This window comes from Pedobacter frigidisoli (genome assembly GCF_032678525.1).
Taxonomy (GTDB): Bacteria; Bacteroidota; Bacteroidia; order Sphingobacteriales; family Sphingobacteriaceae; genus Pedobacter; species Pedobacter frigidisoli_A.
The window spans coordinates 461,372-519,042 of sequence record NZ_JAVTSE010000001.1 but is presented as its reverse complement, the minus strand read 5'-3'; the positions used below and the strand labels follow the sequence as shown (position 1 = coordinate 519,042).

Here is a 57,671-nt window from a genome sequence, read left to right as displayed (position 1 = left end):
ATGATGATGGAGTTGCTTTCAACCTTATATTGCCTTACCTTTTCAATAACTTTTGCATAGGAAACTCCTTTTTTTAAGTCTATAGTTAATAGAACCTTGCCTTTGCTCCAACTCAAAACACTATCTAACGTAGGAATTTTGAAGCTGGTCTCTTTCCCTTCATTATCTTTTAAATTAAATGCTTTCAATTCTTCATAAGTATAACTACCAATATTCCCCTTTCCTGTTGATGTCCTTTCCAATTGATCATCATGCATAATTACCATTACCGAATCTTTACTGTAGGCAATATCAAACTCTATAATTACAGGGTTATAAGTCGTTGCGTTTTCAAAAGTTTCAATGCAGTTTTCAGGAAATCCAGGCATCGGCCCACCCCGGTGAGCACTGATTAATGGAAAACGGTTTTCCGGTGTCCATTTCAAAAACTGATATAATTCACTTGTATTATTAAAATGAATGTAATGATGAACTTTTTCCTCTTGCTTACACGAGGCAAACACAACAACAAAGGCAAGAAAAAGCAACTGACGAAATTTCATGGTTCAAAAATAGAAAAAAATGAATGATGTAAGAGGGCCTTTTACCGCTTACCTTTAAACCCTCCGCCTTTTTATTATCTTTGCTTCCATTATGGCTCAAAAGAATAACGACGAACAATTTAAAAATGTAATCTCACACGCTAAAGAATATGGTTTTGTATTCCAGAGCAGTGAAATATATGATGGCTTAAGTGCTGTTTACGATTATGGCCAGCTGGGTGCCGAATTAAAAAACAATATCAAATCATACTGGTGGAAAGCCATGGTTCAAATGCATGAGAATATTGTCGGTATCGACTCTGCAATTTTCATGCATCCGAAGGTATGGAAAGCAAGTGGTCACGTAGATGGATTTAACGACCCGATGATTGATAACAAAGACTCTAAAAAACGTTATCGGGCCGATCAGCTTTTAGAAAATAAAATTGACGAATTATACTCAGAGCTGGCTAATTTCAGCGCTGAAAACAAAGCAAAGTTCGAAGAATTTCAGCAGGAAATACTAGGATTGAGCGACGAAGGACAGGCAAGCTGGATTCCCGGATTTAAAGAAGAAAATTCAATTTTAGATGCCACACAATACCCGTTCATTGAGGAGGCAAGGTGGAGGTTTGTGAAAAAAGGCCTTGCTCTGGAAGTTGAAATGAATCTGGCGCTGAAAGCTGAGAATCTTGCACAACTAAAAGATTTAATTGTTGATTATAAAGTAATCTGTCCCATTTCTAAAACATCAAACTGGACCGATGTTCGCCAGTTCAACCTGATGTTTAGCACACAGTTTGGTGCGATGGCAGAAGGAAGTGACGAAGTTTACCTCCGTCCGGAAACGGCACAGGGTATTTTCGTAAACTTTCTAAATGTTCAAAAATCTGGAAGGATGAAAATTCCCTTTGGTATTGCACAGATCGGTAAAGCATTCAGAAATGAAGTAATTGCACGCCAGTTCATTATGCGTATGCGCGAATTCGAACAAATGGAAATGCAGTTTTTTGTACGCCCGGGCGAAGACAAAAAATGGTTCGAATATTGGAAAGAAGCACGTTTGAAATGGCATAAAGCGCTGGGAACTAATCCAGATAAATACCGTTACCATGATCACGTAAAATTAGCTCATTACGCAAATGCAGCAACAGATATAGAATTTGAATTTCCATTCGGCTTTAAGGAAGTTGAAGGTATCCACAGCCGTACCGATTTCGATTTAACCCAGCATCAGGAGTTTTCTGGAAAGAAAATGCAGTATTTTGATAACGACTTAAATGAGGAAGGAAAACCTTACGGTAACTACGTCCCTTATGTAATCGAAACATCAATTGGCCTGGATCGTATGTTCCTGTTAACCATGATCAACGCATTCGAAGAGCAGGACTTAAGCACGGATGAAAAGCAAGACAGCCGTACACTATTACGCTTACACCCGGCTTTGGCACCTTACAAAGTGGCGGTTTTCCCACTAACCAAAAAAGATGGTTTACCAGAAAAAGCCAGGGAGATTATGGATGCATTGAAATTCGATTTCAATTGTATTTACGAAGAAAAAGATGCTATAGGTAAACGCTACCGCCGTCAGGATGCCATTGGCACACCTTTCTGCTTAACAGTAGATCACCAGAGCTTGGAAGATAATACGGTTACCATCCGTCACCGTGACAGTATGGAACAGGAACGTGTTGCCATCGCAGATTTGGCCGGTATTATCGGCAACGCGGTAAGCTGGAAAACACTTTTGGCCTGACCAGAAACACATTTCTCGACACATTAATTTAGATATGAAGTCGCAAGCAAAAGCTTGCGACTTTTTTTGGAACTGTTAATCACCTTAAACACATTTGAACTAAATCCCTAAAAAACTTATATTAGCACCCAATTAACCAAACAAATAACTATCACAATTTTACGCTCGTGAAAACAAACAAACTCTTTATTGTTCTGGCCTGCCTGTGCCTCATCATCATTTCTGCATGCAAAAAAGAAATCGACTGGAGTTCTGAGCAGGGAAAATCCACAATGAGTGGAAAAGTTGACGGTATTTTACTCGAATGCACCACCTCTGCCGCCGCATTTTATCCACTCGGCAGCAAAACAACAGTACAAATTATTGGTTCAAAAGAACTAAGCGGCTTCAGCTTAACCATCGACGATTTTAAAGGCGTGGGGACTTACAATGTTTCTGGTACGAATATGGCCATTTATCTGAAAGGAGTTAACGGCCTGCAGGATGCTTATCTGGGTATAACTAACGGTACCATTAAAATTATAAGCTACACAGAAAACAAAATCCTAACTGGCACATTCGAATTTAAAGGAGAAAATTCAAACACATCTCTCCAAAAAACAATCACTGAAGGTAAGTTCTCGATTAATCTGGTACCGGTTAAATTACCTGAAACAAATAGCACCACTAATAATCTGTCAGCAAAAGTTGATGGCATAGCTACTGGTTTTACCGGCGAAGCCACATCAGTTAACTCTCCGTTAGGCCAGTTACTTTCGATCGTGACAATTAATGGCGATAAAAGAATGGTTTTTGGAATTCTTGGATACAAAGGGGTTGGAAACTATACAGTACCGGGTGATGCCGAAGCTGTTTATATGAAAGACCAGTCTGCTACGGGCTCATTTTCCGGCAAAAGCGGCACATTAAAAATCACAAGCGAAGCAAATAATAAATTAAAGGGTACCTTCTCTTTCATTGCGCCAAACGAAAACAGCACGATCAGTACATCCGTAACGGTTACTGAAGGCTCATTTGAATTACCCCTAAGCAAAAAATAACTGGCTCCACTTTAATAGGTAAGATGTATGAAAATTCCACAAAAATTCTTTGCCCGACAACATGAAATTGCTGCAGATTATTTACGGGAATTAGATAAGCACCTCGACGATATCGTTTCTGGTAGGGCTACAGAAATGTTTGAGATACGTGATTTTGCCGAACTGATCCATGTTCACCCAACCCACTTAAGTAATACCATCAAGTCTGCAACCGGACACTCGCCCTGCTACTTTTTCGAAGAACGGTTGATGGAAATTTCTAAATCCATGCTGCAAAATGTAAGTGTGCCGATTTCTGAAATTGCAAGGATTTTAACATACGACCCCTCAAACTTCACCAAATTCTTTAAGCATTTTGCCAAACAAACACCTAAACAATATCGCGAAGAATACTTTAAATCCCTGGCAAATAAGGAAAAAGTCACCATATAAAACTTAAGTACTGACCATTTTTACTTAACGTATCACCATTTTTACTGGTAGTTTCTCTCCAACTTTGTTCTATTAAATAAAAACGAAAATGGAAAGACAAAATAAAATAGCATTAGTAACTGGTGGAAGTCGTGGATTAGGCAAAAATGCCGCTATACACCTGGCCAAGAAAGGGCTGGATGTAATCATCACCTATCAGTCGAAAAGAGACGATGCCGAAGAAACGGTAGAAGAATTAAAAAAAGCTGGCGTAAATGCTGCAGCACTTCAGCTGAATGTCGCTAACATCAAAACATTTGAAAACTTTTTTAATGAAGTAAAAGCAGTGTTGCAATCCGTGTTTAACGCAGACAAATTCGATTACTTAGTAAACAACGCCGGTATTGGAATTCACGTTCCTTTTGCCGAAACTACTGAAGAACAATTCGATACATTGGTAAACATACAATTTAAAGGCGTATTCTTTCTCACTCAGAAAGCACTGGGCTTGCTTAATGATGGAGGAGGAATTGTAAATGTATCAACTGGTTTAGTACGTTTTGCTTTGCCAGGCTATGCCGCCTATGCATCCATGAAAGGTGCTATGGAAACCCTGACCAAATATCAGGCAAAGGAACTGGGATCAAGAGGCATTAATGTTAATATTGTTGCACCTGGCGCTATCGAAACTGACTTTGGTGGCGGAGTAGTACGCGATAATGAACAAATGAATAAGGGCATTGCATCACAAACAGCATTAGGCAGGGTAGGATTGCCTGATGATATCGGACCTGTTGTCGCATTCCTATGTACAGAAGAAGCAAAATGGATCAATGCACAAAGGATCGAAGCTTCCGGAGGTATGTTCTTATAAACCGAAAAACCCAATCAATATTGCCTGATTCATCAGAGTCAGGCAATATCACATCCATGCTCTTCCACATACGGTAAGCCGACAAAATAAACCCCATAAAATCACGTTATGCTTGCAAAGCAAAAATGTGATCAACAAACTCTTACCCCTTTTCCTTCTAATTTTAACGAGTGGAACTGTAAAAGCCCAAAGGTGGACCGACGCTGAATTTCGAAGAGCCAATACCGCAGCAACGGCTAGCTACCTTACCAATGAAGAAAAGAATATAATCCTGTATCTCAACCTCATTCGGATTGATGGTGAGAAATTTTATTATACTTTTCTGGAAGATTACTTTAACACCTACAACGCAAATGTTAAGCAATACCGCAATTACAATGAACTGCGCCTTACCCGCAACAACCCCTATTACACGTCATTGCTCAAACACTTAAAGGGCATAAAAAACCTTCCGGTATTCTACCCGGATGAAAAACTAACGACATTGAGCCGAAGCCATGCACAGGATCTAAACCGCAACAATTTAGATACCCATGAAAGCAGTAACGGTGATAAATTCTCTAAAAGACTATCCAGATACTTTCCCAACAAAGCCATGAGCGAAAATATAGATTTTGGATATTCAAATAGCCTGGATATCGTTTGTCACCTCCTTTTGGATTGTGGCGTACCATCCCTGGGCCACCGCTTCAATATGCTCGACCAGAAATACAAGTTAAATACCGTTGGCATCAGCATTCAGCCACACCCCTCTTACACCTGGTGCGCAGTAATGGACTTTGTAGCATTACCTGCTTATACCGCTGGTAAGCCATAGTATATCATAATATCAAAATAATTTTCTGAAGGTTTTTAGTAAAAAAACTACCTTTGCCCAAACACCACAAACAATTCATGCGCAAAGCTATTTTAGCATTCATCGATTTTTTCTATCCCCCTTTCAGAAGATTTGTATCCCTGCATAACTTCAGATACCTTGCAACTGGTGGAAGTACTTTCGTTTTAGGCCTTGTAATGTTTTGGGTGGCTTACAATTATATGTTCCTCACTGAAGAGGTTAAAGTATTGTTCTTCACCCTAAAGCGCAATACAGTCTCCCTCGCTGTTGAATTTGTTGTCGTGATTCCTTATAGCTTCATCCTCAACAAATACCTTATCTTCACCCACAGTGAGGTTAAATCCCGCACACAGTTATTTCGTTTCATCAACCTGCAGTTTATAAACATGTTATTAAACTATGTTTTACTGAAGTTTTTTGTCGAAATCCTGGGTATTTATCCCACTGTTTCAAGATTGGTTGTCCAGGTTGGAATCGCTCTGTTTAGTTATCTGTATCAGCACTACTTCACCTTTAGTGTTAAAAAGATCGGCAGCAATAAAGACAAAAAGAACTAGTTCCACCAAGATAAATTAAGCATTCCTTTCATTCCGTGTAAAGCTGCACACAAAATGGATATGCACAAAATCAGCGCTTAAATAAACGCCATACTTCTTGCTTAGCTAATAACAACAAGCTAACTTAGTGCTCAACCAACTTATTCACCATAATACAAATGAGCCATTTTAACGACTTTAGTAATCCACAGGTTGCGAAATTGCCCAATCACTTAAAGCAGTTTATCGTTAACCAGAACTATGAAAAGTACACCCCCATAGATCAGGCAGTCTGGCGATACGTGATGCGTCAGAATTATAGTTATCTAAAAAATGTTGCTTACTACCCCTACATCAAAGGCCTGCAAAGAGCTGGTTTGAGCATCGAGCACATCCCCGACCTGCAAACCATGAACGATAACCTTGGTAAAATTGGATGGGGAGCAGTCACCGTGGATGGATTTATTCCCCCTGCGGCATTTATGGAATATCAGGCTTACAGGGTTCTGGTTATTGCAGCCGATATCCGGCAGATCAATCATATCGAATATACACCTGCCCCAGACATTATACATGAAAGCGCAGGGCATGCACCCATAATAGCCGATGCTGATTACAACAACTACCTGAGCTATTTCGGATCTATAGGTGCAAAAGCCATGTTTTCTGCCAAAGATTTCGAACTCTACGAAGCAATTAGAAAACTTTCTATTCTAAAGGAAGCAAGCAATGCCGATGAAATGGAAATCGCTAAAGCCGAAAAAAATCTGCGCTACATCAGTGAAAACATGGGAGAACCATCTGAAATGGCACTACTCGGGCGTCTCCACTGGTGGACAGTCGAATATGGATTGATTGGTACACTCGAAGAACCCAAAATTTACGGTGCTGGCTTACTCTCATCAATCGGCGAAAGTGCCTCCTGTATGCAAAATGACGTCGAAAAATTATGGTATAGTATTGATGCGATAAACCATCAGTACGACATCACAAAACCACAACCACAGCTTTTCGTTACACCAACCTTCCAGAATCTGATTGATGTACTCGAACAATTTGCCGATACCATGGCTTTTCGCCGCGGCGGATCAGAAAGTGTATTGAAAGCCATCGCATGCAAAAACGTTGCAACAGCCGTTTATTCATCTGGATTGCAGGTTTCTGGCGTATTCACCGATATGGGCATCAATACCACTGATGAGCTAACCTTCATTAAAACAAATGGCCCCTCTGCATTGGCATTCGAAAATAATCAGTTGAATAACCATGGGAAAAATTACCATTCAGATGGGTTTTCATCTCCGGTTGGTCGGCTTAAAGATGCAGTTAAATCACTTGAGGATTATACTGACCCCGAAATCGCGGCATTGGTAACAGGCGACAAAACTAACCTCACCTTCCAAAGCGGAATTCATGTTCAGGGTAAAATTACAAACCTGCTAAGAAAAAATGGAAAGCTGCTCTTGATCACATTCGAAGATTGTACAGTTACCGAAAGCAACAATAACATCCTGTTCCGACCCGAATGGGGAACCTATGATATGGCCGTAGGAAGTAAAATCATATCTGTATTTAATGGAGCCGCCGATAAAGATGCTTACGAGGAGATAAGCCCTGTTAGCACTGAAAAAACGCATCAGCTACAGTATGATGAAAAGACAAAAAATTTGCATAATCTATACAAACGTGTTCGGGAGATCAGGGAAAATAATGAATCGCTTGATGAATTAAACGATATTTTCGATAAACTGAAAAAACAACACCGGCACGACTGGCTTTGTACCCTCGAGATTTTAGAACTGATTGATCAAAAACCCCGGTACGCCAGGCTCGAAAAGGAACTAATGGTCTATCTCGAAATAAAAGCGGCCAGAGAAGCTGATCACCATAAATTAATTTTAGATGGATTACACGTAATCAAACACCCGGTATCACAGTTGCTATCGAATTAAATACAGGGTTGTGAAATAACTTCAATAACATTCAGAAAAGGTTTGATAACTTTGTGCCAGGTTGCTGCTTTAACTGGCAACATGGCAAAAAAAACAGAGATGAACATTATAATTACAGGAGCAAGCAGTGGAATTGGTTTCGAAGCTGCACTAGAATTTAGCTTACAGAAACAAAATAAAATTGTCGCCATAGCACGTACTGCCGACAAATTACGTAAGCTTTTGGAAATTGCACGCAGCATTAACCCTGAATGCACATTGCTTCCTGTAGAATTCGATATAGTGAATGATGACTATGCAGCATTACTCCCATTCCTCAAAGAGCGCTTAGGCAAAATTGATATCCTGATCAATAACGCAGGAAGCTTAATCAACAAGCCATTCCTGGAAACAACAGAAGCCGATTTAGAAGAAATGCTGCAAAGTAACGTTATCGCTCACTTCAGGATGATCCGGAATACCCTACCTTTAATGCAAAGTGGTAGTCACATTGTCAACATTGGAAGCATGGGTGGCTTTCAGGGAAGTGTGAAATTCCCCGGCTTATCGGCATATTCCGCCAGCAAAGCCGCCCTGCATACCTTAACAGAATGCCTGGCGTTTGAACTCTCAGAAAAAGGTATAAAAGTAAATTGCCTGGCCTTGGGATCAGCTCAAACCGAGATGCTGGAAGCCGCTTTTCCCGGATACCAAAGCCCGGTTATGGCATTCGAGATGGGTAAATACATCGCCGATTTCGCAAAAACCGGACACAAATTCTTCAATGGAAAAATTATACCCGTTGCAGTAACTACACCTTAATCCTTACTCATTTTCAACATTTTAATTCACTCTGGATATTTTTTATATCTTTGAAATTAACATATGAAGAAAATAATAATCCCGATTTTGTTTTTCATTTTGTCTGCCACGGCAGGAAAAACCCAAACAATCATCCCTTCTCAATATCAGGAGCTGATAAAGAGCTTAATCTCAAACCTTCCGAAAGAACCCAGGGAATTGGTCAAAGAGAATGAAACCAGCTCCGAATCTTTGATTGATTTTGCAAAAAGTATGCTGGGGATCAGGTATCGCTATGCCACCAGCAATCCAAAATTAGGATTCGATTGTTCCGGGTTTGTGAGCTATGTATTTAGTAATTTCGGATTCAAAGTGCCGCGATCATCAAGAGAATTTAGCTATACAGGTAAAGAAACTACACTCGAAGATGCAAAAGTCGGAGATGTACTCATATTTACAGGAAGCAACTCGAGAGTAAGAAGAATCGGACATGTCGGAATCGTTTATTCCATAGATTCTGATGGCATAAAATTCATTCACGCCTCTTCAGGAAAAGCTCACAGTGTAACCATCACACCACTAAACGGACATTATAAATCCCGATTTATGAAAATTGTAAGTATACTTTAATAATAGCCCGGCTAAAAATTTAAAGTAAAACTATCCTTAAAGCAATGTCTACATTTCCCGTTTGAAGAAAGCTTTTTGCAAGCTCATGTAATTCTCTTTCCCGATTGGTAGGGTCACCAATCGTAGCATCCATAATTTCCTTAACTTCTGGGGTCAACATAACAAGGTCAACTTCATCCTCACTCGGAAGCTGCTCCACATTTCCAAGCATCCCTAAATCATTTCCCGTTAATACTTTCGATAATCTCACCGCTTTAGGCAACTGGTCAACGCCTATCCCCAACCGCGCAAGTGGTTTAGCAACTTTAAATAAATTTTCAGCCTTAACTCTGCAATACCAGTCCCCACCCAAACGAGCCACCAGATCTATTTTCTGCTGATCAATTTTCCCATCATGATCCAGAATTGATTCTTTAATATGAATCAGCTTTACTTCTGCTAAAACTAAATTTCCGGCACCGTGCACATCGCCAAGAGAAATAACATCATTAACGACGCACTCAAGCTGAACAGGTGCCTCGGCAACCCGTGGTGGACCAACCATATCCGACTTTAACATCGTAAAACCAGCTTTTTCAAATTCATTTACACCCCTACCATATTCGGTACTGGCCAAACTCATCTGCTGAACCATATCATAATTCACGATATTGATCACACATTCCCTTACCTGAAGCACATTTTCAAGCGTATGTTTAGTCGTATTGTCACGTACACGCCTCGAAGGCGAAAACACACAAATGGGTGGTTTCGTACTAAACATATTAAAAAAACTGAAGGGACTTAAATTCACATTGCCCGCCTCATCTATTGTAGAAGCAAAACAAATTGGCCGGGGCGCAATGGCATATTGCAGATAATGCTGCAATTCAACAGCCGATAAGTCTTCAGTATTTAGTGTTAACATCTGGCAGCCTCTTATTTTTTCAGGCCGAGAATCGAAAAATCACTAGCAGCACGCGTAATGGTATTCGTCAGGGCACCTAAACCTGTAATCTCCATTTCCACAACATCTCCAGCCTGCAACCATTGTACCTGATAATCTGGATCATTTAATAATCCCGTTCCGTTAAGTTCTAAAAAACAACCGGTACCTACAGTTCCTGAACCAATTACATCACCAGGTAATATATCTACCCCATATGCACAGCGCTCAATAATTTCGGCAAATGTCCAGTCCATATCTGCCGCATTGCCCCTCGATACCTCTATACCGTTAACCCGGCAGGTCATTTTCAAATGGTAAGCATTTCCGGTATGTCCTTCTTTACACGGAACCTTATATGGCTCAAGCTCATCCGGAGTAACTAACCAGGGCCCTATTGTAGTAGCAAAATCTTTCCCCTTCGCAGGGCCAAGGTTTAAAAGCATTTCTTCCATCTGCAATGTTCTTGCACTCATGTCATTCATCACCATATATCCGGCAATATATTCATCCGCCTCACTTGCCCTGATATTTCTACCTTTCTTGCCGATCACAACAGCCAGTTCCAATTCGAAATCGAGCTTATCGAAATGATCTGGCATACACTCAATTTCTCCGGTACCCTGAATAGAGTTATGATTGGTAAAATAAAATATAGGATATTCATCAAACTGGGAGATCATTTCAACATTCCGGTTTCTACGCGCAGCAGCAACATGTTGCCGGAAAGCATAGCCATCCCTGCAACTCGCTGGATGAGGAACAGGAGCCAGAAGCTCATAAAAAATTTCTTCCTTGGCTTCAATTAAACCACTCTTAATCTCTCCATCTACCTTCTTAGCCCTTTCCATCAATACCTCTCCACCATCCAGAAATGCGCTCATGCTATCAGGAAGCAACTTGTCACAGCTATTTAGATTGTAAATATGACCGTTTATAAAAACGCCGAGGTGTGCGCTATCTTCAGTTTTATAAGATACTAGTTTCATATAATTTGGTTAGAATACTTTTCAAAGCTAAATAAATTTGGCAACAAGAATAAACCACATTATTATTTTAACACCGTGAACTGTTTCAAATTGTCTTTAATCATCGGAAAATCTTTTGCCTCTAGTGCCTTGTATTTTTTCTTAGTGGAAATCGCGTTTCCAAGAAATGTTCCGGCTGCAATACCGGCAGGTACGCCCGCAACAATAAGTACCAGAGATTCAGCAATCTTATCACTCTTTGCTGCAAAAACAAAGAAAGCAACGCCGCCTGCGATGGCCAATGGCGCAACAAAACCCTTACGCTGGATATGAAGCGCGACAATACTGTCAGCACTTAATTTAAGCGTATCCTTCCGATTTCTGATCAGGGTCAAACCATCATCAGAAGCAGCATAAAAGTCCCCTCTTGTCATTTTCCCTCCACGGTCTTCCACCTTAATTCTATAGTGGGCCCGCTGCTGTGAATAACCCGCATAACCGATAGTTACACAAAAAATAACTGTTAAAATAAATCTCATCTTGGGAACGATTGTAATTAGTTAAAGGTAAATTAAAATTTCAATTTTCAAATAATATACTTACCTTGTATCAATAAGAACATGATCTTAAAAGCATTACATATTACCTTAGTTAATGATGCAATTGCTGCTCGTCGCTATAAAATGCTATCTAAACTGATCATGGCTCAATATTCTCTTTAATATCCTCACTGTTTTCTATTAATCGAAAACGCATTTGCGCTCCGATTGTTCATCCATTAAGATTTTTTTTCTAACCATAATTTCTTTGTTATGCCTGTTTATCACAAATTAGGGCAAATACCCCCTAAACGCCATACGGTTTTCCGCAAACCCGACGGCAATCTCTACGCCGAAGAGCTCGTGTCTACTGAAGGCTTTTCCAGCTTATACTCCTTGGTTTACCATTCCTACCCCCCAACAATTGTAAAGCATTTAGGCGAACCCTACAATGTTGAACCAAATGTTGCACGGGAAAAGCATTTAAAACACACAAGTCTCATTGGCTTTAAAATTAAACCGGAAGATGATTATCTGAAGAGTCGGAAACCAATACTCGTAAACAGTGATTTACACATTGTACTGGCGGCCCCCAGAAAGTCAATGACGGACTACTTTTACAAAAACAGTCAGGCAGATGAACTGATTTTTATTCACGAAGGCTCCGGAAAACTCAAAACAGGATTTGGTGAAATTTGCTTTGCATATGGCGATTACCTCATCATTCCAAGAGGAACAATTTACCAGATGGAATTTAACGACGAAAATAATCGCCTATTCATTATCGAAAGTTTCAGCCCCTTAAGGCCACCTAAACGTTACCTCAACCAGTATGGACAGCTGATGGAACATTCACCATACTGTGAGCGGGATTTGAGGCTTCCACAAAATCTGCAAACGCATGATGAGCATGGAGATTTCAAAATACTGATCAAAAAACAAGGCCTAATTTACCCTTATACCTATGGAACACATCCATTTGACTATATCGGATGGGATGGCTACCACTATCCCTATGCTTTTTCAATTCACGATTTCGAACCGATTACCGGGCGCTTACATCAGCCGCCACCAGTACACCAGACTTTCGAAGGCCATAACTTTGTGGTCTGTTCTTTTGTCCCCAGGAAATATGATTATCATCCCGATTCCATTCCCGCTCCATACAACCATAGTAATGTAGATAGCGATGAAGTATTGTATTATGTAGATGGGGATTTCATGAGCAGAAAGAGTGTAGTAAAAGGACAAATAACACTTCACCCCGGTGGTATCCCACATGGACCTCATCCCGGAACAGTCGAAAAATCCATAGGAAAAGAAAGAACAGATGAACTTGCGGTAATGATCGATCCCTTTAAGCCTTTAATGCTAACACAGGATGCGCTCGATATCGAAGATGAAAATTACTATCAGAGCTGGAAACAGGAGTAAACCACTGAATCCAAATACATATTAGATACATAACCAATCACAAAATAACAAACGATGGAAACATTAACATTTGCAGAAAAGATAGCAAAAGCACAGGATTTCCTGCCTATTAATGGTACAGACTATATCGAATTTTATGTCGGCAATGCCAAACAGGCTGCTCATTACTATAAAACAGCATTTGGATTCCAAAGCCTGGCTTATGCTGGGCCCGAAACGGGCGTTAGAGATCGCGCCTCCTACGTTTTGCAGCAGGGTAAAATCCGAATTATTCTCACAACAGCGTTAAAATCTGATCACCCCATTGCCGAACACGTCAAAAATCATGGTGATGGTGTAAAAGTGCTGGCACTATGGGTCGATGATGCTTATAGCGCATTTGAAGAAACAACAAAAAGAGGTGCAAAACCTTACCTGGAACCGAAAACAATTAACGATGAAAAGGGAGAAGTCAGAATGAGTGGTATTTATACCTACGGGGAAACAGTTCATATGTTTATCGAGCGGAAAAATTACAATGGCATTTTCATGCCTGGCTACAGGGAATGGATAAGTGATTACAATCCTTCAGATGCAGGCTTGCTTTACATCGACCACTGCGTAGGCAATGTAGGTTGGAACCGCATGAACGAAGCCGTAAAATGGTATGAGGAGGTAATGGGTTTTGTAAATATCCTCTCTTTTGATGATAAACAAATTAATACGGAATACTCCGCGCTAATGAGTAAAGTAATGAGCAATGGAAACGGCTATTCAAAATTTCCGATCAACGAACCCGCCGAAGGTAAAAAGAAATCACAAATCGAAGAATATCTCGAATACTATGAAGGAGAAGGTGTCCAGCACATCGCAGTGGCAACAAAAGATATTGTCAAAACAGTAAAAGAATTAAAATCCCGCGGCGTCGAATTTCTCAGTGCACCCCCTGAAGCTTACTACGATATGATGCCGCAGCGAGTGGGCAAAATTGATGAAGAAATCGCACTGTTAGAAAGTTTAGGGATTTTGGTCGATTGTGACGAAGAAGGCTATCTGCTCCAGATTTTCACTAAACCGGTAGAAGATCGGCCGACTTTATTTTTCGAAATTATTCAGAGAAAAGGAGCACAAAGTTTTGGAGCCGGTAACTTTAAAGCCCTGTTTGAATCCCTGGAAAGGGAACAGGAGTTACGGGGAAATTTGTAACCATTAGATTCGTCATTCCCGTCAATCGGGAATGACGAATAAATACGCTGCCTTACAACACTTCCCCCAGATGCTTGTAATTCGATTTAATAGTGTCAAAAACCTCACTCATTTTCCCGCCAAGCATGAGTTTAGTCATTGATTCAGTCATTCCCTTAATCTGTTTCCATTCTATCTTCGGAGGCATAGCCAATGCGTTTGGATTGGTCATAATATTCAAAAGCACAGGACCGTCTTCAATCAAAGCATGCGCAATAGCAGTTTCAACATCCTCTGGCTTCGAAACGGTTATACCCTTAAAACCCATCGCTTGCGCAACGAGTGCAAAATCAGGATTGATCATGTCCGTTTCATTATCAGGCAGCCCGTCCACCTCCATTTCTAACTTAACCATCCCTAAAGCCCTGTTATTAAAAACAATAAGCTTAACGGGTAAGTTGTATTGCTTTATAGTGGCAATGTCCCCCAGAAGCATCGATAAACCTCCATCACCACACAACGCGATAACCTGCCTTTCAGGATGAGCTAAAGCCGCACCGATAGCCATTGGCATTGCATTCGCCATTGATCCATGATTGAACGATCCGAGCATCTTACGCTTTCCGGTACCATCGATAAACCTCGCGCCCCAGACACAGCACATACCAGTATCTACAGTAAAAATGGCATCGGTTGAGGCAAGACGGTTAAGCGTATCGGCAACAAATTCAGGCTGAATCTTATTTTCTTCCCCTTGATCTTTAATATAAACCTGTTGATTTTCTTTTACCTTACCATAAAATTCCAATTGAGATTTCAAAAAGGAGTCATCTGCCTTCTCCTCCAAAAGAGGTAGTAAAGCAGCAAGGGAATCTGCAATATTTCCACACAATCCCATAGTTAATTTTGCCCTTCTGCCTAAACGCTCAGGCCGTTCATCAATTTGTATAATCTTGTTTTTTACAGGCATGAAATTTACGTAAGGGAAGTCCGTACCTAAAAGTAACACAACATCTGCCTCATGCATGGCATGATAACCCGAAGGCTGCCCCAACAACCCGGTCATCCCAACTTCGTAAGGGTTATTTGGCTGAATACTCATTTTCCCCCTGAAAGAGAATGAAACAGGAGCCTTTAGTCTCGAGGCAAGTGCAACAACTTCATCATGGGCCTCGGCCGCGCCAATGCCACAATAAAGCGTAATTTTCTTTTCGGAATTTAACAACAAGGCCAGTTCGCCCAATTCTTGCTCAGAAGGACGAATAACGGGCTTATTACTGAAAAACTGCATAGAGGTAACACTTTCCACAGCATCCATTTGAGAAACGTCGCCTGGTAATCCAAAAACGGCCACACCTTTTTGATGTATGGCATGCTGTAAAGCAGTTTGAAGCATTCTTGGTGCCTGTTCGGGCGTAGTGGCTACCTGATTGTAAAAACTGCAATCATCAAAAAGTTTAATGGTATTGGTTTCCTGAAAAAAATCCATTCCAAATTCACCGGTTGGTATAGTGGAGGCAATTGCAATCACCGGCACGTGTGAGCGATGGGCGTCATATAAGCCATTAATCAGGTGTACATGCCCAGGACCACAACTACCAGCACAACAAGCAATGCCGTCTAGTTCCGCCTCCGCCGCGGCGGCAAACGCACCCGCCTCTTCATTACGAACGTGGATCCACCTGATCTTTCCGTTTTTCCTAACCGCTTCGTTGAAATAGTTCAGACTATCTCCCGTAACGGCATAAATTCTTTTTACACCAGCTTCAACCAGCATATCTACCAGTTGCTCTGCTACATTTTTACTCATGGCTAATCTTTTAAAATCCATAATCACGATGATCATGAATATTTATTAAATAAAAAAAGAAAAATATTGTTTTGAAGTTTCAGGCTTATAAAGCCAATCTGACTTGAAAAAGACTTTAAGGATTGATTCGTTAATGCAGAATTTAATTTCTTCACATAAACTTCATAATTGAACCGCACCTTTGAAATAACAAAACACCAGAAGCGATTTCCGTTTTGTTAAATTCTAAAAACTCATAATTAGTTTTTTAGTTTTCCGGTTACCCTTATCTGATACCTCATGTATTGAAAAATACATGAGGTTTTTTATTTCAAAATATTTTTACACCCGATAATGAATGAAACTACTCCGTACTTTCTTTGAGCATCTGATACAGATCTGTTGCTCCGCCATCAAACTTTTTGCCATTAACGTAAAAAGAAGGAGTGCCATTTACACCACTCCTAACGCCGCTCTCAAAATCAGATTCAACTTTTTCTTTAACAACTTCTGATGATAAATCTGCAGCAAACTGTTCCAGGTCCAAACCCAAGGTCTCCGCAATTTCATTAAAAAGTCCTTCATCCAACCGGTACTGATTTTCATAAATGGCGTCATGCATCTCCCAGAACTTATGCTGCAAGGCTGCAGCTTCAGCAGCTAATGCCGCAGGATAAGCAAATTCATGAGCCTCCTGCAGTGGAAAGTTCCGGAATACTAATTTGACCTGGTCGCCAAAGGTCTCTTCAATCTCCTTTATAATCGGATAAGCATTTCCGCAGTGAGGACACTCATAATCACCAAATTCTACGATGGTAATAGAAGCACTGTCTCCGCCTTGCATATGATCGTTTGTGCTAACTTCTGGTTTTAATGTGCTCATAATCTTATCGTTTTTCAATTTCCTCTAATGCATCTAAAATTCCATCAGCACCCGGATTGACAGCAGTTGGCGATAAATAACTCCAGGCTATCTTCCCTTCTTTATCTATGACAAATAATGCTCTTTTACTTTCACCCACTTCATCATCATACACACCATACGCTTTTGATACAGCGCCCTTCGGCTCAAAATCAGCTAATAGAGGAAAATGGAGTTTGCGGTCATTTGAAAATGCCATGTGGCACCAGCCACTATCCACAGAAATCCCGAAAATCTGTGCGTCATGTTTCGTGAAAAATTTCAGCATTTCATTGTAAAGTGCCATTTGATCACTACAAACAGGACTCCAGTCTGCAGGATAAAAAGCCAGAATAACATTTTTTCCACGAAAATCTTTAAGCTCTATTTTCTGATCGGGGGTAGCATTCAATTCAAAATCTGGCGCTACAGTACCTTTTTCTAACATATATCCGAGGTTTAAATTCAAATCATTTATTTAACATTTAACAGCTCAAAATGCCAGTTGTTTGTCAGTCTAGCCTAACTTTTGCCTCTTGATTAAATAAGCCTGTAAAATGGGGTAAAACCCTTCATTGATATCCGCATCAATCAGGTCGATCTTATATTGAGCGCACTTCAGAGATATCTGTTGCCGGTATTGAGAAATCGCTACAGAATAACTATCCTTCACCTGGTTAGTATGTACTTTGATGGCTTCTCCGGTTTCCATATCTACAAACTGGTAAGGACGGTTTTCATAATCAAAGTCAACCTCTTTTGATTTATCTGTAACATTAAAAACCACTACTTCATGTTTGTTGAATTTCAAATGCTGCAACGCATCGAAAAATTCATCCGTGTTTTCCTGGCTGATACCAGTATTAAAAAGATCGCTGAAAATAATAACGAGCGAACGCTTGTGAATTAATTCAGAAACCTGATGCAAGGCCTCGCTCAAATTAGTTTTCGCATGCACCTTAGGCTTCTGCAACAATTCTTCCAGTTGTGTAAATAAATATTTCTGATGAATGGTAGTAGATTTTGCCGGAGAGCTGAGCAGAATTTCATCAGTGAATAAGCTCAATCCGAAGGCATCCCGCTGTCTTTTGAGTAGATACATTAATGATGCAGCCGCCTGGATAGAAAAAGTCAGCTTGTTGTTTCGAGGTTCTGGAAAATACATTGACGATGAAACATCAATAACAAATTGAGCACGAAGATTCGTTTCTTCTTCAAAACGCTTACTATACAGTTTATCGGTTTTTGCAAAAAGCTTCCAGTCTATACCTTTAACATTGTCGCCATTATTATATTGCCGGTGCTCAGCAAATTCCACAGAGAAACCATGAAAAGGACTTTTATGCAAGCCCGTAATAAAACCCTCAACCACTTGCTGAGCCAAAATTTCCAGATTCCCAAAACTGGTTTCATTATCGTAACTAACAGACTGCATATTGTAAAGCTAAAAAAAAGCCGGTACAAACCGGCCTTTTTTAGCTTGAATATTTATTCGCAGACGCGAAATTTCACATTATTCTTATGCACTGATAAGAGGCAGTTTAAGTGAATAGCTTCCCCACTTAGATGAACCCTTTTTTCCGGGAGCACGGTGATATCGCGCACCAATGATCCCCGCAGGATGAAAGGCTTTGCTATTGAAAATTGTTGAACCAGACAAGTTATTTTCCACAAACAAAACTGATGCACTGATAATGGCCAGACAACCTGCCGGAAAGTCAAATTCAAAATTTTCTCCAGGAGGCCCATCAACATGACGGATTAAATCACGGAATGGCAACTCAATGAAAGAATGTGTGCCCTTTTCCAGATTAAAGTAATCCACCCTGATATTCACCTGACCACGGGAAAAACCCAATGGATAACGAATATCCTTTGATAAATATTGTGGAACTTGAATACTGAATTTTCCATCCCCCCAACTGATTTCAGGATACTTCAATAGACTGTTATCAAGTAAACTACCTGAATTGAAGTTAAACCCCGCTAAACGATCAAAGCTTTGATTGTTAAAGAGAAAAGTGCCATCCGCCTGCCGGTGCTGATACAAAATAGTTGATATCTGACTGTTCATCCGGTTAGCCATTTTTAAATCGTACCACCTCCGGTGAATAGGGGTTAGCGCGGTTCTGACTATTCGTGCAAAAGGACTGATATACTTCCCGAATATCGCCGCCGCTCGTTTAGTAGCTGCTGTTTGTTTAACCTCTTCTGGCTTTGACCTTACTACTGTAATGTCGCCAACTTGCGAAAACACCATACCGGCTAATGAGCCCTTGATGTTCTTTCCATAAAAAATTGCCATAATATTCCTTTTAAATTAGTTCTTTTTAAAAGGATGTGAGCCACAATAGAGGGGATTGATTCAAACTTAAGTAATCTTAAAAGGCATGGTTATCCATCCCTTAGTTATTCTTCACTTAAGCCCTGCTTACCATAAAGTTAATATAAACATTCATTAAAACCAAACTCTTTCCGCAGTTTATGCGATTTCTGCGGACTTACTGCGGTCGAACCCCGTTCGTGCACTCCATGCGAAATACATAATATATAAAAAAATCCCAAATTCACAAGTGAATTTGGGATTAAGTTTGTAGGTCAGTTTGTCCCTACTTCTTCGAAATCTTAAACAGTTTTCCATTATCAGTAACAGAAAACAAGGATCCGTCTTTCTCAACCATATCACGGAATCGCTCCCCTTTTCCTTCAAGCAAACGCTCTTCACCTACAATCTTATTGTCTTTAATTACCAAGCGGATAATATGTGATCCACCTAACCCTCCAACAAAAAGATTTCCTTTCCATTCCGGTATAGCACTGCTATTGTAAAAGGCAATGCAGCCCGGCGAAATACTCGGATTCCAGTAATAAACAGGCTGCTCCATTCCCTCTTTCTGTTGAATACCATCCCCTACCTTATTACCACTATATTCCGTTCCATAAGTTAGAATTGGCCATCCATAATTCTTGCCAGGCTTAATGATATTTACCTCATCGCCACCTTTCGGACCAAATTCTGCCTCCCATAAATCACCTGTCTGCGGATTGATGGCCAAGCCATCCGGGTTACGAAGCCCCAGGGCATAGATCTCAGGCCGCGCATCCGCTTTACCTGCAAATGGTCCGCCCGCAACAGCCTTTCCATCGGTCGTTAAATGCAGAATTTTACCTAAGGAAGAATTTAAATATTGAGCCTGTATTCTGATGTCACCACCCGAACGCTCTCCCGTACTCACAAACATATTACCGTTTTTATCGAACACAATACGCGATCCATACTGTAGTTTCCCTCCGTAGGCGGGGCTGGCACGGTAAATGATGGTTTGGCTTTCTATCGCCGTTTCACTTTCCGCCAGTTTTCCCTTTGCAATAGCCAGTAAAACACCTTTGGTTTGAGGCTCAGAATAAGCCCAGTAAATCATTCTGTTCTTCGCAAAATCGGGATCCAGCGTTACATCCAGCAATCCACCCTGACCTGAATCATCTACCTTAGGCAAGCCATTGATAACCTTACTCGATTTTCCATCAGCAGTCAGGATAACCATATTGCCGCCTTTTTGAGTGATTAAGAATCCACCTGAAGGAAGCACTGAAATAGCCCAGGGCCGGTCAAGTTTTTCATTAAGTATACTTACAGATAATGGCGTAGTAGTTTTTACACCAGAGATACGTGTTTGGCCATCAAACGCAGGTTTATAATCTGCAGATGGCGGATTAGTTTCCACAGGATTTTGAGCCAAAACACATGCAATATTTGCACAGTTTAAAGCAATACCCGTAAATACTAAACCTAATGTTTTGTTAGTGAATAGGTTCATAGACATGATTAGATTTTAATTAAAGGAACAAAAATATTTCTACAATAAAAAACCCGGATTCATTAAAGGAACCCGGGTTTTAAATATGTTACAGGACTTAAGTAATTGCATTGATAATCAGCGCCGGAAATCAAAATCCGCACCTAAAAATCTTAATACTTAATTTCCCTTATCTATGCAATTTGTTTGTTTAGTTTCTCAGCCAATACTGATTTTGGAACTGCACCAACTTGTTTATCAACAACCTGACCGTCTTTGAAATACAATAGAGCCGGGATGTTACGAATACCAAACTGCATAGAAATTTGTGGGTTATTATCCACGTTTACTTTTCCTACTACTGCTTTTCCATCGTATTCCTTAGCGATTTCTTCAACAACCGGACCTACCATGCGACATGGGCCACACCATTCTGCCCAAAAATCTACTAATACGGGTTTATCTGACTTTAATACAAGCTCCTCGAAGTTTGCATCTGTGATTTCTAATGCCATAACTATTTTTTTTTATGTTCAAATATATGTATTCAATTGTAATGCCAGTAACTGTATAATGTCAATTTGACATTACTTTGAGGTAGAGGGTACCGATGTTAAAAATGAGAGATTCTTGAATGCCTGACCCTTCTGCCATTTAACCTTCAACCTTCTGCCTTAGTTAAGCTTGTAGTTAACAACATTCAACCCCACCAATTGTTCCAAGAACTTATTATTTGGATTGATCTTTAGGTTCTTCGAAGGCAAATCCAGCATAATCTGCTTTTCACTATCGAAAACAGCAAAGTTAAGTTGGCAGTTTTGCTGCTCAGAGTTTGCCTTATTGTCTGCTAAAATCGCTTCAATCTCACGCATGAGTTCTTCGTTTACACGCTCTATCGGAACTTGTATGGTTAGGCTTTTTGCTAGTTTATCTCTCAGTTCCGACATTAAATTAATGGCTGTAATTTTAAACTCCCAGTCGCCGGCTTTCCCAAAACGTTCCCCTACCCTACCTCTGATCTGGAGAAAATACCCCTCCGTCAAAAACGATTTAAACTTTAAAAAATCTTCCCCAAACAACGCCATCTCACAAGCGTCATCATAATCCTCAAAAACAAAGGTTCCGAAAGGCTTTCCGGTCTTGGTAATTCTCTGAGATGCTGATACTACTAACCCCCCAACACATAACTCACGATTCTTAAGTTTATCAAACTCGGCTAAAACCTCTTCATTCGAATCACCCATCCTAACTTTATTGATGATGCTGAGTTGCTTAACACTATTGGTGCAAAAGCGATCTAATTCAAGCTTATAGTTGTCCAGAGGGTGCCCGGAAAGAAAAATCCCGATCGCATCCTTTTCATATTTCAATCGGTCCATTAACGCCCATTCTGGCGAAACAGGTAAACTGGGCTCTAAAATCAGGTCTGCTTTTGAGCCCCCGAAAAGAGAACCTTGCGAGGTACTTTCATTATTCTGAAAATCATTGGCAAACTTGATGATTTTCTCTATCCCATTCATTTTATCATTGGGGCCGATATAAAAATACTGTGCCCTGTGGCCACCGAAGGCATCAAATGCACCACTATATACAAAACTTTCGTATGCTTTTTTGTTAACAATACGAGTATTCGAACGCTTCGCAAAATCATACACTGAAGCATAAGCCCCATTTTCCAGTCGCTCCTCAATAATGCTTTCCACTGCCTTTTCTCCAACACCTTTTACTGCCGACATTCCAAACCGGATCTCCCCTTTTTGATTTACCGAGAACTTAAGGTCTGACTCGTTAACATCAGGTCCAAGTACCGTAACACTCATCTGACGGCATTCCTCCATAAAGAACGCTACCTGCTTAATGTCACTCATGTTATTTGAAAGTACCGCAGCCATATATTCTGCCGGATAGTGAGCCTTTAAATAGGCAGTTTGATAGGCAATCCAGGCATAACAGGTAGAGTGCGACTTATTAAATGCATAAGAGGCAAATGCTTCCCAGTCTTTCCAGATTTTTTCAAGGGTTGTAGCATCGTGACCTTTTTCCGCAGCCTGCTTTACAAACTTAGGCTTCATTTTGTCAAGAACGTCTTTTTGCTTCTTACCCATGGCCTTACGCAAAACGTCGGCCTCACCTTTGGTAAACCCTGCCAGCTTCTGCGACAAAAGCATCACCTGCTCCTGGTACACGGTGATACCGTAAGTTTCTTTCAGATATTCCTCACAGGCATCCAAATCATACTGAATTTCTTCCTCACCATTTTTACGCCTAACGAAACTCGGAATGTATTCCATCGGACCAGGCCGGTATAACGCATTCATCGCAATTAAATCGTCAAATACGGTAGGCTTTAATTCCTTCATGTATTTCTGCATACCCGGACTCTCGTATTGGAATATACCAATGGTCTCCCCGCGCTGAAACAGCTCGTAAGTCATTACATCATCTATCGGAAAATGATCCGGGTTAAGCATAATGCCATGCCGCTTTTTAACCAGCTTTACAGTATCCTTAATCAGCGTGAGCGTCTTCAACCCCAGAAAGTCCATCTTTAATAACCCCGCACTTTCTACAACTGAGTTATCAAACTGCGTAACATATAAATCAGAATCCTTTGCCGTTGCAACCGGAACAAAGTTGGTAATATCGCTTGGTGTAATAATCACCCCACAGGCATGAATACCGGTATTCCGAAGCGATCCTTCTAAAACTTGCGCCTGTTGTATAGTTTCAGCACTCAAATCTTTTAAGGATCCCAGATTCTTCAGTTCAACTACCTTCTCATACTCATCCGGACGTAAGGCTTCTTTCAATGTCTTTTCGTCGAGATTGAAAATCTTTGCCAACTTCATATTTGGAATGAGTTTGGCAATTTTATCTGCTTCAAATAAAGGCAAATCCAATACCCGGGCAGTATCCCGGATAGATGACTTAGCCGCCATGGTTCCATAAGTAATAATCTGAGCAACCTGGTTGGCTCCATATTTATTAATTACATAGTCCATTACGCGCCCACGACCCTCATCATCAAAATCGATATCAATATCCGGCATCGAAACCCTGTCCGGATTCAGGAAACGCTCAAAAAGCAGATCGTATTTAATCGGATCAATATTGGTAATCCCTAAACAATAGGCAACAGCTGAACCTGCCGCCGACCCCCTGCCAGGCCCCACTGATACATCAAGGTTGCGGGCCTCTGCAATGAAATCCTGTACAATCAAGAAATAGCCCGGATAACCAGTCTTTTCAATGGTAGCCAGCTCAAAATCCAGCCGCTCAGTAATCGCTGGCGTTAATTCATGGTAGCGTCGCTTCGCTCCTTCGTAAGTCAGGTGACGTAAAAATTTGTTTTCTCCACGTTTTCCTCCATCAGTCTCGTCTTCTGCAACCAAAAACTGCTCTGGAATATCGAACTTAGGCAAAAGTACCTCGCGGGCAAGTTTGTAGGTTTCTATCTTATCTATAACCTCTTGGATATTTAAAATCGCATCCGGCAAGTCGGCAAAAAGCGCCTTCATTTCGTCTCCGGATTTAAAATAGTACTCCTGGTTTGGCAAACCATACCGGTAACCTCTTCCGCGACCTATAGGAGTAGCCTGCTTCTCCCCGTCCTTTACGCAAAGCAAAATATCGTGGGCATTGGCATCTTTTTTACCAATGTAATAGGTATTATTGGTGGCAATTAATTTCACTTCATGCTTTTTAGCAAGTGAAATCAGGGTTTCATTTACGCGGTCTTCGTCCTCCTGATGGTGGCGCATTACCTCAATGTAGAAATCATTACCAAACTGCTCCTTCCACCACAATAATGCCTCTTCAGCCTGATGCTCACCTAAATTCAAAATCTTATTGGAGATTTCTCCTGAAAGATTACCAGACAACACAATAATATCGTCCTTATACTGCTCAATCACCTGCCTGTCTATTCTGGGCACATAATAAAACCCTTTCGTATAGGCAATCGACGACATTTTAGCTAAATTGTGATAACCATTTTTATTTTTTGCCAACAGCACCATCTGATAACCATTATCTTTTGATGTTCTGTCCAGGTGGTTATTACAAACAAAAAATTCTACCCCAACAACTGGCGTCATAACCACTTCCGTAGGTCGTTGGCCTGCTTCAATAGCTTCAGCATTTTTTGCCTCCGCAGCCTTATTATGATTTAAAACAGCATTAACAAAATGAAACGCCCCCATCATATTCGCATGATCGGTCATCGCTACCGCAGGCATTTTATTTGCCGCTGCAGCTTTTACCAATGCCGGAATACTGATGGTACTCTGTAAAACCGAAAACTGCGTATGGTTATGTAAATGAACAAAAGTTGCCGCAGCAAGCTCTTGCTTATTCTCCTCAAGTTCCCTTTTCGAAACACCACCGTCAGCCTTCTGCAAACGCTTACGAATCTCATCCGAAGCAGACTTTAAGTTCACATGCTGTATACCAAAACTGGGTATTGTTCCCGGATTAACCTCTCTGAACCGCGGAAAATATTCAGCATCTACAAGTAACTCTTCTTTCTTGAAAACCTCTTTCTTTATCAACTCCAGAAAACACCTCGTAGTAGCTTCCACATCGGCAGTCGCATTATGCGCCTCATTAAATGGTACACCAAATAAATAAGAGTGTAATTCTGTTAAGGTGGGCAACTTAAACTTTCCTCCTCTACCGCCAGGAAGCTTCAACAAATCTGCTGTTACCTCAGTACAGGTATCTAGAACTGGCATCTCTGCCAACCTGTTTTCTACACCAAAGCGATGAAATTCACAGCCCATAATATTAACGTCGAAGCCCACATTCTGACCGACAATAAACTTCGATCTGGAAAGCACATCATTAAATTTCACCAGAACTTCCTGTAGTGAAATCCCCTGCTCGGCAGCTAAATCTGTAGAAATACCATGAATTCTTTCTGCATCATAGGGAACATTAAAACCCTCAGGTTTAACCAGGTAATCCTGATGTTCAACCAATCTCCCCATTTCATCATGCAGTTGCCAGGCAATCTGAATACAACGTGGCCAGTTATCCGTATCGGTGATGGGCGCATTGTAATTGCGTGGCAAACCTGTGGTTTCAGTATCGAAAATTAAATACATATTGTAAGCTAAAGAATGAACCGTTGCAGAATAATAACGGTTCTTCAAAAATACGGAATTTGAAAACTGAAGTTGTCAGGATTTTATCAACAAAAATCTAAAGGGAGGGCAAAACCTAATCCAATCAAATAAAGTTCGATGGTCAGCTTAAAAAGAAAAACACAAAAGTTAAACAGGCTGCTAAAAGTGTTCCTGACTCACCAGTTCGCTCACATCATAACCTTTTTCCCGGCAACTTTCAATAATATCCACCAGTAAATCCGCTTCCATTTTTGGTTCACGGGCCATGATAAACAAATACTTTTCATCAGGGTGCCCCACAACTACATAACTGTAATCATTGGCAATCTCAATAATCCAATACCCGATTTTGAAAGGCCATAAAAATTGAGCCCGCATATCACCATCCGGCTTATCCTCACTAAAAAACAACTTGGAGGTAATGGTATGTTCTTCCGACTTTCCGTTTTTATGATAGGTCGTTAATACATCAAAGTGCTCATCGTCAGCAAGTGTGTAGGTTTCTGTAGTTTGCTTCCAGTTTTTATCCATTAATGTAGGGATAGAATACAACGAATACCATTTACCTTCAAATGCCCTGTAATCAATATTACTTAACGGTTTATTTTCCATGATGTTTTTCCTCACCATATATAACCAAAAGCAGATTATAAAGTTTAGAAAAGGATTTTTTAACCTTATATTTATATCTACCTTCGGTTAATATTGATGATAAGCAAACCTCTAAATTGAAAATATATGAAAGTAACAGTTGTTGGCGCAGGCGCTGTTGGTGCTACCTGTGCAGATAATATTGCACGAAAAGAATTAGCAGATGAACTGATTCTATTGGATATTAAAGAAGGATTTGCAGAAGGCAAAGCCATAGATATGATGCAAACAGCAACACTTTTAGGCTTTGACACCAAAATTGTCGGTGTAACAGGCGACTATAGCAAAACTGAAGGATCTGATGTGGTGGTGATTACTTCTGGTTTACCCCGGAAGCCTGGGATGACCCGTGAAGACCTGATTGGCATAAATGCTGGTATCGTAAAAAGTGTTGCCGAAAACATATTGAAATTCTCTCCTCAGGCAATAATCATTGTGATTAGCAACCCCATGGATACCATGACCTATCTGGCCTTAAAATCTTTGGGCTTACCTAAAAACCAGATCATTGGCATGGGAGGAACTTTAGACAGTTCAAGATTCAAATATTACTTATCTCAGGCATTAAATTGTAACCCAAATGACTTACAAGGTTTTGTGATCGGCGGACACGGCGACACCACCATGATCCCGCTGACACGCCTGGCCACCTACCAAAGCTTGCCCGTAAGCAATTTGTTAGATCAAACTACACTGGATAAGGTTGCTGCAGATACAATGGTTGGCGGCGCAACCTTAACAGGATTAATTGGAACATCTGCATGGTATGCGCCAGGCGCAGCAGGCGCAGCACTGGTTGAAGCCATTATCCGGGATGAAAAAAAATTGTTTACCTGCTCTGTCTCACTCGAAGGTGAATATGGTCAAAGCGATATATGCTTAGGCGTACCGGTAATTATTGGCAGAGGTGGTTGCGAAAAAATTATGGACTTTAACCTTACAGCTACTGAACAGGCGGCATTTAATAAAAGTGCAGACGCAGTAAGAAATATGAATGCTGTACTTACAGAAATGGACCTGATTTAAGCTTATTACAATTAAAATGAAACCAGTCTCAATCCCCCTCCACCTCATAAACTTACAAGGCGACGGTTTCCACCTCCTGGTGGAAATTGTTGTTTTTAAGCAAAAACATTTCGCCGTATTAGATACCGGCGCTTCAAGAACCGTATTCGATAAACGCCTGATAGAACAGAACCTCGGTGAAGTGCTCAACGTTTCCAATGAAATTAATGCCGCTACGCTATTTACCACCACCTCAACCATCCAGGCAACAATTCCCGTCCTGAAAATTGGAAAGATTAAAATCAAAGAATACGAAACAGTTGCTTTCGATCTCCAATCTGTAAGTGAAACCTACGAGCAATTTGGCCACCCGCCTATCATGGGTATTATCGGTGGAGATATCCTGAAAGAGCATAAAGCCATCATTAATTATGATAAACTGATTCTTAAACTCTATAAGTAAACACAATTATCTTCCCGGTTACCATTACCGCTGAAAAGGAGACGAAGTTATTATCCTGATATTCACATCATTTTGATTTGTATTGGTATCTTATTAAATTTAATTAACTAAACCAATCAGATATGAAATTTTTAAAAATCTTACTGGCAATCCTTGTGATACTTGTTGTCATCATTATTGCAGGAAGCTTCTTCCTTCCAAAAACTTATAGCGTTAGCCGTTCGGTTTCCATTAGTGCACCCGACAGCGTTGTCTATCGAAATATCGCCGATTTTAAGGAATTTTACAAATGGAATCCCTGGGCTAAAATGGAACCTTCAGCCAAGGTCAGTTTTTCCGGAACAGCTGCAGAACCTGGTCACATCTATGAATGGGCAGGTAAAGAAACCGGTGCTGGTCAGATGAAAATTCTTAAAGTAGAAACCAATAAACTGGTCGACATAGATTTATTTTTTAAAGAACCTTTCGAAAGTCATGCCGATACTAAGTTCGAAATTCTGCCAGAAGGACCGGCAAATAAAGTGACCTGGACAATGAGTGGCGAAAATAACATGATTAGCAAGTGGATGTGCCTGATAATGGGTGGAATGGATAAAATGATCGGAAAAGATTTTGAAACTGGTTTAGCAGATTTAAAAAAGAAATCGGAATCTACGCAATAGAAATTCAAAAAGCCTCACTACTATGCGGGGCTTTTTTATGCCATTTTTTATAAATACACACAATTATTCACTTACTTCGGTAAAAATCATTAAAATTAACCTTTGAATAAATAAACTTTATATTCCTGTTTCAAAAACTAACTGTCCTTAATGAATTTATTACTTGTAGAAGATGAGCCAAATGTTGTTTCTGTAATATCAAGAGGCCTAACAGATGAAGGCTTCACAGTCAGCGTAGCACCCGATGGACTGATCGGCAAAAAAATGGCAATTGAAAACCAATTCGATATCATCATATTGGACATTATGCTACCTGGCATTAACGGTCTGGAACTTTGCAAAATCATTAAGGAACATAGGCCCAATATACCCATCATCATGCTCACCGCGCTTGGAACTACCGAGAATGTAGTGAATGGATTGGACAATGGCGCCGACGATTACCTGATTAAACCTTTTAAATTCGCTGAACTTTTCGCCAGGATTAGAATGTTAATGCGACGCTATAATGGGGTTTCATCATTAGATCAGGTGGTAAATGTTGCTGATCTGGAGATAAACCTGAGTGCAAAAACGGTTAAAAGAGCCGAACGTGAGATTACGCTCACTGCAACTGAATACCGACTATTGGAATACCTCTCCAAAAATAAAGGTAAGATATTATCCCGCATCGATATCCTGGAAAATGTATGGGACATTGATTTCAACCTGGGTACCAACGTAGTCGATGTATACGTCAATTATCTTCGGAAGAAAATTGATAAAGGCGGAGAACAACAGAAGCTTATTCACACCGCAGTGGGATTAGGGTACGTTCTAAAAGGTTAGAAATGCAAATTACCAAAAAGATCACTTTACTATTCGCCATTCTATCTGCGGTGATTATCTCATTGTTAAGTGGTTTTGTATGGTACTTTGCCAATGAGTTTGCCTTCGAAGATTTTTATAAGCGACTGGAAGCACGTGTGAATATTTCAGCACAGATTAAATTATATGAAGATGTAAACAATATGGCCTATGCAAAAATGCGGAACCAGTATCTGGAACGCTTACCTTCAGAAAAAGCCTTTATTTTTGAAGCCAGCGCACCAAAATCCAATCACCTCGACCGCGAATTGCCGCAAAGCTTTTATAACCGCATCAAATCCGGATTCATGTCACGATACCGTGTCGACAATCATTTTTATGCCGGTAAATCATTCAAAATAAATAATAAAGATTACCTGGTAATTATCTCAGCTAACGATCCGGTTGGCTTTAGGGAACTGAAAGACCTCCAGCGTATCCTGATCATCGGATTTTTTCTATCTGTTTTTCTCTCCTTTATAGTAGGCTGGCGCTTCTCTAATTACATGTTAATACCACTAAGAAAGGTAATCAAGAGCGTAAAAAAGATTAAAGCGGAAAATCTCCACATGCGATTGGATGTAAAACAGGGTAGTGATGAAATGTCTCAGCTCGCTGAAACCTTTAATAACATGCTAAACCGATTGCAAACAGCCTTCGAAACACAAAACAACTTCATCAGCAATGCCTCACATGAGTTAAGAACACCATTAACCATCATTAGCGGAGAAGTTGAATTAGCCCTTAAAGGAACCCGTGATGAGATTAAAACAGCTGCAGCACTATACAAAATCAAAGATGAAGCCGAAAGGTTAGAACATATTTTAACCAGTTTACTGGGGTTAGCTCAATCTGGATTTAACGGCAAAAACCAGCCTTGGGAAGATGTAAGAGTAGACGAACTGCTTTGGGAAATCAGAGCTTCCGTTACTCAGGTACACCCGGAAAGCAAAATCGAGATCGATCTGAATCAGCTCCCTGATGATGAACGCGGTCTTACCGTAAGAGCAAATAGAAATCTACTGAAGCTAGCCATCTCAAATATTGTTAGCAATGCTTGCAAGTATTCCAACGACAAACTAGTGAATATAGCAATCGAAAGCACTAACCATCTGTTGTCTGTAGCCATTACAGATCAGGGAATTGGAATACCGCAAACAGACATACAACACATTTTTGAACCCTTCTACAGGGCATCAAATACCAACGACTACAAAGGTTACGGGGTGGGTCTTCCTTTGTCTCTAAACATCATACGCTTACACCGCGGCAGTATCGCCATTAAATCTCAGGAGGGTATTGGTACCGAAATCAAGGTAATATTACCTGTATAATCAATTTTGATAAAAACGTCCTTACATTGTATAACCCTTAAAGGCAGTTAAGGAATAACTAGAATTCTAATCCGGTTTTAATCTTTTTCTTATCGGGCTGTAATCCACATAGGCTAAACTTGTGTAAATCAATTATTAAATAATTTATTTATACAACTAGTTGCCATGAAAACAATATTAGTCCCAACCGATTTCAATATAGAAAGCACAAAGATTGTCGATTCACTGGTACAGGTCCAACCTCAAGAAACCTATACTATCATATTCCTTCATGCTTTTAAATTATCAGATTCGATAACGGATATGCTCATGCTGAGCAGAAGAAGCCGCGACTATGAAAATATAAGCGATGATTTCTATCAGAAATTAAATAATTACAAATCAAAATATTCCAGTCAAATCCAAAATATAGGGATTGAATATTTTTATGGAAGTACAGTTGCAGCTTTCAAAAATTTTATCGACGCTCTGGAGGTGAGCACCATTGTTTATCCTAAAGGATATGATTTTAAACCGATCAATAAGTACAGTATAAATCCAAAGTTCTTAACAGAACGTTCGGGCTGCGATGTAATGGAACTGCCCATTACAGAAATAAGAAACTCAGAGAGTTTAATCAACACTAAAATTCTCGAGGCAAAAAGAGAAGAAGTTGGCGTTTAATCAGATCATTATCAAATTTAAGATTATGCTTTTAAGGAATAACATACCGCTCACTTATATATTCGGGAAAATCAAGAAAGAATTACTTTTAGTGATTGCCTATTCTGTCGGCATAGTTGTATTGTACCAAAATTTCCACGTTACCCGGATTTCAATTCCGGTAGCTGTTCCTGCCCTGCTTGGAACAATCATCTCTTTGCTGCTGGCTTTCCGGTCTAATCAGGCATATGATAGATGGTGGGAAGCCAGAACATTATGGGGCGCTATGGTAAATGACTCAAGGTCTATCTCCCGTCAGATTTTATCCTTCGTAGAAAACCCATATCAGTCAAATGAAATAGAAGCATTTAAGGAAAAGTTTATTAAAAGGCAAATAGCCTGGTGCTACGCGCTAAGTCAGTCTTTAAGAGGCTTTAACCCACGTAAAGGGCTGGAAGAATTTCTTTCCTCTGAAGAAATGACTTTTATAAAAAAAAGAAAAAACGTTACCGCTAGCTTACTCGAATTACATGGAATGGACCTAAAAAAGGCCTTAAACGAGGGCTGGATTAACAAGTATCAGCAAATTGAAATTGACAAAACCCTTAGTGCGTTGTGCAATCATATGGGTGGCTGTGAGCGAATAAAGAACACAGTATTCCCTGTTACATACAGCAAATACATCAGCATGTCAATCCATTTGTTTATCGTGCTATTGCCTTTTGGATTGATCGAATATTTCGGATACATGGAAGTTCCCCTGGTTGTTGCCATTGCAGCTTTCTTTCTATTGGTGGAAAAAATGGCCGTGCATTTACAAGATCCCTTTGAAAACAAACCGACCGATACCCCAACAACGACCATTTGCAGAACCATCGAGAGAGATCTGCTTCAAATGTTGGATGACAATAAAATATATGAGGATAAACCTCAAACAGAATTAGCGCCGTTTGGCTCTTATTACATTCTGTAGGAAGATCAATTCTTAGTTCTGTTCCTTAGTTTGGAATGGTTAGTTAACGCCATAAGCTTCTCTCTGGATGGAGGGAAGCGATGTTGGCACAAAAATCAAAGCCATTTGAGATCCCCTCAAATGGCTTTATTATTGGAAGTATGATTCAGCGCCGCGTAATCAGATCATGGTCAGTCAACTAAAAGACGTGAAACAAATCTCTTTACATTAAAAAACCCCGCTCAGGCTTCTAGACGCTGAGCGGGGTTTCTATAATTAAATTCTTTATGCTACGGATTGACTAGGCATCAATCTTCGCATACTTGGCATTTCTTTCAATGAATTCTCTACGTGGCGCAACTTCATCTCCCATTAACATAGAGAAGGTATGATCACACTCTGCAGCACTTTCAATTGTTGCCTGCAACAAAGTACGGGTAGCGGGATTTAAGGTAGTTTCCCACAACTGTTCAGCGTTCATTTCACCCAAACCTTTGTAACGTTGTATATGAACACTATCCTCTTTACCTGCACCTTTTAAACGTTGCACAGCAGCATCACGCTCCACATCATTCCAGCAATATTCAAATTCTTTACCTTTTTTAACCTGATAAAGTGGTGGAGAGGCAATATAAACATAACCCGCTTCAATCAATGCACGCATGTAGCGGTAGAAAAATGTTAAGATCAACGTTGTAATGTGAGAACCATCAATATCCGCATCGGTCATGATCACAATCTTATGATAGCGCAACTTAGTTAAGTTTAACGCCTTATCATCTTCAGGTGTACCTATACTTACCCCAATGGCAGTAAACATATTTTTGATCTCGTCATTTTCGTAGATTTTGTGCTCCATGGCCTTCTCCACATTAAGAATCTTACCCTTCAATGGAAGAATAGCCTGGATATTCCGGTCGCGTCCTTGTTTGGCAGTACCACCGGCTGAATCACCCTCTACCAGATAAATCTCGCATCTTTCAGGATCGCTGTCCGAACAATCGGCAAGTTTACCAGGTAAGCCTGAACCACCCATAACGCTTTTGCGCTGAACCATTTCCCGTGCCTTACGTGCTGCAGCACGCGCGGTAGCAGCCAAAATCACCTTATTGATGATCATTTTCGCTTCCTTTGGATTTTCCTCAAGGTAATTTCCCAAAGCTTCACCTACTGCAACATCTACTGAGCCCATAACCTCACTGTTACCAAGTTTGGTTTTGGTTTGCCCTTCAAATTGCGGCTCTTGCACCTTCACAGAAACTACAGCAGTTAAACCTTCTCTAAAGTCATCTCCGGTAATCTCCATCTTCACATTCTTTAACAAACCTTCCTTATCGGCATAGTTCTTTAAAGTACGTGTTAAACCCCTACGAAAACCTGCAATATGCGTTCCACCCTCATGTGTATTAATGTTATTTACGTATGAGTGAACATTTTCCGAATAACTGTCATTGTATTGGAAAGCCAACTCAACAGGTATTCCATTTTTAATTCCTTCAATATAGATAGGCTCCGCAAGTATCGAGGTACGCGTGCCATCCAAAAAGGCAACAAACTCTTTTAATCCACCCTCAGAAAGAAAAGTTTCAGATAAGTAAGATCCATCTTCAAGTTGCTCACGCTCATCTGTTAAAGTAAGCTTAATACCTTTATTTAAAAAAGACAGTTCGCGTAAACGCCCTGCTAAAGTATCATATTTATACTCAGTCGTTTGAGTAAAAATAGTGGCATCCGGACTAAATGTTACAATAGTCCCCCGTTTATCTGTACTGCCTGTCTCTTTAACGTCGTACAATGGTTTACCAATATTGTACTCCTGCATCCAGATCTTACCTTCACGGTGAACTTCAGCTTTCAGGTGTGTTGATAATGCGTTAACGCAACTTACCCCAACACCATGTAAACCACCAGAAACTTTATAAGTGTCTTTATCGAATTTACCACCTGCGTGTAAAACCGTCATCACGATTTCAAGTGCAGACTTGTTCTCTTTTTTATTGATACCGGTTGGAATACCCCTGCCGTTATCTTCTACCCGAATGGAGTTTCCTTCTAAAATCCTTACGTCAATTGTATCTGCGTGACCGGCTAAAGCCTCGTCAATCGAGTTATCCACAACCTCGTAAACCAGGTGGTGTAAACCTTTTACACCAGTATCTCCTATATACATTGAAGGGCGCTTACGCACCGCTTCCAAACCTTCTAAAACCTGTATATTATCTGCCGAATAATTTGACTTTAAATCTTGTTCTTCGCTCATATTTTAATTAAAAACTATAAGAATCAAAAATACGGAAATTCCGTCACTTAAACTAATTTGTGGATAAGTTTAAGCTTCTGAATCCGCTTTAAAACGAGCTATTAAGGAAGAACGATTGCTGGATGCTAATACCCTTTATTACAGATCCTGAAATTATCTTCAATGCTATATCCACCAACTGAGTTTTTTTGTCTATTCAAGTATTTTGATCATAAAAACAAACAGATAACGATTTCGACAATCATTGCAGACTTAAAAAACTCTTAAATTGGATATCAAAACTAATTTATATAAGTTTGCTAAAATTTATTAAACAATAATGGAAAGAAGAACCTTTAAAACCTTTGGTTTATTTGCAACGGCCGCTTTAATAACAGCTTTCTCTGCATGTCAAAACAAAGACGCTAAAACAACTGAAACTAAAAAAACAGATAGTACATCTGCAGCAGTATCTAAGAGCGAGCAAATTGTATTTGTTAATCAAGATTCTTTATTGAGCAAATACGAATATTATAAAGACCTTAAAGCAAAATTTGAAGGAAAAACTAAAAATGCGCAGGCAGACATGCAGGCAAAAGGCCAGGCTTTTCAAAGAGAAGTAGCACAATATCAACAAAGCGCTCAAACCTTATCTGCAGACCAACGCAAAGCTACAGAAGAGCGTTTAGGCCGTAAACAACAAGAACTTCAAACTTATCAGCAAAACGCAGGTGGTGCACTACAAAATGAGCAGGCTGTTGAAACTGAAAAGCTTTATGATAAGGTTGCAGGATACTTAAAAACTTATGCGAAAGAAAAAGGCTATAAATTAGTATTGTCTTATACTAAAGGAAGCACAATTTTATTTGCTGATGAAAGTTTAGATGTCACATCCGATGTAATCAAAGGTTTGAATGCTGAATACAGCAAAAAATAAACAAATTAAATATCCAGTTGAATGCTCCGTTTTGCGGGGCATTTTTTTTTGAAATTAAATTGAACTTCTGCACCTGGATATCTGTTAAAATGTTATGGGAAACAAACTAAATCATGATGATTTTATGCGCATGGCCATAGAACTGTCAGTTAGAAATGTGAGCGAAAATTTAGGCGGTCCGTTCGGGGCAGTAATCGTAAAAAATGGAAGCCTAATTGCCGGATCCGCTAACCGGGTAACTGCGACCAATGATCCTACTGCCCATGCTGAAGTTTCAGCTATTCGACTGGCATGCGATAAATTGAATACTTTTGACTTAAGTGGCTGTATAGTGTATACCAGTTGCGAACCTTGTCCTATGTGTTTAGGTGCAATCTACTGGGCTAAAATTGATGCCATTTATTTTGCAAACACGAAAGCAGATGCTGAATCTATCGGTTTTAGCGATAAGTTCATTTACGAAGAGCTGGATAAACCAATGCATAACCGTAGCTTACCTGTTGTACAATTGATGAGGGACGAAGCCATGCAGGCTTTCAAACTCTGGGAAACCTCGCCCTCAAGAATAACATATTAATAGTTGCTGCTAAAATCCCCTATCCTTCCCTCAACCATTAATACTCACGGAAGTGGATTTATTTCGGGAATAGTTATTGTTAACAAGATGTATGACTTACGAACAAAAAATCACAAGTGAATTAGAATTCTGGAAATTTAAGGTTTTGCAGAAGCCATCCCTGTTAAGCAAAACTACCAATAGAATACAAAAGAAGATTAATACCTTCATTCCTGATAGCGTACACCAGGCCATCACTACCGCAATGAAACAAATGGTAAAAACTGTACTGTTTGGATCAGCCTATACAACAGCCAAAGCCGTTACCGGATTAACACTAATGCATCGCGAAGCATTAATAAAAGAAAAAATTGAGAACTACAAAAGAACGGGTGCAGCTGAAGGAGGAATCACTGGTGCAGGAGGTTTTCTGATGAGCCTAGCTGACTTCCCCTTATTGTTGGGAATTAAAATGAAAATGCTATTTGGTATTGCAGCACTATACGGGTATGACGTTAAAGATTACAGGGAACGTTTATTCATTTTGCATATTTTTCAGCTGGCCTTCTCCAGCAAAAATGAAAGTCAAAAGATCTTCCATAAAATAGCAGATTGGGATAATCAGGCGCATCGACTTCCAACTGATATTGATAAATTTGACTGGCTCACTTTTCAACAGCAATACCGTGATTATATTGACTTAGCTAAACTTGCTCAATTGCTACCCTTTGTTGGGGCAGCTGTCGGCGCTATAGCAAATTATAAACTTATTGAAAAGCTGGGCAAAACTGCAATGATGGCTTACAGAATGAGATATTTTAATATACAGTCGATAGAAGAACATCAGGCAAAATCTATCATAACTAATCAGAATTTAATGCACTAATTCATCGGCTATTGAGCTAGGTGTTCTATCCACATGTCATTTGATTAACCGCAATAACACGCAGAATCCTAACTTAGGTAAATTAGGGGTACTGGAATGAAAATCAAAAGAGCCAGAAAAGCCCAATTAAATTACTCTTCGTCAAACATCCCATCGAGAAGTTCATCGGTTTCTCGTCTGTCTTTCTTAGTTGGACGGCCAGCACCACGATCCCTTTTCAAGCTTGGAGCATGAAATGCAGATTTAAAAGCATGAGTTTCCTCAACTGGGGTTAAGTCTTTGTATTTAGTTAATGCTGTAGGCGAATCAGTCCTGTTGTAAGAAAAGTCTAAAACTTCTATAATCTTTTTTTCGATCCCCTTCGATACCTGGTAAACATCGCCAATTTTTACAATTGCCGACGGTTTTATGTTCTGTCCCTTCAACTTAACTCTACCTGCCTTACAAGCATCAGTCGCCAGACTTCTGGTTTTAAACAACCTTATTGCCCACAAATATTTGTCTATCCTAAGTTTTTCTACTTCTCCCATACAAGATCAAAAATACTAAAACAATCAGGCACAAGGCAAACAATTTGAACAATTACCCCTTTAATAAGCAAAATTTGATTTATTTTGCGTAAAATTTAAAAACATCATGTATTCAGATTTAAAGAAATTAATTGAAGCCGCCTGGGACGACAGAACTCTTCTACAGTACAGTAACTATTGCGAAGCTATTGAAACCGTAATTCAGGGATTAGATAAGGGAGAAATTCGCGTTGCTGAACCAGTTTTAAACTCATGGGGCATTAATGAATGGGTAAAGAAAGCGGTTATTTTATACTTCCCGATTCGCGAAATGAAGGAAATTAAAAGTGGTCCTTTCGTTTACCATGATAAAATGGAATTAAAAACTGACTATAAAGCAACAGGTGTCCGCGTAGTACCAATGGCAAGTGCCCGTTATGGCGCATTTCTGGCTAAAGGGGTGATCATGATGCCTTCATACGTGAATATTGGTGCTTATGTTGATGAGGGTACAATGGTTGATACCTGGGCAACTGTTGGCTCATGTGCTCAAATTGGCAAACGTGTTCACTTAAGTGGTGGTGTTGGTATCGGAGGCGTTCTTGAGCCGGTTCAGGCAGCTCCTGTGATTATTGAAGACGATGCATTTCTTGGATCGAGAGCAATTGTTGTAGAAGGTGTAAAAGTTGAAAAAGAAGCAGTTTTAGGCGCTAATGTCGTGTTAACAGCATCAACAAAAATTATCGATGTAACTGGTCCCACTCCCGTAGAATACAAAGGTATTGTTCCTGCACGGTCGGTAGTTATCCCTGGAAGTTACACTAAAAAATTCCCAGCTGGTGAATATCAGGTACCTTGCGCATTAATTATTGGAAAACGTAAAGAAAGTACAGATAAAAAAACCTCTCTTAACGATGCGCTAAGGGAAAACAATGTAGCTGTTTAAGCGGGTAGCCATAAGGTGAAAACTGAAAGCAAAATACAAAGCATTAAAGCCGAAAGCACAGCGCTTGAATCATCAAGTTTTGAGCATTCGGCTTTAAACATTGAACTTAAAATCGGATACGACGGTAAACGCGCCGCTAACAACTTAACCGGCCTGGGCAATTATAGCCGATCCCTTATTGAAGCCATTGCCAGTCAGTTTCCCAAAAGTCAGTACCTGGTTTATACACCCAAAGCTAAGAAAGCTAAGCAAATTGATACATTCTTCGAAAATAAAAATATTCAGCTTAAGCTTCCCAAAAATGGCACTTTCCTCTGGAGAACGTTAAACATACTTAAAGATTTATTTCAGGATAATGTACAAATCTATCATGGACTAAGTCATGAGATTCCGTATGGTATTCAACATACCCCGATAAAATCAGTTGTAACCATACACGACCTGATCTTTCTGCGTTTTCCTCAATACTATAAGCTTATTGATCGTAAACTATACGAATGGAAGAGCAAAGCTGCATGTAAAAATGCAAACAGAATTATTGCCATAAGCGAGAAAACAAAAAGTGATATAGTCGAACTTTACCAGATCAATCCCGGTAAAATAGACGTTATCTATCAAAGTTGTGATGACAGCTTTAAGGGTCCGGTTGATCCACCGAGGCTGAATGAGATTAAAAACAATTATACATTACCAGATCACTACATCCTGAATGTCGGCACTATAGAAAGTCGCAAAAATTTAAAATTGTTAATTCAGGCACTTCCAGGCATGAGGGAAGAATACATGCTGGTGGTAATTGGAAAACCAACATCCTATTTAAAAGAAGTTGAAAAGGAGATCGAAACTCTTGGGGTAAAAAACAGAGTCATTTTTCTTCAGAATATTCCTTTTGCCGATTTACCTGGTATATACCAGCTAGCAGATTTATTCGTATATCCATCCTTTTACGAAGGATTTGGTATACCAATTATAGAGGCCTTGTATTCTCAAACGCCGGTGGTAGCAGCAACTGGTTCCTGTTTGGAGGAAGCAGGTGGGCCTCACAGCTTGTACATTGACCCAACTAATGCTACAGCACTTTCTGAGACAGTTAACAAGGTACTCAATTCCAAAGAGATTCAGAATGAAATGAAAGCAAAAGGGCTGGAATTTGTTCAAAAATTCAACAGCCCTCTAGTTACGCAGCAATTAATGGATTGCTATTTAAATCTTATCCGCTAATATTATTTAGCTGCAATTGCATTCGGTGGATATTGTGCTAATATTTCTCTAACACCAGTCTGTAATCTCTCTTCCCTTTTACTGAAGCTGTCAAGATTGAAACCAGTTCCCTGTCCGTGCCAAAATAATATTTTCTTTGCCGGATCAAGGAAATCAATAATAATCGTTCCTTCCATGTACTGATTAACATAGTTAGGACCGCCCCAGCCGCCCCAACCACCGAAACCTCCACGCCAGCCCCAGCCGCCGCCCCAACCCCAGCCTCCGTAATATGCTGGTCCATAAACGTCAGTTTTTTCTCTGGCTACTACCACTAAATTCACAAGCATATCAGGCTTATCTGCCTTTACAAATCCTTTCGAATTCATTTCAGCTTCCACTGCAGCCATTAAGCGGCGTTTATCGAGATTATTTAACCTCACCCTGGCTACGCCTTTATCATAAAAGTTATAAGTTTTATAACTGTTCAAATCTGCTGTTTTATCATAATCTGAGGCTGTACGAAGTGTAGAACAGCCTGCCAATGCCAATACAACTGTAAAAAGCATCAATAATTTTTGTGTTGTTTTCATTTGCTTTGTTTATTTAAATAACCTGTAATAAATATAACCATTTTGAAACCTAAAAAGTTACATCTGATACAAATTTTACAAATTCTTATATTTTACTCTTAACGACAGAAAATCGCATTTTGTTTTGCTTTATATACTCATTATAAATATTTTACAAACCAAATATATTATGATCAGATAAGAAAATAAATCTAGGTAACTTAGACTGAAGGGTTCATTCCAGATCACATATCTGTTAATAAAACTAAAAATAATGACTGTTAAATTTTAAGCATTAACATTATTTAACTTATCATTTATAAATATCTTTGCGTTATGCTTAAAGATGAAATTAATAAAGCCCTTGAAGTATTAAAAGCAGGTGGCGTAATCCTTTACCCAACTGATACAATATGGGGCTTAGGTTGTGATGCAACAAATGCCGAGGCAGTTGAGAAACTACTTAAACTAAAAAACCGGCCGGCTGAAAAAAGCATGATAATTTTGCTTGATGTCGACACAAAACTTCAAAGCTACGTAGATGAAATTCCAGAGGTTGCATATGACTTAATTGAGTATGCAGAAAATCCACTTACCATCATATTTTCGGCCGCAAAAAACCTCGCACAAAATGTGATCAATCAAGATGGCAGCGTTGGAATCAGAATTGTAAAGCATGATTTTTGTACCCAGCTCATCAATAGATTCAGAAAACCTATTGTTTCTACATCGGCAAACATCAGCGGGCAGTCGTCGCCAAAGTTTTTCGATGACATTGATCCGGATTTAATAGAACGAGTAGATTACGTCGTTAATTTTGAACAGGAAAATCGCAATGTGCGAAAGCCTTCCACAATCATGAAACTCTCCCCCGGTGGCCAGTTTGAGTTTATTCGCAAGTAATTTTACTATTTTTGCAATTCTTATTGTCAGCCTGAGTGACAACTGTACCTTTCTAGTTAATTAGAATACTATTTTAACGACAATTATCACACAATAGATGCAACAACACCTAAAACATCCTATTTTTAGAACACTGTCGGTAATTGCCGATAAAAACAAAACAGAAGCCTATGTAATCGGAGGATTCGTACGCGACCTTTTCCTGGATCGGCCATCGAAAGATATTGATGTCGTAGTTGTAGGTAGCGGTATTTCTTATGCCGAAGAGGTTGGGAAAAAGTTAGGAACTAAAGTTGCCGTGTTTAAAAACTTTGGAACAGCAAACATTAAAGTGCAGGATTTAGAAGTGGAATTTGTAGGTGCACGCAAAGAATCTTACCGCGCAGATTCCAGAAAACCTATTGTTGAGGACGGCAGTTTAGAAGACGATCAGTTGCGAAGAGATTTTACTATTAATGCGTTAGCTATCAACCTCAATGCCGGTCATTTCGGAGAATTGCTCGATCCGTTTGAAGGAATAAAAGATTTAGAAGAAAAACTCATCAGGACTCCACTTGACCCTGAGATTACATTTTCTGACGATCCGCTCCGAATGATGAGGGCCATAAGATTTGCTGCTCAATTGAATTTCAACATTGATCATGCAGCATTGGAGGCGATAAAGAGCCAGAAACAGCGCATATCTATAGTTTCAAAAGAGCGTATTACTGATGAAATGAATAAAATTATTTTATCTCCAAAACCATCAATAGGATTTATTCACCTTTTTAATACCGGGCTGCTCCATCTGATTTTCCCTCAAATGGCCCAGCTACATGGTGTAGAATTTATTAAAGGAAAAGGACATAAAGATAATTTCTACCATACGCTCGAAGTACTCGACAATATCAGCGAAACCACAGAAGATTTGTGGCTACGCTGGGCAGCAATCCTTCATGATATTGCGAAGCCAGCTACAAAACGTTTTGAAGAAGGCCATGGCTGGACTTTCCACGGACACGAAGACCGCGGTGCAAGAATGGTTCCAAAGATTTTTACACAGCTTAAACTACCTCTAAATGAAAAAATGAAGTATGTACAGAAACTTGTCCAGCTTCACTTACGTCCTATTGTTCTCGCCCAGGAAACCGTTACCGATTCTGCAGTAAGGAGGTTACTATTCGACGCAGGCGAGGAAATCGAAAGCTTGATGCTGCTTTGTAATGCAGATGTGACTACCAAAAATGAATACAAAAAAACCAAATACAGAAACAATTTTGAGCTGGTAAAACAGAAGCTTAAAGATGTTGAAGAACGCGACAAAATCAGAAACTGGCAACCACCAATTACTGGTACCGATATTATGGAAACATTTGGTTTGGAAGCAGGGAAGGAAGTAGGCTTAATTAAAAATGCAATCAGAGAGGCAATATTGGAAGGTGAAATTAAAAATGACTACCAGGAAGCCTTTAATTTTATGCTAAATCAGGCAAAACAAATGGGTTTAAATCCTGTTAATAAATAATTTAATCACAAGATATGCTCGCTGAATACACTAAAATAAAGGTTTTGGAGTTTGTGGTAAGATAAATTAACTTTATTTTTACGGTTCGAAAATACAATAAATGGCTATTTATAAATTTAAAATTACATTCGAAGATTTCGATGATGTGGTGAGAGAAATTGACATCAAGTCTAATCAAACCTTCGAAGATTTGCATAAAGCGATTCATAAGTCTACAGGTTACAATGCCGAAAAATCGTCATCTTTTTATGTAAGTACCGACAACTGGTTAAAAGGGGATGAAATTGCTTATTTACCAAGCGAACGTAAAAAAGACCGGGTTGTTTTAATGGAAAAGTCTAAGCTTAGTGGTTTCATAGAAGATCCTCATCAAAAATTTTATTACACCTATAACTTTGATCGACCATACGATTTTCATGTAGAGCTGATTAAAATCACCCTTGATGCTGACCCAAGTATTGAGTATCCTTTTTTGGCGAAAAGTACTGGAGAAGCCCCAAAAATTATGGAGCAGAATAGCCCAACTGCTGTAGACCCACGTGGTGCAACTGCTACCGCAAGCGAATTCGACTTTTTAAATGAAATGAATTTCGTACCAGAAGATACTGATGAACTGGAAGCGATGGGTGAAATGGGGATTAACGAGGAGGAGAAAGATGAAAGTGATGAGGGAGAGGGTGATGATGAATTTGGTGATGAGTTCTCTGATAATGACAATTACGACGATGATAGTCATAAAGACGACTATTAACTGAGATTTAAATAATAACATTGAAAGCTGTCGGTATTTAAACCGGCAGCTTTTATTTTTTAACTGATCTTCAAATGTCTTCAAAAACTTTAATTGCCGTGGTTGGTCCAACCGCTATTGGAAAAACTGCTCTTGCTATAGAATTAGCGCAGCATTTCGGTACTGAGATCCTCTCTGCCGATTCACGGCAGTTTTTCCGTGAAATGGAGATCGGAACTGCAAAACCTAATGCTTTGGAACTCGCGGGAGCAAAACATCATTTCATTAATTCACACAGTGTTGAACATTTATTTAGCACAGGCGACTTTGAAATTCAGGCGCTGGCTGTTTTAAATGAAATATTCGAGAAAAACGACATTGCCATTTTGGTTGGAGGTTCTGGCTTATACGTCAATGCCTTATTAAACGGATTGGATAAAATGCCCGAAATTGATCTTTCCATTCGGGACAGATTAAACAAACAACACCAAACCGAGGGGATTGATGTTATTCAAAAACAGTTGGCCGAAGTCGATCCGGAATATTTTGCAAAAGTCGATCAGAACAACCCCCAGCGAATGATCCGGGGATTGGAGGTTTTCTTGTCTACAGGGCGAAAATTATCATCCATGTTATCTTCAACTAAAAAACAAAGGCCTTTTGAAGTGATTAAGATTGGTTTAAACACAGATCGGGCTGTTTTATATGACAGAATAAACAAGAGGGTAGATCAAATGATTAATCAAGGGTTGGTTGATGAAGTGAAAGGTTTGATTCACTTCAAACATAATAATGCATTGAATACAGTTGGTTATAGTGAAATTTTCGACTACCTTGACCATAAAATTTCCTTGAATGAGGCGGTTATGGCCATCAAGCAAAATACCAGGAGATTTGCAAAAAGGCAGTTGACCTGGTTCAGGAGAGATGAACAAATAAACTGGTTTGAGCCGGGTGAGTTAATTAGGATGATAGCGCTTATTGAAGAATTAATACTAAAAAAGGGTTAAATTATCAATCCTTTTTTAGTATTAATCAAATTTTAGTTAGGAAACTTAACTCCTCTGTACTGAGTAATATCTATGGTTGGAATGGTTGATCCGTAGGTAGAATTGATAGCATCAATAAATACGTTACCAATTACTGCATTTCCGCGAGGCGTTAGGTGAATGCCATCTAACGAGAATGCACCACCAGTGATAAATGATGAGTTGATGCCTATACCCTGTATAGTAATACCTGCTTTAACCAAATTTAGATAGCTATAAGTATCAGCAACCGCTAACCCTTTGCTACTAGCAAGAGATTTAATACTGGTATTATAGCTATTAACATAGTCTTTTACTTTAATAACCTCGTCTTTATCCAATACCCAGTTGTTTGCAATAGGGTTTAAAGGATGCAAGCCATAAGGAAGACCGGCAGAGTTGGCTACACCAAATAAACCTGCTGATTGAAAAGGTAAACGAATCAAATCATCAGCGGTAGCTGCTCTTACAGAATTCGTACCAGTTTGGATATAAATTGCAGCAGCAGCGGGGTTAATCGCCTTCGCAGCATTGAGTAATGCGGCAACAGTAACCGTATTGAAATATGGAACTGCCGTAACATCAGGGATTGTACCCACTACACCTTTCTGACCACCTGCCGTTAAGGCATTTACCAGGTTGGAATATAGTAAAGCAAAAGTCGATTTATCGGTTAAAACATTAGTAGCATCTGCTGTCACACCACCATTAGTAGCCCAGCCAAGCGCATCATTATTGCCTAACCATAAAGAAAAGAAAGTATGGTTTCTTCCCTGAATGAACTGAAAATAAGTAGTTGAACCCAATTGTGCATCTGTAAATAAACGTTCGCTGTAAGGATTAACTGCAGCATATGCGGCAGAAAATGCTAAGTCTACACGCATCCCTGGAATACCTAAATTCTGAACCTCGCCAGTGTATTTTGTAAGTTTTGAATTAGTTGGAGCATCTCTCCAGGCGTTACCAGCTACTGGTGTTAGTGTTGGCGTTCCATTAACCAAAGCCGATAAAGTTAAATATCCTGATCCATTTGCCTGAGCATCTGTAAAGAATGGCGAGGTGAAACTCCCTCCCCCTACAGCGGCCATTTTCGCTGCAATCAGATTCGGATAAGCAACTTTCTGTCCTTCGAGGTATAAGCCACCGTCTGCAAAACCGGAAGTCAATGAGTTACCTACGGCAATGTATTTACTGAAATTAGCAGAGCCGGCGCTTGTTCCTGCTGGTGTTTCTATTTCAGGTTTACATGATGCTGCAAATAATATGGTAGCAGCAACAAAACTATTTAAGATAATTTTTTTCATATCAATATCTCCTACCATTTATAAGTTAATGAAAGACCTGGAGCATAAACCAATGTTTTGAAGGTCCCGTCCAAACCTGTTTCAATGTTTTTCTGTTTTCTTGCTTTAACATCTTCGAAAAAGAAAGAAGCATTTACCTCAAAATGTTTTGTAGGAGTATAACCTAAACCTGCACTTAAAATATAGCGGTCTGCATCTGGTGCTTCAGGTGTTACGTACCCATCCTGTACAGGTGAGAAAGCGTATCCAACACCCGCTCTTAAAGCAAGCTTCTCTGAAGCCTGGTGATTGATCCCCAGTTTAAATGATGATCCGTCACGATATTTACGGGCTGATTTAGTATCTGCCAAGGCAGAAGTATTGGTGGCATAGTCAAACGCTAATTCCTGATAGATGTGCCATTGAACCCAACTGGCATCAAACGCCAAAGTTGTACTTTTGGATAGTGGTATGCCAATACCTAAAGTAGTAGTCGCCGGTAATGGCAATTCGGCATTGAACGTATTTCCCGCAGGGAATGAACTTCTAAGAGAATTTGGCACATCGAATTCTGCGGTTCCACCATCTAGTTTGGTAATCACTTTCGATTTATGTACAACGGCAAATGAAATATTACTTAAGGTTTTGATGTACAAGCCTGCATTCCAGCCATAACCTTTACCGGTTCCTTCTAAAGTAGCATGACCAGACCGTCCGTCAGCAAAATTAACAGGAAGCGCACGTTGAAGGTTCACTTCTCCATGATTGTAAACGAATCCAGCACCTATGCCTATACGATCTGTAATCTTAACGCTCAAAGTTGGTTGGAAATAAATCGCTTTAAGATTTAAGGATGTTAGCGCATAACGGCCTGACCAGTCGTTACCCCAATCTACCATTCCGCCAAAAGGGGTATAAACACCCAGTCCCAGCTTCCATTTATTAGATTTTGGTCCCCAAACTGCATAAGCTTCAAATGGTGGAGCAATTTTATTTTTTACATCCTCTGTTAAATTTGACCCGCTTAATCTGAAAGCTGATTTAAAGAGTAAAGGGTTTACGCCTGCTGAAATGGAGTTGTTTTCTAAGAAACTTACTGCTCCAGGATTGTAGAATACAGATGCTTCATCCAGTGGTAGTGCAGAACCTGCACCTGCCATACCAATTTGTTTTTGCCCCTGTAAGTTAACCTGAAAACCCTGCCCAAAAACCCAAAGTGGAGCAGACAGTAATACGCTCAATAAAATTTTTTTCATTTATATATGGTTATGACACAAATGTATACTATGCTAACATAGCATGCAAACATTTGTTTAAAAGAATTTAAAAAGCGTTATGCCTGCGCGGTAGGACCGCCGAAACCCATCGGAAAAGGAGGTTCCTCCTGCGTCTTGATCCTCCCGTTAACGGCCTCAAATTTCTGAATATTATCCTCCAGCGCATTTAAAAGGCGTTTCGCATGTTCAGGCGTAAGTATGATTCTCGATTTCACTTTTGCTTTTGGAATTCCTGGCATTACCCGGATAAAATCGAGTACAAACTCCGTATTTGAATGGGTAATAATTGCTAAATTGGAAAAAATACCCTCTGCGATCTCTTCAGACAGTTCAATATTTAACTGGTTTTCATTCTGTTTTTCATCCATGGTGCTGATTATAGTATAATATTAATAATAATTTAAAGGTACTGTTTAAAGGCTATGCATTAAAATATTATCAATAAAAAAGGGTTGTTCCAAATTAATGGAACAACCCTTTAAACTTAAGATAGAATTTATTAAGCTTCTACTTCTTCTTGTTTTGAAGCTAATAATTTATCGTATTCTTCTTGTGAACCAACGATGATTCTTTCGTAACCACGAACACCTGTTCCTGAAGGAATTAAGTGACCAACGATCACATTCTCTTTCAATCCTAGCATGTTATCGCGTTTACCTGCAATAGCAGCCTCATTTAATACTTTCGTTGTTTCCTGGAATGAAGCCGCAGAAATGAACGATTTAGTACCTAATGATGCACGGGTAATACCCTGTAAGATAGAACTTGCTGTAGCTGGTCTTGCATCTCTTACCGTGATCTGTTTTAAATCTTTACGTTTCAATTGAGAATTTTCGTCTCTTAATCTACGTAACGAAACAATCTGACCTGGTTTTAAGTCGCTTGAATCACCTGCATCTTCCACCACTTTTTTATCATACATGGCATCATTCTCTTCTGCAAAATCCCAACGGTCAACCGCGTTATTTTCTAAGAAAATGGTATCACCCGGATCTTCGATATGAACTTTCTGCATCATCTGGTGAACAATTACCTCGAAGTGCTTATCATTGATTTTCACCCCTTGCAAACGGTAAACTTCCTGGATACCGTTAACCAGGTATTCCTGAACCGCTGCAGGTCCTTTAATCGATAAGATATCCGCAGGAGAAATCGAACCATCTGATAATGGCATACCAGCTTTCACAAAGTCGTTATCCTGTACAAGGATGTGTTTAGACAATGGAACAAGGTACTTTTTAACTTCACCATCTTTAGATTCGATTGTAATCTCACGATTACCACGTTTAACGCCACCTAAAGTTACCACACCGTCAATCTCCGTTACCACCGCTGGGTTCGAAGGGTTACGAGCCTCGAATAACTCAGTTACACGAGGTAAACCACCCGTAATATCACGGGTTTTACCAGTTGCACGAGGAATCTTCGCGATGATCTGACCAGTCTGGATCGTTTCACCTTCATCAACTGAAACGTGAGCACCTACCGGAATGTTATAACCTTTAATGAACTCTCCTTTTTTGTCAACAATCTGAACAGAAGGATTTTTAGTTTTATCACGTGTATCGATAATTACTTTTTCACGGTGACCAGTTTGCTCATCTGATTCTTCACGGAAAGTTACACCTTCGATGATCGCATCGAATTGTGCCTTACCTGCAAACTCAGAGATGATAACCGCGTTGTAAGGATCCCATGAACAAATCTTATCGCCTTTGGAAACTTTATCACCTTCTTTAACGAATAAGAATGCACCATATGGAATGTTGTTGGTAACGATAACTCTACCGCTTCCAGGTTCAACAATTCTGAACTCACCTGAACGGCCTAGTACAACCTCTACTTTACCATCTTCAGTTTGTGTATCAACGGTACGGATATTTTCAAACTCGATAACACCATCAAACTTAGCTACGATGTTTGATTCTGCAGCGATGTTCGATGCAGTACCACCCACGTGGAAGGTACGAAGTGTTAACTGTGTACCCGGCTCACCGATAGATTGCGCTGCAATTACACCAACTGCTTCACCTCTTTGAACACGTTTACCTGAAGCCAGGTTACGTCCGTAACATAATGCACAAACACCACGTTTAGCTTCACAGGTTAATACCGAACGAATTTCGATTCCTTCTAACGGAGACTCGTCAATTAATTTGGCAACATCTTCGTTGATATCTTCACCAGCACCTATTAATAATGTATTATCCAAAGGATTATATACATCATGTAACGAAGTACGACCTAAAATTCTGTCATATAATGGCTCAACGATATCTTCATTATCCTTTAATGCTGTAGTGTACATACCTCTTAAAGTACCACAATCAACATCATTAACAATCATATCCTGAGCAACATCGTGTAAACGACGAGTTAAGTAACCCGCATCCGCCGTTTTTAATGCCGTATCCGCCAAACCTTTACGGGCACCGTGGGTAGAGATGAAGTACTCTAATACAGATAAACCTTCTTTAAAGTTTGATAAGATCGGGTTTTCGATGATATCACCACCTGAACCTGATTTTTGCGGTTTCGCCATCAATCCCCTCATTCCGCAAAGCTGACGAATCTGCTCTTTAGAACCACGGGCTCCTGAATCAAGCATCATATAAACAGAGTTGAAACCCTGGTTATCACTGGATAACTGATTCATTACGAATGTAGTTAACCTGTTGTTGATACGGGTCCAGATATCGATAATCTGGTTGTAACGCTCGTTGTTTGTAATGAAACCCATGTTATAGTTGTTTCTTACTTCTTCAACTTCGTTAGCAGCCTGCTCTAGTAAAGTATGTTTTTCTACCGGAATGTTTACGTCTTGTAAGTTGAACGATAAACCTCCCTGGAACGCCATGCGGAAACCTAATTCTTTGATATCATCTAAGAACTGCGATGAACGAGCCATACCAGTCATTTTAACTACCTCACCGATAATATCTCTTAACGATTTTTTAGTTAATAATTCATTGATATAACCAACTTCATCAGGAACCATTTGGTTGAATAATACCCTACCTACAGTGGTTTCAGTTAATTTATTAACGATAGAACCATCAGCTTGCTTCACATTTACCCTTACTTTGATAAATGCATGTAAATCCAATTCTTTCTCGTTATAAGCAATAATAACCTCTTCCGGAGAATAGAAAGCAGAATCCTGTCCTTTTACAACTCTTGTTTCATCAGTTCTACGGCCTTTAGTAATGTAATAAAGACCTAAAACCATATCCTGTGATGGTACTGTAATTGGAGTACCGTTTGCAGGGTTCAAGATGTTGTGAGCTGCCAGCATTAATACCTGGGCTTCCAAAATTGCTGCATTACCTAAAGGTAAGTGAACAGCCATCTGGTCACCGTCAAAATCGGCGTTGAATGCGGTACAAACTAACGGGTGTAACTGAATCGCTTTTCCTTCAATTAGTTTTGGCTGGAAAGCCTGAATACCTAATCTGTGTAGCGTAGGTGCACGGTTTAATAATACCGGGTGACCTTTTAACACGTTCTCCAGGATATCCCAAACCAAAGGATCTTTACGATCAACAATTTTCTTGGCTGATTTAACTGTTTTTACCACACCACGCTCAATCATCTTACGGATGATGAATGGTTTGTAAAGTTCAGCAGCCATATCTTTAGGAATTCCACACTCGTGTAATTTAAGGCTAGGCCCTACAACAATTACCGAACGAGCTGAATAATCCACACGTTTACCTAATAAGTTCTGACGGAAACGACCTTGCTTACCTTTCAAAATATCTGAAAGTGACTTTAAGGCACGGTTACCCTCAGTTTTTACCGCGTTAACTTTACGTGAGTTGTCGAATAACGAATCTACAGCTTCCTGTAACATACGTTTTTCGTTACGTAAAATCACTTCTGGTGCTTTAATCTCGATCAAACGTTTTAAACGATTGTTTCGGATAATTACACGACGGTATAAATCATTTAAATCAGATGTAGCGAAACGACCACCTTCTAATGGAACTAAAGGACGTAATTCTGGTGGAATAACCGGAACAATTTTAACAATCATCCACTCTGGGCGATTCTCAATACGTGTATTAGCACCACGGAAAGCTTCAACAACCTGAAGACGCTTTAAAGCCTCATTTTTACGTTGTTGAGATGTTTCGTTAGCAGCCTGGTGACGTAAGTCATAAGATAAAGTATCTAAATCAATACGTTTTAATAAATCTTCTAATGCTTCAGCACCCATTTTGGCAATGAATTTATTAGGATCTTTATCATCCAGGTATTGGTTTTCTTTAGGTAATTTATCTAAGATATCTAAATATTCTTCTTCTGTAAGGAAGTCCATGTAGTTGATACCTTCTTCAGCCATTAAGCCTGATTGAATAACTACGTAACGCTCGTAATAGATAATTAAATCTAATTTTTTAGTAGGTAGACCTAATAAATAACCGATTTTATTAGGTAATGAACGGAAGTACCAGATGTGTGCTACAGGAACCACCAAAGCGATGTGCCCCATACGCTCACGACGAACTTTCTTTTCAGTTACCTCAACACCACAACGATCACAAACAATACCTTTATAACGGATACGCTTGTATTTACCGCAATGACATTCGTAATCTTTTACCGGACCGAAAATACGCTCGCAAAACAAACCATCACGTTCAGGTTTGTAAGTACGGTAGTTAATGGTTTCCGGTTTCAACACCTCACCGCTTGAACGTTCCAGAATAATTTCCGGAGACGATAAGCTAATCGTGATTGATGTGAAATTGCTTTTTAATTTATTATCCTTTTTGTAAGACATATCTCTTGTATAAGGTTAAAGGCTGAGGGTTGAAAGGTAGAAGGTTTGGGCGTTTAAACCCGCAACATTCTACCTTTTTACCTTCTACCTTAGTTAATCTAACGTAATATCTAAACCTAAACCGCGTAACTCATGTACCAATACGTTGAATGATTCTGGTACACCAGGAGTTGGCAGGTTCTCACCTTTAACAATGGCTTCGTAGGTTTTAGCTCTTCCGATCACATCATCCGATTTAACGGTTAAGATCTCCTGAAGAATATTAGCAGCACCAAATGCCTCTAATGCCCAAACCTCCATCTCACCAAAACGCTGACCGCCAAACTGTGCTTTACCACCCAATGGTTGTTGTGTAATTAATGAGTATGGTCCGATTGAACGGGCGTGCATCTTATCATCAACCATGTGACCTAATTTCAGCATGTACATAATACCCACTGTAGTAGTCTGATCGAAACGCTCACCAGTTAAACCATTATAAAGGTAGGTTTTCCCTGAAGCAGGAACACCCGCTTTAGCAATCCACTCTTCTACCTCATCATGAGTAGCACCATCAAAAATCGGGGTTGCAAATTTAACACCCAATTCTTTACCAGCCCATGCCAGTACAGTTTCATAGATCTGGCCAAGGTTCATACGTGAAGGTACACCCAGTGGGTTCAATACGATATCAACCGGACTACCGTCTGATAAGAAAGGCATATCTTCATCACGTACAATACGTGCTACAATACCTTTGTTACCGTGGCGTCCTGCCATTTTATCACCTACTTTTAACTTACGTTTTTTAGCAACATAAACTTTTGCCATTTGTACAATTCCCGATGGAAGTTCATCACCTACACTAATCGCAAACTTATCACGTTTGTAAGCACCTAATTCTTCGTTAACACGGATACCGTAATTGTGAAGCAACAGTTTAATCATCTCATTTTTATCATCATCAGTTGTCCATTTATTAGGGCTAATGTGATTATAATCGATGTCTGTTAAAATTTTCTGAGTAAATTTAGCGCCTTTAGCAACCAATAGTTCCTTGTAGATATTGAAAACACCCTGAGATGTTTTACCATTTACAATAGTGAACAATTTATCAACCAATTCATTTTTCAACTTATCGGTTGCGTTGTTATAGTTCTTATCTAATTTCTCAATAGCTGATTTCTCTTCGGCTTTTGTCGTTTTCTTAGCACGGCTGAATAATTTGGTATCAATTACTACACCCTGGATTGAAGGAGGTGTTTTTAAAGACGCATCTTTAACGTCGCCTGCTTTATCACCAAAGATAGCACGTAATAATTTCTCCTCAGGTGAAGGATCAGATTCCCCTTTCGGTGTAATCTTACCAATTAAAATATCACCTTCTTTTACATCAGCACCAACACGGATAATACCATTTTCATCTAAGTCTTTTGTAGCCTCTTCAGAAACGTTCGGGATATCTGGTGTTAATTCCTCTTCTCCACGTTTAGTATCGCGTACCTCTAATTCAAACTCTTCAATATGCAATGAGGTGAAAACGTCATCACGAACAATACGCTCGTTGATTACAATCGCATCCTCAAAGTTGAAACCTTGCCAAGGCATGAATGCCACTTTCAGGTTTCTACCCAACGCCAACTCACCATTTTCAGTTGCATAACCCTCACAAAGTACTTGTCCTTTAGTAACTTTCTGGCCTTTTTTAACAATTGGCTTCAAGTTGATACAAGTATTCTGGTTGGTTTTCTTGAATTTAATTAAACGGTAAGTTTTGCTATCACCTTCAAATGAAACTAAACGATCGTTCTCGTCGCGTTCATATTTAATGGTAATTTCATTAGCATCTACATATTCTACAACACCATCACCTTCAGCGTTGATCAAAGTTCTCGAGTCACGTGCAACGCGACCTTCCAAACCTGTACCAACAATCGGCGCTTCAGGACGTAACAATGGTACGGCCTGACGTTGCATGTTCGATCCCATCAATGCCCTGTTCGCATCATCATGTTCTAAGAACGGAATCAGCGAAGCAGCGATTGAAGTAATCTGGTTAGGTGCAACGTCCATTAAGTCTAATTTCTCAGGCTCAATAATCGGGAAGTCACCTTCATAACGTGCTTTTACACGCGGAGTAGTAAATACACCATTATCATCATATTCTGCATTTGCCTGAGCAATGGTTTTTCCATCTTCATCTTCAGCAGATAAGTAGATAACGTCTGAATCTACAACTACTTTACCATCTTCAACACGTTTGTAAGGTGTTTCAATGAAACCTAAATTATTGATTTTAGCATGCACACAAAGTGATGAAATCAAACCAATATTTGGTCCCTCTGGTGTTTCGATTGTACACAAACGACCGTAGTGAGTATAGTGAACGTCACGTACCTCAAAACCAGCTCTCTCACGTGATAAACCACCTGGACCTAAAGCTGACAAACGGCGTTTGTGAGTAATCTCTGCCAATGGATTTGTTTGGTCCATAAACTGAGATAGCTGATTGGTACCAAAGAAAGAGTTGATTACTGATGACAACGTACGTGCGTTAATCAAATCAGTTGGGGTAAACACCTCGTTATCGCGAATGTTCATACGCTCACGGATTGTTCTGGCCATACGGGCTAAACCAACACCGAACTGTGCGTATAACTGCTCACCTACCGTACGTACACGACGGTTTGATAAGTGGTCAATATCATCCACCTCTTCTTTAGAGTTAATCAGTTTGATCAGGTATTTAACAATTGCAATAATATCTGCTTTTGTTAACACCTTAACCTCATCAGGGGTATTCATTTTCAATTTACGGTTGATGCGGTAACGACCAACATCCCCTAAATCGTAACGTTTATCCGAGAAGAATAAACGATCAATGATACCACGGGCAGTTTCCTCATCAGGTGGTTCTGCGTTACGCAAAGCACGATAGATGTTTTCAACTGCTTCTTTCTCTGAGTTAGAGGTATCTTTTTGTAATGTATTATAAATAATGGTATAATCTGCCTGACTTGCGCCATCTTCTTTAGATAAGATAATGCTTTTCACGCCAGCTTCGATAACCATATCAATGTGTTCGTCTTCTAGAACGGTTTCTCTTTCAAGAATCACTTCATTACGGTCGATAGAAACTACCTCACCTGTATCTTCATCTACAAAATCTTCAACCCATTTCTTTAGAACCCTTGCTGCCAGTTTACGACCGATATATTTCTTTAAACCTGATTTACTAACTTTCACTTCGTCAGCAAGATCAAAAAGTTCAAGGATATCTTTATCAGAATCGTAACCGATAGCACGTAATAAAGTGGTAACCGGGAATTTTTTCTTACGATCGATATAAGCATACATCACGTTATTCACGTCAGTAGCAAACTCGATCCATGATCCTTTGAAAGGAATAACACGTGCAGAGTACAACTTTGTTCCATTGGTGTGACGGCTTTGGCCGAAGAACACACCTGGAGAACGGTGTAACTGAGAAACGATAACACGTTCCGCACCGTTGATTACAAACGTACCTTTTGGTGTCATATAAGGAATTGTACCTAGGTACACATCCTGAATGATGGTTTCAAAGTCCTCATGCTCTACGTCATTACAAGAAAGCTTTAGCTTTGCCTTTAATGGAACATTGTAGGTTAATCCACGCTCAATACACTCGTGTATATCGTAACGTGGCGGATCAACAAAATAATCAAGAAATTCTAATACGAAGATATTTCTTGAATCTGTTATTGGAAAGTTTTCAGCAAACACTTTGAACAAACCCTCGCTAGAGCGATCGTCTGAAGTGGTATCTATCTGGAAAAATTCTCTGAATGATTGCAATTGCACATCCAGAAAATCCGGATAATCTATAATGTGCTTACTAGTTGCAAAATTTACTCTTTGTTCGACTGTCTTTGCCAATGGACTAAAAGATTTTAGTTTAAGAATAAACTATTTGTTTGGTTCGGGTTTTAAACAGTCTCATTAACCAAACAAAATGAGGTGTTTATAAACAGGTAAAGACACCGACATTTTCAGTCGGTGTCTAATACATTTTTAGCTTAGCTAAATTAAGTGATTACTTAATTTCAACTACTGCTCCAGCTTCTTCTAATTGTTTTTTAAGAGCTTCTGCTTCGTCTTTAGCAACACCAGCTTTTAATTCTTTTGGTGCACCGTCAACTAAGTCTTTAGCTTCTTTCAAACCTAAACCAGTTAAGTCTTTTACCAGTTTTACAACTGCTAATTTCTGACCACCAGCTTCTTTTAAGATTACATCAAATGATGTTTTTTCTGCAGCAGCAGCAGGTGCATCACCACCAGCAGCAGGACCAGCAACTACAGCAGCAGCTGCAGGCTCAATACCATACTCGTCTTTTAAGATTTGAGCTAATTCATTAACTTCTTTAACTGTTAAGTTTACTAATTGCTCAGCAAACGCTTTTAAATCTGCCATTTTATTAAGATTTTAAAAATTTACGTAAAAATAATTTTGTTTAATTTGCGAACTTAAGGTGTTCGTTAACCTTCTCTTTCTTGTAGAGTTTTAACAATTCCTGCAATTTTGTTACCGCCTGACTGAAGTGCAGATAGAACATTTTTAGCTGGTGACTGTAACAATCCAATGATATCTCCGATAAGCTCTTCTCTTGATTTCAAGCTTACCAGGTTATTTAACTGGTCGTCGCCAACATAAACTGATGAATCTATAAATGCTGCCTTAAGCACAGGTTTATCAGATGTTTTTCTCAAAGCTTTAATCAACTTTGCCGGAGCATTAGCTGTTTTCGAGAATAATAATGATGATGAACCTTTTAATGCGTCATATATCTCTGAAGCGTCGCCATCTAAACCTTCAATCGCTTTGCGGATTAAAGAGTTTTTAGCCACTTTCATGATAATATCGCCTTCAAAACATTTGCGACGGATGTTATTAATCTGCTCAACAGAAAGGCTAGATGTATCAGCAATATAAAAATTGCCATACTCTTGCATTTGTCCTTGTAGTTCTAAAACTACTTCGTTTTTTTCTTCTCTGTTCATGATTAGATCCCCGCTACTGATTTGGTTTCAATTGCAATCCCAGGACTCATTGTAGAAGACACGTGAATGCTTTTAAAATAAGTTCCTTTTGCAGCAGATGGTTTCAATTTAGAAATTACCTGAATGATTTCAAGTGCGTTTTCATAAATTTTGTCTGCTGGGAATGATACTTTTCCTATCGAGGCGTGTATGATACCCGTTTTGTCTACTTTAAAATCAATCTTACCTGCTTTAACCTCTGTTACAGCTTTACCAACTTCGTTGGTTACTGTTCCAGATTTTGGGTTAGGCATTAAGTTTCTTGGACCTAAAACACGGCCCAATTTACCTACCTTAGCCATACAAGCTGGTGTAGTGATAATAATGTCTACATCGGTCCAACCACCTTCAATTTTAGCAACATACTCGTCTAAACCAACGAAGTCTGCGCCAGCTGCTTTTGCTTCTTCTTCCTTATCAGGAGTTACTAAAGCTAAAACACGTACAGTTTTACCTGTTCCGTGTGGTAAAGTAGCAATACCACGTACCATTTGATTGGCTTTACGTGGATCTACGCCTAAAGATACATCAATATCAACTGAAGCATCGAATTTAGTAGTAGTGATTTCTTTTACCAAAGCAGCAGCATCCTTCAAAGTATAAGCTTTACCAGCTTCTATTTTAGCATGTGCCTTTTTTTGATTTTTAGTTAATTTCGCCACTGTTGTAAACTGTTTTTTAATTAATTGTTCCAGGGTGCGTCACCAGAAACGGTGATTCC

At 39.6% G+C, this 57,671-nt stretch carries 52 protein-coding genes (2 of these 52 running past the window's edge); 27 read left to right on the top strand and 25 right to left on the bottom strand.

Annotated elements, in window-relative coordinates; all coding sequences use genetic code 11:
* Nucleotides 1–542, bottom strand: the 5' portion of a protein-coding gene (locus tag R2Q80_RS02245; protein ID WP_316798017.1) for a glycerophosphodiester phosphodiesterase family protein. Its footprint begins 379 nt before the window's first position; only the first 542 of its 921 coding nucleotides appear in the window; the start codon lies at nt 540–542; the stop codon falls past the left edge of the window.
* A gap of 91 nt (nt 543–633) precedes the next feature.
* Between R2Q80_RS02245 and R2Q80_RS02240 the strand changes: the two genes are divergently transcribed.
* The 9 genes from R2Q80_RS02240 to R2Q80_RS02200 all read left to right on the top strand — a co-directional run bounded on the left by R2Q80_RS02240 (nt 634) and on the right by R2Q80_RS02200 (nt 9,338).
* Entirely contained in the window at nt 634–2,277 is a 1,644-nt protein-coding gene (locus R2Q80_RS02240) for a glycine--tRNA ligase (protein WP_316798016.1), read from the top strand.
* Nucleotides 2,278–2,444: 167 nt separating this feature from the next.
* Nucleotides 2,445–3,317: a DUF6252 family protein gene (locus tag R2Q80_RS02235; protein ID WP_316798015.1), complete on the top strand. Its 873-nt coding sequence runs from the start codon at nt 2,445–2,447 to the stop codon at nt 3,315–3,317.
* A 27-nt stretch (nt 3,318–3,344) separates the two neighbouring features.
* Nucleotides 3,345–3,749 carry an AraC family transcriptional regulator gene (locus R2Q80_RS02230; RefSeq protein WP_316798014.1) on the top strand — a complete coding sequence of 135 codons (405 nt, stop codon included), beginning with the start codon at nt 3,345–3,347 and terminating at the stop codon, nt 3,747–3,749.
* 88 nt (nt 3,750–3,837) lie between these two features.
* The gene (locus R2Q80_RS02225) at nt 3,838–4,602 is read left to right on the top strand and encodes an SDR family oxidoreductase (protein ID WP_316798013.1); all 765 of its coding nucleotides are present in this window, start codon (nt 3,838–3,840) and stop codon (nt 4,600–4,602) included.
* A 127-nt stretch (nt 4,603–4,729) separates the two neighbouring features.
* Nucleotides 4,730–5,419 carry a CAP domain-containing protein gene (locus tag R2Q80_RS02220; RefSeq protein ID WP_316798012.1) on the top strand — a complete coding sequence of 230 codons (690 nt, stop codon included), beginning with the start codon at nt 4,730–4,732 and terminating at the stop codon, nt 5,417–5,419.
* 77 nt (nt 5,420–5,496) lie between these two features.
* Entirely contained in the window at nt 5,497–5,997 is a 501-nt protein-coding gene (locus R2Q80_RS02215) for a GtrA family protein (protein WP_316798011.1), read from the top strand.
* A 158-nt stretch (nt 5,998–6,155) separates the two neighbouring features.
* Entirely contained in the window at nt 6,156–7,928 is a 1,773-nt protein-coding gene (locus R2Q80_RS02210) for an aromatic amino acid hydroxylase (RefSeq protein WP_316798010.1), read from the top strand.
* Between the two features lie 99 nt (nt 7,929–8,027).
* The gene (locus tag R2Q80_RS02205; protein ID WP_316798526.1) at nt 8,028–8,729 is read left to right on the top strand and encodes an SDR family oxidoreductase; all 702 of its coding nucleotides are present in this window, start codon (nt 8,028–8,030) and stop codon (nt 8,727–8,729) included.
* A gap of 63 nt (nt 8,730–8,792) precedes the next feature.
* Nucleotides 8,793–9,338, top strand: coding sequence for a C40 family peptidase (locus tag R2Q80_RS02200; protein WP_316798009.1), 546 nt, complete (start codon nt 8,793–8,795; stop codon nt 9,336–9,338).
* A gap of 19 nt (nt 9,339–9,357) precedes the next feature.
* Here R2Q80_RS02200 and R2Q80_RS02195 read toward each other — a convergent pair whose 3' ends face one another.
* The 3 genes from R2Q80_RS02195 to R2Q80_RS02185 form a co-directional block, all read right to left on the bottom strand.
* Nucleotides 9,358–10,245 (bottom strand): flavin reductase family protein, encoded by an 888-nt coding sequence (locus tag R2Q80_RS02195; protein ID WP_316798008.1) that lies wholly within the window; start codon nt 10,243–10,245, stop codon nt 9,358–9,360.
* 11 nt (nt 10,246–10,256) lie between these two features.
* Nucleotides 10,257–11,252, bottom strand: a complete 996-nt coding sequence (locus R2Q80_RS02190) for a fumarylacetoacetate hydrolase family protein (RefSeq protein ID WP_316798007.1) — start codon at nt 11,250–11,252, stop codon at nt 10,257–10,259.
* Between the two features lie 62 nt (nt 11,253–11,314).
* Nucleotides 11,315–11,770: a hypothetical protein gene (locus R2Q80_RS02185; protein ID WP_316798006.1), complete on the bottom strand. Its 456-nt coding sequence runs from the start codon at nt 11,768–11,770 to the stop codon at nt 11,315–11,317.
* A 273-nt stretch (nt 11,771–12,043) separates the two neighbouring features.
* Between R2Q80_RS02185 and R2Q80_RS02180 the strand changes: the two genes are divergently transcribed.
* Together R2Q80_RS02180 and hppD are read left to right on the top strand one after the other, a co-directional pair.
* Nucleotides 12,044–13,204 (top strand): homogentisate 1,2-dioxygenase, encoded by a 1,161-nt coding sequence (locus R2Q80_RS02180; protein WP_316798005.1) that lies wholly within the window; start codon nt 12,044–12,046, stop codon nt 13,202–13,204.
* Between the two features lie 54 nt (nt 13,205–13,258).
* The gene (gene hppD / locus R2Q80_RS02175; RefSeq protein WP_316798004.1) at nt 13,259–14,389 is read left to right on the top strand and encodes a 4-hydroxyphenylpyruvate dioxygenase; all 1,131 of its coding nucleotides are present in this window, start codon (nt 13,259–13,261) and stop codon (nt 14,387–14,389) included.
* A gap of 52 nt (nt 14,390–14,441) precedes the next feature.
* On the opposite strand, the gene R2Q80_RS02170 is transcribed toward hppD, so the two are convergent.
* From R2Q80_RS02170 to R2Q80_RS02130, 9 genes are all read right to left on the bottom strand, one after another.
* On the bottom strand, nt 14,442–16,178 hold the full coding sequence (locus R2Q80_RS02170) for a thiamine pyrophosphate-dependent enzyme (protein WP_316798003.1): 1,737 nt from the start codon (nt 16,176–16,178) through the stop codon (nt 14,442–14,444).
* Between the two features lie 343 nt (nt 16,179–16,521).
* On the bottom strand, nt 16,522–17,040 hold the full coding sequence (locus R2Q80_RS02165) for a DsbA family protein (protein ID WP_316798002.1): 519 nt from the start codon (nt 17,038–17,040) through the stop codon (nt 16,522–16,524).
* Nucleotides 17,041–17,044: 4 nt separating this feature from the next.
* A complete protein-coding gene (locus tag R2Q80_RS02160; protein ID WP_316798001.1) occupies nt 17,045–17,506 on the bottom strand; it encodes a redoxin domain-containing protein in 462 nt (153 codons plus the stop codon).
* 69 nt (nt 17,507–17,575) lie between these two features.
* Complete coding sequence (locus tag R2Q80_RS02155) at nt 17,576–18,493, bottom strand: DUF58 domain-containing protein (protein ID WP_316798000.1); 918 nt, start codon at nt 18,491–18,493, stop codon at nt 17,576–17,578.
* A gap of 84 nt (nt 18,494–18,577) precedes the next feature.
* A complete protein-coding gene (locus R2Q80_RS02150; protein ID WP_316797999.1) occupies nt 18,578–19,363 on the bottom strand; it encodes a hypothetical protein in 786 nt (261 codons plus the stop codon).
* A gap of 304 nt (nt 19,364–19,667) precedes the next feature.
* Nucleotides 19,668–20,882 (bottom strand): PQQ-dependent sugar dehydrogenase, encoded by a 1,215-nt coding sequence (locus R2Q80_RS02145; protein ID WP_316797998.1) that lies wholly within the window; start codon nt 20,880–20,882, stop codon nt 19,668–19,670.
* Between the two features lie 167 nt (nt 20,883–21,049).
* A complete protein-coding gene (trxA, locus tag R2Q80_RS02140; RefSeq protein WP_047797638.1) occupies nt 21,050–21,370 on the bottom strand; it encodes a thioredoxin in 321 nt (106 codons plus the stop codon).
* 159 nt (nt 21,371–21,529) lie between these two features.
* On the bottom strand, nt 21,530–25,960 hold the full coding sequence (dnaE, locus tag R2Q80_RS02135; protein WP_316798525.1) for a DNA polymerase III subunit alpha: 4,431 nt from the start codon (nt 25,958–25,960) through the stop codon (nt 21,530–21,532).
* Nucleotides 25,961–26,140: 180 nt separating this feature from the next.
* Nucleotides 26,141–26,593, bottom strand: a complete 453-nt coding sequence (locus R2Q80_RS02130) for a lipocalin family protein (RefSeq protein WP_316797997.1) — start codon at nt 26,591–26,593, stop codon at nt 26,141–26,143.
* 126 nt (nt 26,594–26,719) lie between these two features.
* Between R2Q80_RS02130 and R2Q80_RS02125 the strand changes: the two genes are divergently transcribed.
* The 7 genes from R2Q80_RS02125 to R2Q80_RS02095 all read left to right on the top strand — a co-directional run bounded on the left by R2Q80_RS02125 (nt 26,720) and on the right by R2Q80_RS02095 (nt 32,557).
* Nucleotides 26,720–27,658: a malate dehydrogenase gene (locus R2Q80_RS02125; RefSeq protein ID WP_316797996.1), complete on the top strand. Its 939-nt coding sequence runs from the start codon at nt 26,720–26,722 to the stop codon at nt 27,656–27,658.
* Nucleotides 27,659–27,674: 16 nt separating this feature from the next.
* On the top strand, nt 27,675–28,100 hold the full coding sequence (locus R2Q80_RS02120; RefSeq protein ID WP_316797995.1) for an aspartyl protease family protein: 426 nt from the start codon (nt 27,675–27,677) through the stop codon (nt 28,098–28,100).
* Between the two features lie 122 nt (nt 28,101–28,222).
* Nucleotides 28,223–28,762: an SRPBCC family protein gene (locus R2Q80_RS02115; protein WP_316797994.1), complete on the top strand. Its 540-nt coding sequence runs from the start codon at nt 28,223–28,225 to the stop codon at nt 28,760–28,762.
* A 150-nt stretch (nt 28,763–28,912) separates the two neighbouring features.
* A complete protein-coding gene (locus R2Q80_RS02110) occupies nt 28,913–29,590 on the top strand; it encodes a response regulator transcription factor (protein WP_316797993.1) in 678 nt (225 codons plus the stop codon).
* A 2-nt stretch (nt 29,591–29,592) separates the two neighbouring features.
* On the top strand, nt 29,593–30,942 hold the full coding sequence (locus tag R2Q80_RS02105) for a HAMP domain-containing sensor histidine kinase (protein WP_316797992.1): 1,350 nt from the start codon (nt 29,593–29,595) through the stop codon (nt 30,940–30,942).
* 165 nt (nt 30,943–31,107) lie between these two features.
* On the top strand, nt 31,108–31,605 hold the full coding sequence (locus R2Q80_RS02100; protein ID WP_316797991.1) for a hypothetical protein: 498 nt from the start codon (nt 31,108–31,110) through the stop codon (nt 31,603–31,605).
* 25 nt (nt 31,606–31,630) lie between these two features.
* On the top strand, nt 31,631–32,557 hold the full coding sequence (locus tag R2Q80_RS02095) for a bestrophin family protein (RefSeq protein WP_316797990.1): 927 nt from the start codon (nt 31,631–31,633) through the stop codon (nt 32,555–32,557).
* Between the two features lie 280 nt (nt 32,558–32,837).
* Here R2Q80_RS02095 and gyrB read toward each other — a convergent pair whose 3' ends face one another.
* Nucleotides 32,838–34,796, bottom strand: coding sequence for a DNA topoisomerase (ATP-hydrolyzing) subunit B (gyrB, locus tag R2Q80_RS02090; protein WP_316797989.1), 1,959 nt, complete (start codon nt 34,794–34,796; stop codon nt 32,838–32,840).
* 319 nt (nt 34,797–35,115) lie between these two features.
* On the opposite strand from gyrB, the gene R2Q80_RS02085 reads away from it, so the two are divergent.
* The 3 genes from R2Q80_RS02085 (at nt 35,116) to R2Q80_RS02075 (ending at nt 37,154) form a co-directional block, all read left to right on the top strand.
* Nucleotides 35,116–35,712 carry an OmpH family outer membrane protein gene (locus R2Q80_RS02085; protein ID WP_316797988.1) on the top strand — a complete coding sequence of 199 codons (597 nt, stop codon included), beginning with the start codon at nt 35,116–35,118 and terminating at the stop codon, nt 35,710–35,712.
* Between the two features lie 94 nt (nt 35,713–35,806).
* Nucleotides 35,807–36,289: a nucleoside deaminase gene (locus R2Q80_RS02080; protein WP_316797987.1), complete on the top strand. Its 483-nt coding sequence runs from the start codon at nt 35,807–35,809 to the stop codon at nt 36,287–36,289.
* Nucleotides 36,290–36,380: 91 nt separating this feature from the next.
* Complete coding sequence (locus tag R2Q80_RS02075) at nt 36,381–37,154, top strand: EcsC family protein (protein WP_316797986.1); 774 nt, start codon at nt 36,381–36,383, stop codon at nt 37,152–37,154.
* A gap of 131 nt (nt 37,155–37,285) precedes the next feature.
* Here the strand turns inward: R2Q80_RS02075 and R2Q80_RS02070 are convergent, their stop codons facing one another.
* Nucleotides 37,286–37,684: an RNA-binding S4 domain-containing protein gene (locus tag R2Q80_RS02070; protein ID WP_316797985.1), complete on the bottom strand. Its 399-nt coding sequence runs from the start codon at nt 37,682–37,684 to the stop codon at nt 37,286–37,288.
* A 106-nt stretch (nt 37,685–37,790) separates the two neighbouring features.
* On the opposite strand from R2Q80_RS02070, the gene R2Q80_RS02065 reads away from it, so the two are divergent.
* Together R2Q80_RS02065 and R2Q80_RS02060 are read left to right on the top strand one after the other, a co-directional pair.
* The gene (locus tag R2Q80_RS02065) at nt 37,791–38,609 is read left to right on the top strand and encodes a 2,3,4,5-tetrahydropyridine-2,6-dicarboxylate N-succinyltransferase (protein WP_316797984.1); all 819 of its coding nucleotides are present in this window, start codon (nt 37,791–37,793) and stop codon (nt 38,607–38,609) included.
* Between the two features lie 15 nt (nt 38,610–38,624).
* Entirely contained in the window at nt 38,625–39,830 is a 1,206-nt protein-coding gene (locus tag R2Q80_RS02060; protein WP_316797983.1) for a glycosyltransferase family 1 protein, read from the top strand.
* A gap of 2 nt (nt 39,831–39,832) precedes the next feature.
* On the opposite strand, the gene R2Q80_RS02055 is transcribed toward R2Q80_RS02060, so the two are convergent.
* Nucleotides 39,833–40,402: a DUF4136 domain-containing protein gene (locus R2Q80_RS02055; RefSeq protein ID WP_316797982.1), complete on the bottom strand. Its 570-nt coding sequence runs from the start codon at nt 40,400–40,402 to the stop codon at nt 39,833–39,835.
* Nucleotides 40,403–40,717: 315 nt separating this feature from the next.
* Between R2Q80_RS02055 and R2Q80_RS02050 the strand changes: the two genes are divergently transcribed.
* The 4 genes from R2Q80_RS02050 to miaA all read left to right on the top strand — a co-directional run bounded on the left by R2Q80_RS02050 (nt 40,718) and on the right by miaA (nt 44,528).
* Nucleotides 40,718–41,284, top strand: a complete 567-nt coding sequence (locus tag R2Q80_RS02050) for an L-threonylcarbamoyladenylate synthase (protein ID WP_316797981.1) — start codon at nt 40,718–40,720, stop codon at nt 41,282–41,284.
* 97 nt (nt 41,285–41,381) lie between these two features.
* A complete protein-coding gene (locus R2Q80_RS02045; protein WP_316797980.1) occupies nt 41,382–42,788 on the top strand; it encodes a CCA tRNA nucleotidyltransferase in 1,407 nt (468 codons plus the stop codon).
* A 100-nt stretch (nt 42,789–42,888) separates the two neighbouring features.
* On the top strand, nt 42,889–43,539 hold the full coding sequence (locus R2Q80_RS02040; RefSeq protein WP_316797979.1) for an IS1096 element passenger TnpR family protein: 651 nt from the start codon (nt 42,889–42,891) through the stop codon (nt 43,537–43,539).
* Nucleotides 43,540–43,613: 74 nt separating this feature from the next.
* Nucleotides 43,614–44,528 carry a tRNA (adenosine(37)-N6)-dimethylallyltransferase MiaA gene (gene miaA, locus R2Q80_RS02035; RefSeq protein WP_316797978.1) on the top strand — a complete coding sequence of 305 codons (915 nt, stop codon included), beginning with the start codon at nt 43,614–43,616 and terminating at the stop codon, nt 44,526–44,528.
* A gap of 32 nt (nt 44,529–44,560) precedes the next feature.
* Here the strand turns inward: miaA and R2Q80_RS02030 are convergent, their stop codons facing one another.
* The 9 genes from R2Q80_RS02030 to rplK form a co-directional block, all read right to left on the bottom strand.
* Entirely contained in the window at nt 44,561–45,850 is a 1,290-nt protein-coding gene (locus R2Q80_RS02030; RefSeq protein WP_316797977.1) for a G-D-S-L family lipolytic protein, read from the bottom strand.
* An 11-nt stretch (nt 45,851–45,861) separates the two neighbouring features.
* Complete coding sequence (locus tag R2Q80_RS02025; RefSeq protein WP_316797976.1) at nt 45,862–47,085, bottom strand: OmpP1/FadL family transporter; 1,224 nt, start codon at nt 47,083–47,085, stop codon at nt 45,862–45,864.
* Nucleotides 47,086–47,162: 77 nt separating this feature from the next.
* Nucleotides 47,163–47,474 (bottom strand): DUF3467 domain-containing protein, encoded by a 312-nt coding sequence (locus R2Q80_RS02020; protein WP_316797975.1) that lies wholly within the window; start codon nt 47,472–47,474, stop codon nt 47,163–47,165.
* A gap of 131 nt (nt 47,475–47,605) precedes the next feature.
* Entirely contained in the window at nt 47,606–51,892 is a 4,287-nt protein-coding gene (rpoC, locus tag R2Q80_RS02015) for a DNA-directed RNA polymerase subunit beta' (protein WP_316797974.1), read from the bottom strand.
* 93 nt (nt 51,893–51,985) lie between these two features.
* Nucleotides 51,986–55,789 (bottom strand): DNA-directed RNA polymerase subunit beta, encoded by a 3,804-nt coding sequence (gene rpoB / locus R2Q80_RS02010; protein WP_316797973.1) that lies wholly within the window; start codon nt 55,787–55,789, stop codon nt 51,986–51,988.
* 157 nt (nt 55,790–55,946) lie between these two features.
* Nucleotides 55,947–56,324, bottom strand: coding sequence for a 50S ribosomal protein L7/L12 (gene rplL, locus R2Q80_RS02005; protein WP_010601097.1), 378 nt, complete (start codon nt 56,322–56,324; stop codon nt 55,947–55,949).
* Between the two features lie 65 nt (nt 56,325–56,389).
* Entirely contained in the window at nt 56,390–56,911 is a 522-nt protein-coding gene (gene rplJ / locus R2Q80_RS02000; RefSeq protein WP_316797972.1) for a 50S ribosomal protein L10, read from the bottom strand.
* Nucleotides 56,912–56,913: 2 nt separating this feature from the next.
* The gene (gene rplA, locus R2Q80_RS01995; protein WP_025143259.1) at nt 56,914–57,612 is read right to left on the bottom strand and encodes a 50S ribosomal protein L1; all 699 of its coding nucleotides are present in this window, start codon (nt 57,610–57,612) and stop codon (nt 56,914–56,916) included.
* A 20-nt stretch (nt 57,613–57,632) separates the two neighbouring features.
* Nucleotides 57,633–57,671: the end of a 50S ribosomal protein L11 gene (rplK, locus tag R2Q80_RS01990; protein ID WP_010601094.1), read on the bottom strand. 405 nt of this gene lie beyond the right edge of the window; 39 of the gene's 444 nt are visible here — the last part of the coding sequence; the start codon falls outside the window, past its right edge; its stop codon occupies nt 57,633–57,635.

Excerpts from the sequence above, each read along its gene's own strand:
- R2Q80_RS02155 (WP_316798000.1), bottom strand. The coding sequence starts at position 18,493 with ATGCAGTCTGTTAGTTACGATAATGAAACCAGTTTTGGGAATCTGGAA.
- R2Q80_RS02115 (WP_316797994.1), top strand. The coding sequence starts at position 28,223 with ATGAAATTTTTAAAAATCTTACTGGCAATCCTTGTGATACTTGTTGTC.
- R2Q80_RS02230 (WP_316798014.1), top strand. The coding sequence starts at position 3,345 with ATGAAAATTCCACAAAAATTCTTTGCCCGACAACATGAAATTGCTGCA.
- R2Q80_RS02100 (WP_316797991.1), top strand. The coding sequence starts at position 31,108 with ATGAAAACAATATTAGTCCCAACCGATTTCAATATAGAAAGCACAAAG.
- R2Q80_RS02040 (WP_316797979.1), top strand. The coding sequence starts at position 42,889 with ATGGCTATTTATAAATTTAAAATTACATTCGAAGATTTCGATGATGTG.
- R2Q80_RS02085 (WP_316797988.1), top strand. The coding sequence starts at position 35,116 with ATGGAAAGAAGAACCTTTAAAACCTTTGGTTTATTTGCAACGGCCGCT.
- R2Q80_RS02030 (WP_316797977.1), bottom strand. The coding sequence starts at position 45,850 with ATGAAAAAAATTATCTTAAATAGTTTTGTTGCTGCTACCATATTATTT.
- gyrB (WP_316797989.1), bottom strand. The coding sequence starts at position 34,796 with ATGAGCGAAGAACAAGATTTAAAGTCAAATTATTCGGCAGATAATATA.
- R2Q80_RS02180 (WP_316798005.1), top strand. The coding sequence starts at position 12,044 with ATGCCTGTTTATCACAAATTAGGGCAAATACCCCCTAAACGCCATACG.
- dnaE (WP_316798525.1), bottom strand. The coding sequence starts at position 25,960 with ATGTATTTAATTTTCGATACTGAAACCACAGGTTTGCCACGCAATTAC.
- R2Q80_RS02190 (WP_316798007.1), bottom strand. The coding sequence starts at position 11,252 with ATGAAACTAGTATCTTATAAAACTGAAGATAGCGCACACCTCGGCGTT.
- rpoC (WP_316797974.1), bottom strand. The coding sequence starts at position 51,892 with ATGTCTTACAAAAAGGATAATAAATTAAAAAGCAATTTCACATCAATC.
- miaA (WP_316797978.1), top strand. The coding sequence starts at position 43,614 with ATGTCTTCAAAAACTTTAATTGCCGTGGTTGGTCCAACCGCTATTGGA.
- hppD (WP_316798004.1), top strand. The coding sequence starts at position 13,259 with ATGGAAACATTAACATTTGCAGAAAAGATAGCAAAAGCACAGGATTTC.
- R2Q80_RS02120 (WP_316797995.1), top strand. The coding sequence starts at position 27,675 with ATGAAACCAGTCTCAATCCCCCTCCACCTCATAAACTTACAAGGCGAC.
- trxA (WP_047797638.1), bottom strand. The coding sequence starts at position 21,370 with ATGGCATTAGAAATCACAGATGCAAACTTCGAGGAGCTTGTATTAAAG.
- R2Q80_RS02055 (WP_316797982.1), bottom strand. The coding sequence starts at position 40,402 with ATGAAAACAACACAAAAATTATTGATGCTTTTTACAGTTGTATTGGCA.
- R2Q80_RS02205 (WP_316798526.1), top strand. The coding sequence starts at position 8,028 with ATGAACATTATAATTACAGGAGCAAGCAGTGGAATTGGTTTCGAAGCT.
- R2Q80_RS02145 (WP_316797998.1), bottom strand. The coding sequence starts at position 20,882 with ATGTCTATGAACCTATTCACTAACAAAACATTAGGTTTAGTATTTACG.
- R2Q80_RS02050 (WP_316797981.1), top strand. The coding sequence starts at position 40,718 with ATGCTTAAAGATGAAATTAATAAAGCCCTTGAAGTATTAAAAGCAGGT.
- R2Q80_RS02065 (WP_316797984.1), top strand. The coding sequence starts at position 37,791 with ATGTATTCAGATTTAAAGAAATTAATTGAAGCCGCCTGGGACGACAGA.
- R2Q80_RS02080 (WP_316797987.1), top strand. The coding sequence starts at position 35,807 with ATGGGAAACAAACTAAATCATGATGATTTTATGCGCATGGCCATAGAA.
- R2Q80_RS02160 (WP_316798001.1), bottom strand. The coding sequence starts at position 17,506 with ATGTTAGAAAAAGGTACTGTAGCGCCAGATTTTGAATTGAATGCTACC.
- R2Q80_RS02105 (WP_316797992.1), top strand. The coding sequence starts at position 29,593 with ATGCAAATTACCAAAAAGATCACTTTACTATTCGCCATTCTATCTGCG.
- R2Q80_RS02150 (WP_316797999.1), bottom strand. The coding sequence starts at position 19,363 with ATGGCAATTTTTTATGGAAAGAACATCAAGGGCTCATTAGCCGGTATG.
- R2Q80_RS02200 (WP_316798009.1), top strand. The coding sequence starts at position 8,793 with ATGAAGAAAATAATAATCCCGATTTTGTTTTTCATTTTGTCTGCCACG.
- R2Q80_RS02215 (WP_316798011.1), top strand. The coding sequence starts at position 5,497 with ATGCGCAAAGCTATTTTAGCATTCATCGATTTTTTCTATCCCCCTTTC.
- R2Q80_RS02070 (WP_316797985.1), bottom strand. The coding sequence starts at position 37,684 with ATGGGAGAAGTAGAAAAACTTAGGATAGACAAATATTTGTGGGCAATA.
- R2Q80_RS02025 (WP_316797976.1), bottom strand. The coding sequence starts at position 47,085 with ATGAAAAAAATTTTATTGAGCGTATTACTGTCTGCTCCACTTTGGGTT.
- R2Q80_RS02240 (WP_316798016.1), top strand. The coding sequence starts at position 634 with ATGGCTCAAAAGAATAACGACGAACAATTTAAAAATGTAATCTCACAC.
- R2Q80_RS02185 (WP_316798006.1), bottom strand. The coding sequence starts at position 11,770 with ATGAGATTTATTTTAACAGTTATTTTTTGTGTAACTATCGGTTATGCG.
- R2Q80_RS02110 (WP_316797993.1), top strand. The coding sequence starts at position 28,913 with ATGAATTTATTACTTGTAGAAGATGAGCCAAATGTTGTTTCTGTAATA.
- R2Q80_RS02125 (WP_316797996.1), top strand. The coding sequence starts at position 26,720 with ATGAAAGTAACAGTTGTTGGCGCAGGCGCTGTTGGTGCTACCTGTGCA.
- R2Q80_RS02195 (WP_316798008.1), bottom strand. The coding sequence starts at position 10,245 with ATGTTAACACTAAATACTGAAGACTTATCGGCTGTTGAATTGCAGCAT.
- rplJ (WP_316797972.1), bottom strand. The coding sequence starts at position 56,911 with ATGAACAGAGAAGAAAAAAACGAAGTAGTTTTAGAACTACAAGGACAA.
- R2Q80_RS02095 (WP_316797990.1), top strand. The coding sequence starts at position 31,631 with ATGCTTTTAAGGAATAACATACCGCTCACTTATATATTCGGGAAAATC.
- R2Q80_RS02165 (WP_316798002.1), bottom strand. The coding sequence starts at position 17,040 with ATGAGCACATTAAAACCAGAAGTTAGCACAAACGATCATATGCAAGGC.
- R2Q80_RS02130 (WP_316797997.1), bottom strand. The coding sequence starts at position 26,593 with ATGGAAAATAAACCGTTAAGTAATATTGATTACAGGGCATTTGAAGGT.
- R2Q80_RS02170 (WP_316798003.1), bottom strand. The coding sequence starts at position 16,178 with ATGAGTAAAAATGTAGCAGAGCAACTGGTAGATATGCTGGTTGAAGCT.
- R2Q80_RS02045 (WP_316797980.1), top strand. The coding sequence starts at position 41,382 with ATGCAACAACACCTAAAACATCCTATTTTTAGAACACTGTCGGTAATT.
- R2Q80_RS02020 (WP_316797975.1), bottom strand. The coding sequence starts at position 47,474 with ATGGATGAAAAACAGAATGAAAACCAGTTAAATATTGAACTGTCTGAA.
- R2Q80_RS02210 (WP_316798010.1), top strand. The coding sequence starts at position 6,156 with ATGAGCCATTTTAACGACTTTAGTAATCCACAGGTTGCGAAATTGCCC.
- R2Q80_RS02225 (WP_316798013.1), top strand. The coding sequence starts at position 3,838 with ATGGAAAGACAAAATAAAATAGCATTAGTAACTGGTGGAAGTCGTGGA.
- rplL (WP_010601097.1), bottom strand. The coding sequence starts at position 56,324 with ATGGCAGATTTAAAAGCGTTTGCTGAGCAATTAGTAAACTTAACAGTT.
- R2Q80_RS02075 (WP_316797986.1), top strand. The coding sequence starts at position 36,381 with ATGACTTACGAACAAAAAATCACAAGTGAATTAGAATTCTGGAAATTT.